This is a genomic window from Nocardioides euryhalodurans, from assembly GCF_004564375.1.
Taxonomy (GTDB): Bacteria; Actinomycetota; Actinomycetes; order Propionibacteriales; family Nocardioidaceae; genus Nocardioides; species Nocardioides euryhalodurans.
The window spans coordinates 1835266-1888452 of record NZ_CP038267.1 but is presented as its reverse complement, the minus strand read 5'-3'; the positions used below and the strand labels follow the sequence as shown (position 1 = coordinate 1888452).

64 protein-coding genes and 1 tRNA gene (2 of these 65 cut by a window edge) are annotated in these 53187 nt (G+C 72.7%); 19 read left to right on the top strand and 46 right to left on the bottom strand.

From position 1 onward, the window contains the following. The 3 genes in view from EXE57_RS08945 to EXE57_RS08935 are tightly spaced (at most 32 nt apart) and all read right to left on the bottom strand, a layout consistent with a single transcriptional unit that may run on beyond the window. Nucleotides 1–69, bottom strand: partial view of an SRPBCC domain-containing protein gene (locus tag EXE57_RS08945; protein WP_135076587.1) — the 5' end (the start) only. Its footprint begins 855 nt before the window's first position; the window shows 69 of its 924 coding nt (coding positions 1–69); the start codon lies at nucleotides 67–69; its stop codon lies off the left edge, out of view. Then, nucleotides 66–413 carry an ArsR/SmtB family transcription factor gene (locus EXE57_RS08940; protein WP_135076584.1) on the bottom strand — a complete coding sequence of 116 codons (348 nt, stop codon included), beginning with the start codon at nucleotides 411–413 and terminating at the stop codon, nucleotides 66–68. Before EXE57_RS08940 ends, EXE57_RS08945 begins: the two co-directional genes overlap by 4 nt. Before the next feature lie 32 nt (nucleotides 414–445). Then, entirely contained in the window at nucleotides 446–1027 is a 582-nt protein-coding gene (locus EXE57_RS08935) for a class I SAM-dependent methyltransferase (RefSeq protein ID WP_135076581.1), read from the bottom strand. A 42-nt stretch (nucleotides 1028–1069) separates the two neighbouring features. On the opposite strand from EXE57_RS08935, the gene EXE57_RS08930 reads away from it, so the two are divergent. Beyond that, the gene (locus EXE57_RS08930) at nucleotides 1070–1450 is read left to right on the top strand and encodes a VOC family protein (RefSeq protein ID WP_135076578.1); all 381 of its coding nucleotides are present in this window, start codon (nucleotides 1070–1072) and stop codon (nucleotides 1448–1450) included. Here EXE57_RS08930 and EXE57_RS08925 read toward each other — a convergent pair. Both EXE57_RS08925 and EXE57_RS08920 read right to left on the bottom strand, forming a co-directional pair. Then, nucleotides 1407–2030: a GNAT family N-acetyltransferase gene (locus EXE57_RS08925; RefSeq protein WP_244247051.1), complete on the bottom strand. Its 624-nt coding sequence runs from the start codon at nucleotides 2028–2030 to the stop codon at nucleotides 1407–1409. The two genes, EXE57_RS08930 and EXE57_RS08925, sit on opposite strands and share 44 nt — an antisense overlap. Then, on the bottom strand, nucleotides 2018–3130 hold the full coding sequence (locus EXE57_RS08920) for a citrate synthase 2 (RefSeq protein ID WP_135076575.1): 1113 nt from the start codon (nucleotides 3128–3130) through the stop codon (nucleotides 2018–2020). The genes EXE57_RS08925 and EXE57_RS08920 overlap by 13 nt, the downstream gene beginning before the upstream one ends. Before the next feature lie 133 nt (nucleotides 3131–3263). Between EXE57_RS08920 and pdxH the strand changes: the two genes are divergently transcribed. The 5 genes from pdxH (at nucleotide 3264) to EXE57_RS08895 (ending at nucleotide 10108) form a co-directional block, all read left to right on the top strand. Further along, a complete protein-coding gene (pdxH, locus tag EXE57_RS08915) occupies nucleotides 3264–3905 on the top strand; it encodes a pyridoxamine 5'-phosphate oxidase (RefSeq protein ID WP_208543021.1) in 642 nt (213 codons plus the stop codon). A 49-nt stretch (nucleotides 3906–3954) separates the two neighbouring features. Then, the gene (locus EXE57_RS08910) at nucleotides 3955–4545 is read left to right on the top strand and encodes a TetR/AcrR family transcriptional regulator (RefSeq protein WP_135076569.1); all 591 of its coding nucleotides are present in this window, start codon (nucleotides 3955–3957) and stop codon (nucleotides 4543–4545) included. Continuing rightward, nucleotides 4545–6278, top strand: a complete 1734-nt coding sequence (locus tag EXE57_RS08905; RefSeq protein ID WP_135076566.1) for an ABC transporter ATP-binding protein — start codon at nucleotides 4545–4547, stop codon at nucleotides 6276–6278. Before EXE57_RS08910 ends, EXE57_RS08905 begins: the two co-directional genes overlap by 1 nt. Nucleotides 6279–6348: 70 nt before the next feature. Beyond that, a complete protein-coding gene (locus tag EXE57_RS08900) occupies nucleotides 6349–8343 on the top strand; it encodes an ABC transporter ATP-binding protein (protein ID WP_135076563.1) in 1995 nt (664 codons plus the stop codon). 292 nt (nucleotides 8344–8635) lie between these two features. Then, complete coding sequence (locus EXE57_RS08895) at nucleotides 8636–10108, top strand: sensor histidine kinase (protein ID WP_135076560.1); 1473 nt, start codon at nucleotides 8636–8638, stop codon at nucleotides 10106–10108. On the opposite strand, the gene EXE57_RS08890 is transcribed toward EXE57_RS08895, so the two are convergent. The 30 genes from EXE57_RS08890 to EXE57_RS08745 form a co-directional block, all read right to left on the bottom strand. Beyond that, entirely contained in the window at nucleotides 10102–10353 is a 252-nt protein-coding gene (locus tag EXE57_RS08890; RefSeq protein ID WP_135076557.1) for a hypothetical protein, read from the bottom strand. The genes EXE57_RS08895 and EXE57_RS08890 overlap by 7 nt on opposite strands. Then, complete coding sequence (gene flhA / locus EXE57_RS08885) at nucleotides 10350–12395, bottom strand: flagellar biosynthesis protein FlhA (RefSeq protein WP_135076554.1); 2046 nt, start codon at nucleotides 12393–12395, stop codon at nucleotides 10350–10352. Before flhA ends, EXE57_RS08890 begins: the two co-directional genes overlap by 4 nt. Before the next feature lie 76 nt (nucleotides 12396–12471). Beyond that, entirely contained in the window at nucleotides 12472–13617 is a 1146-nt protein-coding gene (locus tag EXE57_RS08880) for an EscU/YscU/HrcU family type III secretion system export apparatus switch protein (RefSeq protein WP_135076551.1), read from the bottom strand. Nucleotides 13618–13623: 6 nt separating this feature from the next. Beyond that, nucleotides 13624–14391, bottom strand: a complete 768-nt coding sequence (locus EXE57_RS08875; protein WP_135076548.1) for a flagellar biosynthetic protein FliR — start codon at nucleotides 14389–14391, stop codon at nucleotides 13624–13626. Nucleotides 14392–14396: 5 nt separating this feature from the next. After that, nucleotides 14397–14666, bottom strand: coding sequence for a flagellar biosynthesis protein FliQ (gene fliQ, locus EXE57_RS08870; protein ID WP_135076545.1), 270 nt, complete (start codon nucleotides 14664–14666; stop codon nucleotides 14397–14399). An 8-nt stretch (nucleotides 14667–14674) separates the two neighbouring features. Further along, nucleotides 14675–15538 (bottom strand): flagellar type III secretion system pore protein FliP, encoded by an 864-nt coding sequence (gene fliP / locus EXE57_RS08865; protein ID WP_244247050.1) that lies wholly within the window; start codon nucleotides 15536–15538, stop codon nucleotides 14675–14677. After that, nucleotides 15535–15999 carry a flagellar biosynthetic protein FliO gene (locus tag EXE57_RS08860; RefSeq protein WP_135076542.1) on the bottom strand — a complete coding sequence of 155 codons (465 nt, stop codon included), beginning with the start codon at nucleotides 15997–15999 and terminating at the stop codon, nucleotides 15535–15537. Before EXE57_RS08860 ends, fliP begins: the two co-directional genes overlap by 4 nt. Nucleotides 16000–16001: 2 nt before the next feature. After that, the gene (gene fliN / locus EXE57_RS08855; RefSeq protein ID WP_135076539.1) at nucleotides 16002–16781 is read right to left on the bottom strand and encodes a flagellar motor switch protein FliN; all 780 of its coding nucleotides are present in this window, start codon (nucleotides 16779–16781) and stop codon (nucleotides 16002–16004) included. Continuing rightward, nucleotides 16778–17731, bottom strand: coding sequence for a flagellar motor switch protein FliM (locus tag EXE57_RS08850; RefSeq protein WP_135076536.1), 954 nt, complete (start codon nucleotides 17729–17731; stop codon nucleotides 16778–16780). Before EXE57_RS08850 ends, fliN begins: the two co-directional genes overlap by 4 nt. A 48-nt stretch (nucleotides 17732–17779) precedes the next feature. Next, nucleotides 17780–18226, bottom strand: coding sequence for a flagellar basal body-associated FliL family protein (locus EXE57_RS08845; RefSeq protein ID WP_135076533.1), 447 nt, complete (start codon nucleotides 18224–18226; stop codon nucleotides 17780–17782). Continuing rightward, on the bottom strand, nucleotides 18223–19155 hold the full coding sequence (locus EXE57_RS08840; RefSeq protein ID WP_135076530.1) for an OmpA/MotB family protein: 933 nt from the start codon (nucleotides 19153–19155) through the stop codon (nucleotides 18223–18225). Before EXE57_RS08840 ends, EXE57_RS08845 begins: the two co-directional genes overlap by 4 nt. Nucleotide 19156: 1 nt before the next feature. Next, nucleotides 19157–19933 carry a motility protein A gene (locus EXE57_RS08835; protein ID WP_135076527.1) on the bottom strand — a complete coding sequence of 259 codons (777 nt, stop codon included), beginning with the start codon at nucleotides 19931–19933 and terminating at the stop codon, nucleotides 19157–19159. Next, nucleotides 19933–20214 (bottom strand): flagellar FlbD family protein, encoded by a 282-nt coding sequence (locus tag EXE57_RS08830; RefSeq protein WP_135076524.1) that lies wholly within the window; start codon nucleotides 20212–20214, stop codon nucleotides 19933–19935. The genes EXE57_RS08835 and EXE57_RS08830 overlap by 1 nt, the downstream gene beginning before the upstream one ends. A gap of 169 nt (nucleotides 20215–20383) precedes the next feature. Next, on the bottom strand, nucleotides 20384–21217 hold the full coding sequence (locus EXE57_RS08825) for a flagellar hook-basal body complex protein (RefSeq protein ID WP_135076521.1): 834 nt from the start codon (nucleotides 21215–21217) through the stop codon (nucleotides 20384–20386). Between the two features lie 18 nt (nucleotides 21218–21235). Beyond that, entirely contained in the window at nucleotides 21236–21718 is a 483-nt protein-coding gene (locus tag EXE57_RS08820) for a flagellar hook assembly protein FlgD (protein ID WP_135076518.1), read from the bottom strand. Nucleotides 21719–21728: 10 nt separating this feature from the next. After that, a complete protein-coding gene (locus EXE57_RS08815) occupies nucleotides 21729–22793 on the bottom strand; it encodes a flagellar hook-length control protein FliK (protein WP_135076516.1) in 1065 nt (354 codons plus the stop codon). Between the two features lie 5 nt (nucleotides 22794–22798). Then, nucleotides 22799–23740: a transglycosylase SLT domain-containing protein gene (locus tag EXE57_RS08810; protein WP_135080763.1), complete on the bottom strand. Its 942-nt coding sequence runs from the start codon at nucleotides 23738–23740 to the stop codon at nucleotides 22799–22801. Between the two features lie 5 nt (nucleotides 23741–23745). Continuing rightward, nucleotides 23746–24195, bottom strand: a complete 450-nt coding sequence (locus EXE57_RS08805) for a flagellar FliJ family protein (RefSeq protein ID WP_135076514.1) — start codon at nucleotides 24193–24195, stop codon at nucleotides 23746–23748. Then, nucleotides 24192–25493 carry a FliI/YscN family ATPase gene (locus EXE57_RS08800; protein ID WP_135076512.1) on the bottom strand — a complete coding sequence of 434 codons (1302 nt, stop codon included), beginning with the start codon at nucleotides 25491–25493 and terminating at the stop codon, nucleotides 24192–24194. Before EXE57_RS08800 ends, EXE57_RS08805 begins: the two co-directional genes overlap by 4 nt. Then, a complete protein-coding gene (locus tag EXE57_RS08795) occupies nucleotides 25490–26143 on the bottom strand; it encodes a FliH/SctL family protein (RefSeq protein ID WP_135076509.1) in 654 nt (217 codons plus the stop codon). The genes EXE57_RS08800 and EXE57_RS08795 overlap by 4 nt, the downstream gene beginning before the upstream one ends. Further along, nucleotides 26127–27128, bottom strand: a complete 1002-nt coding sequence (fliG, locus tag EXE57_RS08790) for a flagellar motor switch protein FliG (protein ID WP_244247049.1) — start codon at nucleotides 27126–27128, stop codon at nucleotides 26127–26129. The genes EXE57_RS08795 and fliG overlap by 17 nt, the downstream gene beginning before the upstream one ends. An 11-nt stretch (nucleotides 27129–27139) precedes the next feature. After that, nucleotides 27140–28735, bottom strand: coding sequence for a flagellar basal-body MS-ring/collar protein FliF (gene fliF / locus EXE57_RS08785; RefSeq protein WP_135076503.1), 1596 nt, complete (start codon nucleotides 28733–28735; stop codon nucleotides 27140–27142). Beyond that, the gene (gene fliE, locus EXE57_RS08780) at nucleotides 28732–29055 is read right to left on the bottom strand and encodes a flagellar hook-basal body complex protein FliE (protein ID WP_135076500.1); all 324 of its coding nucleotides are present in this window, start codon (nucleotides 29053–29055) and stop codon (nucleotides 28732–28734) included. Before fliE ends, fliF begins: the two co-directional genes overlap by 4 nt. Next, nucleotides 29052–29447, bottom strand: a complete 396-nt coding sequence (locus EXE57_RS08775) for a flagellar basal body rod protein FlgC (protein WP_135076497.1) — start codon at nucleotides 29445–29447, stop codon at nucleotides 29052–29054. The genes fliE and EXE57_RS08775 overlap by 4 nt, the downstream gene beginning before the upstream one ends. Beyond that, a complete protein-coding gene (locus EXE57_RS08770; protein ID WP_135076494.1) occupies nucleotides 29447–29806 on the bottom strand; it encodes a flagellar basal body rod protein FlgB in 360 nt (119 codons plus the stop codon). The genes EXE57_RS08775 and EXE57_RS08770 overlap by 1 nt, the downstream gene beginning before the upstream one ends. Before the next feature lie 182 nt (nucleotides 29807–29988). Next, nucleotides 29989–30306, bottom strand: coding sequence for a hypothetical protein (locus EXE57_RS08765; protein WP_135076491.1), 318 nt, complete (start codon nucleotides 30304–30306; stop codon nucleotides 29989–29991). Nucleotides 30307–30309: 3 nt separating this feature from the next. Continuing rightward, complete coding sequence (gene fliS / locus EXE57_RS08760) at nucleotides 30310–30693, bottom strand: flagellar export chaperone FliS (RefSeq protein WP_135076488.1); 384 nt, start codon at nucleotides 30691–30693, stop codon at nucleotides 30310–30312. Nucleotides 30694–30706: 13 nt separating this feature from the next. After that, nucleotides 30707–32047, bottom strand: coding sequence for a flagellar filament capping protein FliD (fliD, locus tag EXE57_RS08755; RefSeq protein WP_135076485.1), 1341 nt, complete (start codon nucleotides 32045–32047; stop codon nucleotides 30707–30709). Nucleotides 32048–32139: 92 nt separating this feature from the next. Next, entirely contained in the window at nucleotides 32140–33303 is a 1164-nt protein-coding gene (locus EXE57_RS20330; RefSeq protein WP_135076482.1) for a flagellin N-terminal helical domain-containing protein, read from the bottom strand. A gap of 120 nt (nucleotides 33304–33423) precedes the next feature. Next, entirely contained in the window at nucleotides 33424–34293 is an 870-nt protein-coding gene (locus EXE57_RS08745) for a sigma-70 family RNA polymerase sigma factor (protein ID WP_135076479.1), read from the bottom strand. Nucleotides 34294–34543: 250 nt separating this feature from the next. Here EXE57_RS08745 and flgN point away from each other — a divergent pair, with 250 nt between their 5' ends. The 5 genes from flgN to csrA are packed head-to-tail and all read left to right on the top strand — an operon-like array spanning nucleotide 34544 to nucleotide 38052. Beyond that, nucleotides 34544–35029: a flagellar export chaperone FlgN gene (flgN, locus tag EXE57_RS08740; protein ID WP_244247048.1), complete on the top strand. Its 486-nt coding sequence runs from the start codon at nucleotides 34544–34546 to the stop codon at nucleotides 35027–35029. 1 nt (nucleotide 35030) lies between these two features. Further along, entirely contained in the window at nucleotides 35031–36434 is a 1404-nt protein-coding gene (gene flgK / locus EXE57_RS08735; protein WP_135076476.1) for a flagellar hook-associated protein FlgK, read from the top strand. After that, nucleotides 36434–37348, top strand: coding sequence for a flagellar hook-associated protein FlgL (gene flgL / locus EXE57_RS08730; protein ID WP_135076473.1), 915 nt, complete (start codon nucleotides 36434–36436; stop codon nucleotides 37346–37348). The genes flgK and flgL overlap by 1 nt, the downstream gene beginning before the upstream one ends. A gap of 31 nt (nucleotides 37349–37379) precedes the next feature. Further along, nucleotides 37380–37766, top strand: coding sequence for a flagellar assembly protein FliW (fliW, locus tag EXE57_RS08725; RefSeq protein ID WP_135076470.1), 387 nt, complete (start codon nucleotides 37380–37382; stop codon nucleotides 37764–37766). Between the two features lie 49 nt (nucleotides 37767–37815). Beyond that, the gene (gene csrA, locus EXE57_RS08720) at nucleotides 37816–38052 is read left to right on the top strand and encodes a carbon storage regulator CsrA (protein WP_135076467.1); all 237 of its coding nucleotides are present in this window, start codon (nucleotides 37816–37818) and stop codon (nucleotides 38050–38052) included. Between the two features lie 8 nt (nucleotides 38053–38060). Here the strand turns inward: csrA and EXE57_RS08715 are convergent, their stop codons facing one another. Further along, nucleotides 38061–38702 carry a response regulator gene (locus tag EXE57_RS08715; RefSeq protein ID WP_135076464.1) on the bottom strand — a complete coding sequence of 214 codons (642 nt, stop codon included), beginning with the start codon at nucleotides 38700–38702 and terminating at the stop codon, nucleotides 38061–38063. Nucleotides 38703–38821: 119 nt separating this feature from the next. Here EXE57_RS08715 and EXE57_RS08710 point away from each other — a divergent pair, with 119 nt between their 5' ends. Beyond that, entirely contained in the window at nucleotides 38822–40387 is a 1566-nt protein-coding gene (locus tag EXE57_RS08710; protein WP_244247047.1) for an MDR family MFS transporter, read from the top strand. Next, nucleotides 40384–40845 carry a MarR family winged helix-turn-helix transcriptional regulator gene (locus EXE57_RS08705; RefSeq protein WP_135076460.1) on the top strand — a complete coding sequence of 154 codons (462 nt, stop codon included), beginning with the start codon at nucleotides 40384–40386 and terminating at the stop codon, nucleotides 40843–40845. Before EXE57_RS08710 ends, EXE57_RS08705 begins: the two co-directional genes overlap by 4 nt. Nucleotides 40846–40851: 6 nt before the next feature. Here the strand turns inward: EXE57_RS08705 and EXE57_RS08700 are convergent, their stop codons facing one another. The 3 genes from EXE57_RS08700 to EXE57_RS08690 all read right to left on the bottom strand — a co-directional run bounded on the left by EXE57_RS08700 (nucleotide 40852) and on the right by EXE57_RS08690 (nucleotide 44716). After that, a complete protein-coding gene (locus tag EXE57_RS08700; RefSeq protein ID WP_135076457.1) occupies nucleotides 40852–42435 on the bottom strand; it encodes a glycoside hydrolase family 13 protein in 1584 nt (527 codons plus the stop codon). Nucleotides 42436–42623: 188 nt separating this feature from the next. Further along, nucleotides 42624–43397, bottom strand: coding sequence for a hotdog family protein (locus EXE57_RS08695; RefSeq protein ID WP_135076454.1), 774 nt, complete (start codon nucleotides 43395–43397; stop codon nucleotides 42624–42626). Beyond that, a complete protein-coding gene (locus tag EXE57_RS08690) occupies nucleotides 43394–44716 on the bottom strand; it encodes a cryptochrome/photolyase family protein (RefSeq protein ID WP_135076451.1) in 1323 nt (440 codons plus the stop codon). Before EXE57_RS08690 ends, EXE57_RS08695 begins: the two co-directional genes overlap by 4 nt. A 70-nt stretch (nucleotides 44717–44786) precedes the next feature. Here EXE57_RS08690 and EXE57_RS08685 point away from each other — a divergent pair, with 70 nt between their 5' ends. Next, nucleotides 44787–45473, top strand: a complete 687-nt coding sequence (locus tag EXE57_RS08685; RefSeq protein WP_135076448.1) for an iron-dependent transcriptional repressor DtxR — start codon at nucleotides 44787–44789, stop codon at nucleotides 45471–45473. A gap of 11 nt (nucleotides 45474–45484) precedes the next feature. Here EXE57_RS08685 and EXE57_RS08680 read toward each other — a convergent pair whose 3' ends face one another. Further along, entirely contained in the window at nucleotides 45485–46354 is an 870-nt protein-coding gene (locus tag EXE57_RS08680; RefSeq protein WP_135076445.1) for a Sir2 family NAD-dependent protein deacetylase, read from the bottom strand. Next, nucleotides 46351–46620 (bottom strand): DUF2277 domain-containing protein, encoded by a 270-nt coding sequence (locus EXE57_RS08675; protein ID WP_135076442.1) that lies wholly within the window; start codon nucleotides 46618–46620, stop codon nucleotides 46351–46353. The genes EXE57_RS08680 and EXE57_RS08675 overlap by 4 nt, the downstream gene beginning before the upstream one ends. A gap of 66 nt (nucleotides 46621–46686) precedes the next feature. Here EXE57_RS08675 and EXE57_RS08670 point away from each other — a divergent pair, with 66 nt between their 5' ends. Further along, entirely contained in the window at nucleotides 46687–47886 is a 1200-nt protein-coding gene (locus EXE57_RS08670) for a saccharopine dehydrogenase family protein (RefSeq protein ID WP_135076439.1), read from the top strand. A gap of 386 nt (nucleotides 47887–48272) precedes the next feature. Beyond that, nucleotides 48273–49091 carry a LamG domain-containing protein gene (locus tag EXE57_RS08665; protein ID WP_135076437.1) on the top strand — a complete coding sequence of 273 codons (819 nt, stop codon included), beginning with the start codon at nucleotides 48273–48275 and terminating at the stop codon, nucleotides 49089–49091. A 31-nt stretch (nucleotides 49092–49122) separates the two neighbouring features. On the opposite strand, the gene EXE57_RS08660 is transcribed toward EXE57_RS08665, so the two are convergent. Together EXE57_RS08660 and EXE57_RS08655 are read right to left on the bottom strand one after the other, a co-directional pair. Further along, nucleotides 49123–49195 (bottom strand) — tRNA-Arg (locus EXE57_RS08660). Nucleotides 49196–49267: 72 nt separating this feature from the next. After that, a complete protein-coding gene (locus EXE57_RS08655; RefSeq protein ID WP_208543019.1) occupies nucleotides 49268–50098 on the bottom strand; it encodes a serine hydrolase in 831 nt (276 codons plus the stop codon). 150 nt (nucleotides 50099–50248) lie between these two features. Here EXE57_RS08655 and EXE57_RS08650 point away from each other — a divergent pair, with 150 nt between their 5' ends. Next, complete coding sequence (locus EXE57_RS08650; RefSeq protein ID WP_135076434.1) at nucleotides 50249–51454, top strand: LCP family protein; 1206 nt, start codon at nucleotides 50249–50251, stop codon at nucleotides 51452–51454. Then, nucleotides 51451–51630, top strand: a complete 180-nt coding sequence (locus EXE57_RS08645; protein ID WP_208543018.1) for a hypothetical protein — start codon at nucleotides 51451–51453, stop codon at nucleotides 51628–51630. Before EXE57_RS08650 ends, EXE57_RS08645 begins: the two co-directional genes overlap by 4 nt. Nucleotides 51631–51635: 5 nt before the next feature. Here EXE57_RS08645 and EXE57_RS08640 read toward each other — a convergent pair whose 3' ends face one another. The 3 genes from EXE57_RS08640 to EXE57_RS08630 all read right to left on the bottom strand — a co-directional run bounded on the left by EXE57_RS08640 (nucleotide 51636) and on the right by EXE57_RS08630 (nucleotide 53093). Further along, the gene (locus EXE57_RS08640; RefSeq protein WP_135076431.1) at nucleotides 51636–52016 is read right to left on the bottom strand and encodes an MscL family protein; all 381 of its coding nucleotides are present in this window, start codon (nucleotides 52014–52016) and stop codon (nucleotides 51636–51638) included. A 57-nt stretch (nucleotides 52017–52073) separates the two neighbouring features. Beyond that, a complete protein-coding gene (locus tag EXE57_RS08635; RefSeq protein ID WP_135076429.1) occupies nucleotides 52074–52703 on the bottom strand; it encodes an SAF domain-containing protein in 630 nt (209 codons plus the stop codon). A gap of 63 nt (nucleotides 52704–52766) precedes the next feature. Then, nucleotides 52767–53093 carry an FmdB family zinc ribbon protein gene (locus EXE57_RS08630; RefSeq protein ID WP_167305861.1) on the bottom strand — a complete coding sequence of 109 codons (327 nt, stop codon included), beginning with the start codon at nucleotides 53091–53093 and terminating at the stop codon, nucleotides 52767–52769. A gap of 92 nt (nucleotides 53094–53185) precedes the next feature. On the opposite strand from EXE57_RS08630, the gene EXE57_RS08625 reads away from it, so the two are divergent. Further along, nucleotides 53186–53187, top strand: partial view of a penicillin acylase family protein gene (locus EXE57_RS08625; protein ID WP_135076423.1) — a 2-nt sliver only. 2644 nt of this gene lie beyond the right edge of the window; only 2 of the gene's 2646 nt are visible here; only part of the start codon is in view: it crosses the right edge, with 2 bases visible at nucleotides 53186–53187; its stop codon lies beyond the right edge, outside the window.

Below are 53187 nucleotides of genomic sequence, written 5' to 3'. Positions count from 1 at the left end.
GATCGCCGCCCACACCTGGTCTGCGTCGGCGTTGATGTGGATCTGGTAGACGTGCGCGGTGATGGTCATGAGGCGGATCCTTCGGCGGTGTCGTCGGACTCCACCTGCTGCTGGAGCCCGACGAGGGCGGCGGTGAAGCGGGCGGCGTACTTGCTGATCCAGCGGTTCGCCACCTGCTCGATGGGGACCGGGTTGAGGTGCAGCCGCTTGGTGCGCCCGTCCTTCACCGGGACGACGAGGTCGGCCTCGGTCAGGACGGCGAGGTGCTTCATCACCCCGAAGCGACTCATCCGGTCGTCGAACGCTGCGCAGACCTCGCCGACGGTCTGCCCGTCACGGGCGAAGAGCAGGTCGAGCACCTCGCGACGGGTGGGGTCGGCCAGGGCCCGGAAGACGGCGTCCTGGGAGTCCATGCCTGCCATTATGTGACCATATGGTCACAGGTTCAAGAGGCGCTGACGACCAGGTAGCGCGAGTCGGTGATCTCACGTCCCCAGAAGACCGGCTCGGGCAGCCGTCGCAGCGTGGCCTCGCGGCCCGTCCCCCTGACCAGCGCGAGGGTCGCCTCCGCGCTCAGCCCGGCCCCCGTCGACCAGTCGCCCTCGACGAGCACCAGCCGGCCGCCCGGCGCGAGCAGCCGCAGCCAGCGCTCGAGCACCTCGGAGGGGGAGGGCAGGGCCCACAGCACGTGCCGGCAGAGGACCACGTCGTGGGCCGCCTCCTCGAGCGGTGGCGCTGCGGCGTCACCCTCGTGGAACCTCACCACGTGGCCGGCCTTGGTGCGGGCCCGCTGCAGCATCTCGGGCGAGAAGTCGACGCCGGTGACCTCGAAGCCCTCCTCGGCCAGCAGCAGGGACAGGGTCCCGGTCCCGCAGCCGAGGTCGGCGACCCGTGCGGGCGGGCTCGGCAGCACGCCCAGCAGCAGGTCCCGCCATGCGGCGCGGCAGGCCGGGTCGGCCAGTCCGTGGTCGGCGGCCTCGTCGTAGGTCCGGGCCTCGTCGTCCCACAGCTCCGTCGGTGAGGTCATGGCCGCAGTCAAGCACCCGGCACCCGCACTACCGTGGCGGCCATGATCACCGCGATGCACACGCTCGTCTACGCCGAGGACCCCGAGGCCGCTCGCGCCTTCTTCCGCGACGTGCTCCGACTGCCGGGGGTCGACACCGGGGGCGGGTGGCTGATCTTCCGCACCGGTCCGAGCGAGATGGGCGTCCACCCGTCCTCGTGGGAAGGCGTCGGCGGCGGTGCCCAGGGGACGGACCAGGCATTCGACGTCTCGTTCATGTGCGACGACCTGGCGGCGACGATGGCCGAGCTGCGCGAGCGCGGGGCGGAGCTCGACGGCGACGTCGTGGACCAGGGGTGGGGCCTCACGGTCGGCGTGCGGGTGCCCGGGGCCGGGACGATCACGATCTACGAGCCGACGTACGACCCTCCGGCCCTGGGCTGATCCCGGATCCGGGCAGGGCCCAGTCCTCGCGGGAGATCTCGTAGCGCACCTCGCCGAGCTCCGCACCGGGGAGCGGGTCGTCCCACTCCTGGACCTCGGTGCGGACGTGCGTCATGCCCAGCTTGCGCATCACGCCGCGGGACCCGGCGTTCACGGCCATCGTCGTCGCCCACACGTACGGCAGCCGGAGCGTCCCGAAGGCGTGGTCGAGCAGGGCACGCGAGCCCTCCGTCGCCAGGCCGTGCCCCCACGCGTCGCGACGCAGCCGGTAGCCCAGCTCGGCGGTCGTCGGGTCCTCGTCGTCGACCGCCAGCGTCCACCACCCCAGGAACCTCCCGTCGTCCGTGCCGAAGCCCGCCCAGCAGCCGATCCCGCGCGGCGGTCCGTCGGGACGCAGCCGGCGCGGCAGGTGCTCGGTCAGGACCTCGTCGCGGGGCAGGGCGCGGCCGAAGATGTGGCGCAGCACCTCCGGGTCGGAGTCGAGCTCGACCAGCAGCTCGGCGTGCCGGCTCGTCAGCGGCTCGAGCCGGATCCGCTCGGTACGCAGGGTGGGGCGGCGGTCACCGGTCAGCTCGCCCACCCCTGCTGCCAGCCCGCCACGTCGGCGGCCCGGCGCTCCGGGGGGCCGGTGTAGACGGCGGAGGGGCGGATCAGCCGCCCGGTCCGCTTCTGCTCCAGGATGTGGGCCGACCAGCCGCCGGTCCGGGCGCAGGTGAACATCGAGGTGAACATCGGCGCCGGCACGTCGGCGAAGTCGAGCACGATCGCCGCCCAGAACTCGACGTTCGTCTCGAGCACGCGGTCGGGCCGACGTTCGCGCAGCTCGGCGAGCGCCGCCTGCTCGAGCTGCACGGCGACCTCGTAGCGAGGGGCGTCGAGCTCGCGCGCCGTACGACGCAGCACCCGCGCCCGCGGGTCCTCCGCGCGGTAGACGCGGTGGCCGAAGCCCATCAGCCGTTGCCTGTCGTCGAGCAGCTCCTTGACGTAGGCGCGCGCGTCGCCGCGCCGCTCGACCTCCTCGATCATCCCGAGCACGCGCGAGGGTGCTCCGCCGTGGAGCGGGCCGCTCATGGCGCCGATCGCGCCCGAGAAGGCGGCGGCGACGTCGGCGCCGGTGGAGGTGATGACGCGGGCCGTGAAGGTCGAGGCGTTCATGCCGTGCTCGGCGGCCGAGGACCAGTAGGCGTCGATCGCCCGGACGTGGGCGGGATCGGCCTCGCCCCGCCACCGGATGAGGAAGCGCTCCGCCAGCGTCCGGCCGCGGTCGACCTCGCTCTGCGGCACGACCGGCAGTCCGAGTCCGCGCGCGGACTGCGCGGCGTACGACAGCACCATCACCGCGACCCGGGACAGGTCGAGCCGCGCCTGCTCGTCGGAGATGTCGTAGGTCTGCCCCATGCCCAGCATCGGCGCCAGCATCGCGACGCTCGCCTGGACGTCGGCGCGGACGTCGCCGGTGTGGATCGCGATGTTGTACGGCTCCGCCGGCGGCAGGCCGGGGGAGTAGGAGCCGTCGACGAGCAGGCCCCACACGTTCTCGAAGGGCACCCGCCCGGCGAGCTCCTCGATGTCGACACCCCGGTAGCGCAGCGCCGACCCCTCCTTGTCGGGCTCCGCGATCTCGGACTCGAAGGCGACCACGCCCTCCAGACCGTGGTGCACCTCGGGGCGGTCGCTCATGGGACTCCTTCGTCGCGTGTGTCGGCTGGGGCGCCGACCGCATTCTGCACCCTCCGCCTCGGGTGTGTCTCTCAGCTCTCGGCCGGCGCGCAGCAGGCCACGGAGCTGGGAGACACGCCCTAGCATCGACGCCATGAGCGGGGACATCGCCGGGTTGCGGCGCGAGTACGCCGACCGGGGCCTGCGCGAGTCCGACCTGGCCCCGGACCCGTGGGCGATGTTCGACCGGTGGTTCGCGGAGGCGCAGGGTGCGGGTCTCCACGAGCCCAACGCCATGGTCGTCTCGACCGTGGCGTCCGACGGTCGGCCGTCCTCGCGGATGGTGCTGCTCAAGGGCGTCTCGCCGGCGGGCTTCGTCTTCTTCACCAACCTCGGCTCCCGCAAGGGCACGGAGCTGGCGGTCAACGAGCACTGCGCGCTGCTCTTCCCGTGGCACCCGCTCGAGCGGCAGGTCCGGGTCGACGGCGTGGCCCGCGAGCTGCCGCGCGAGGAGGTGGATCGCTACTTCGCCTCCCGCCCCCGCGGTTCCCAGCTCGGCGCCCACGCCTCGCAGCAGTCACGACCGGTCGCCGACCGCGCCGAGCTCCAGGCGGCGTACGACGACGTGGCGGCCCGTTTCGAGGGACGCGAGGTGCCGGTGCCCGACACCTGGGGCGGCTACCTCGTCGTCCCGACGGCCGTGGAGTTCTGGCAGGGGCGGCCCGGGCGGATGCACGACCGCCTGGTCTACCAGCGCGTCGGCGAGGAGTGGCAGGTGGAGCGGCTCGCTCCCTGAGGCGCGGAACCCGCTTGTGAGTGAGCGCTCACTCACTTAGGGTGGACCGGTGCCCCGCGCCACCCCGCTCACTCCCGACCAGCGCCGCGCCTCCCTCGTGGAGGCCACGGTGCCGCTGCTGTTCGAGCACGGTCGCGCCGTCACGACCCGGCAGATCGCCGGGGCCGCGGGCGTGGCCGAGGGGACCATCTTCCGGGCGTTCGCCAGCAAGGACGAGCTCGTCGAGGCCGCCGTCCGCGCCGCCCTCGAGCCCGAGCGCTACGAGGCGGACCTGCGCGCGATCGACCTCGACGCCCCGCTGCGAGAGCGCCTGGAGGCGCTCGTGACCGCCATGCAGCAGCGGTTCTCCCGGGTGTTCCTGCTGATGGACCGGCTCGGCATGGTCTCGCCGGACAAGGAGCACCGCCGTGAGTTCCGCAAGCGCTGGGACGCGCGGCTCGAGCCGCTGGTGCGCGACGTCCTCGGCGCCGACGCAGCCCGGCTGCGCATCGAGCCGGAGCGCGCGCTCCACGTCATCCGGCTGCTGACCTTCGCCGGCTCCCACCCCGGGATCGCCGACGGCAGGACCCTGAGCCCACGCGAGATCGTCGACGTGCTCCTCGACGGCCTGCTCGACCCCACCCGGGAGAGGGAGGACTGATGCTGCTCCGACTCGTCCGCACCTACCTCCGGCCCTACCGGGCCGCGCTGCTCGCCGTCGTCGCGCTCCAGTTCGTCGGCACCGTCGCGATGCTCTACCTGCCCAGCCTCAACGCCGAGATCATCGACGAGGGCATCGTCACCGGCGACACCGGCTTCATCGTCCGCCACGGCGCGATCATGCTCGCCGTCACCCTCGTCCAGGTCGCCTGCTCGATCGGCGCGGTGTGGTTCTCGGCCCGCAACGCGATGGGTTTCGGTCGCGACGTCCGGGGCGCCCTCTTCGCGCGGGTCGGGTCGTTCTCGACCCGGGAGGTGCAGCAGTTCGGCGCGCCGTCGCTGATCACCCGCGAGACCAACGACGTCCAGCAGGTGCAGATGCTGGTGCTCCTGGGCGGGACGCTCATGGTCTCGGCGCCGATCATGATGGTGGGCGGCATCGTGATGGCGGTCCAGGTCGACGCGGGGCTCTCGTGGCTGGTGGCCGCGATCGTCCCGGCGCTGGCGATCTCGATCGGCTTCATCGTGAGCCGGATGGTGCCGAGCTTCCGGCTCATGCAGGAGCGGATCGACGAGGTCAACCGGCTGCTGCGTGAGCAGATCACGGGCGTCCGGGTGGTCCGCGCCTTCGTCACGGAGCAGCAGGAGACGAAGCGCTTCCGGGGCGCCAACGAGGAGCTCACCGAGGTCTCGGTGCGCGCCGGCAGGTGGCTGGCGGCGATGTTCCCCACGGTGATGCTGGTGGCCAACGTCGCGTCGGTGGCGGTGCTGTGGTTCGGCGGCCACCGGGTCGAGAGCGGCGAGATGCAGGTGGGCGCGCTGACCGCGTACCTCGCCTACCTGATGCAGATCGTGATGTCGGTGATGATGGCGACCTTCATGATGATGATGATCCCGCGCTCGGCGGTCTGCGCCGACCGGATCAGCGAGGTTCTCGACACCGAGACCTCGGTCCGGCCGCCCGAGCAGCCGGTCACGACCCTGGCCGAGCGGGGGAGCCTGGTCCTCGACGACGTCACCTTCGCCTACCCCGGCGCCGACCGACCGGTCCTCCAGGACGTCTCCTTCGAGGCCCGGGCCGGGCAGACGGTCGCGGTCATCGGGTCCACCGGTGCCGGCAAGTCCACCCTGGTCAACCTGGTGCCGCGGCTCTTCGACGCCACCTCCGGCAGCGTCGTCGTGGACGGTCACGACGTGCGCGACCTCGACCCGGAGACGCTGTGGTCGCGGCTGGGGCTGGTGCCCCAGAAAGCGTTCCTCTTCACCGGCACCGTCGCCGAGAACGTCCGCTACGGGAAGCCCGACGCGACCGACGAGGAGGTCTGGGACGCGCTGGAGATCGCGCAGGCCCGCGACTTCGTCGAGCGGCTCCCCGACGGGCTCGACCACGACGTCTCCCAGGGCGGGACCAACCTCTCCGGCGGGCAGCGGCAGCGGTTGGCGATCGCGCGGGCCGTTGTACGACGCCCGGAGATCTACCTCTTCGACGACAGCTTCTCCGCGCTGGACCTCGCGACGGACGCCCGGCTCCGGGCGGCCCTGCGACCGGTCACCCGCGACGCCACGGTCGTCGTGGTCGCCCAGCGGGTCTCCACCATCCGTGACGCCGACCTGATCCTGGTCCTCGAGGACGGTCGGGTGGTCGGGCGCGGCTCCCACGACGAGCTGCTCGACACGTGCGAGACCTACCGGGAGATCGTCGCCTCCCAGCTCACCGGGGAGGAGGCAGCATGACTTCACCCCGCGACATCGCGGGCTCCTCCCGCTTCGCCCCTCCCGCCCACGATCCCGAGGGGACCCCGAGATGAGCCAGCTCAAGGAGACCGAGCGGGTCCAGGGCGGCCCGGGCGGCCCTGGCCGCGGCCCGATGGGCGGCGGCATGATCGGCCAGAAGGCCAGCCACTTCATGCCCTCCGCCAAGCGGCTGCTGCGCAGGATGCGTCCCGAGCGGCACAAGGCGTACGCCGTGCTGGCCCTCACCGTGCTCAGCGTGGCCGCGATGTCGGTCGGGCCGCGGGTGCTCGGCCACGCGACCGACCTGATCTTCGCCGGGCTCATCGGTGGTGGGCTCCCCGCCGGGCTCACCAAGGCCGAGGCTGTGGACGGGCTGCGACGCCAGGGCGAGGACCAGGTCGCCTCGATGGTCTCGGCCATGGACGTGGTCCCCGGCCAGGGCGTCGACTTCGACGCGGTCGCCCGGGTGCTGGTGCTGGTGCTGGTGATCTACGTCGTCGGCTCCCTGCTCGCCTGGCTGGCGGGCTACCTCCTCAACGACGTCGTGCAGGGCACCGTCCGGCGGATGCGCGCCGACGTCGAGGACAAGGTCCACGCGCTGCCGCTGGGCTACTTCGACAAGCAGCCGCGCGGTGAGCTCCTGAGCCGGGTCACCAACGACATCGACAACGTCAGCCAGACCCTGCAGCAGACGATGAGCCAGCTGCTGACCTCCCTGCTGACGGTGCTCGCGGTGCTGTCGATGATGTTCTGGATCTCCCCGCTGCTCGCGCTGGTGGCGCTGGTCTCGGTGCCGATCACGATGGTCGTGACCGCGCAGGTGATGAAGCGGTCGCAGGGACTGTTCGTGCAGCAGTGGCGTCGTACGGGCTCCCTCAACGGCCACGTCGAGGAGACCTTCTCCGGCCACGCGCTGGTCAAGGTGTACGGCCGCCGGTCCGAGGTGGAGCGGGTCTTCGCCGAGCAGAACGAGGAGCTCTACCGGGCCTCGTTCGGCGCCCAGTTCGTCAGCGGCCTGATCATGCCGATCATGATGTTCATCGGGAACCTCAACTACGTCGTGATCGCCGTCCTCGGCGGCCTCCGCGTCGCCAGCGGGTCGATCTCGCTGGGGGAGGTGCAGGCGTTCATCCAGTACACGCGCCAGTTCACCCAGCCGCTCACGCAGGTGGCCTCGATGACGAACCTGCTGCAGTCCGGGGTCGCGTCCGCCGAGCGGGTCTTCGAGCTGCTCGACGCCGAGGAGGAGGAGCCCGACCGCCCCGACACCACGGCCGGGCAGCGGACCGGGGACCGGGCCCGGGGGGAGGTCCGCTTCGAGCACGTCGCGTTCTCCTACGACCCCGAGCGGCCGCTGATCCAGGACCTTTCGCTGGTGGCCGCGCCCGGCCACACGGTCGCCATCGTCGGCCCGACCGGGGCCGGCAAGACCACCCTGGTCAACCTGGTGATGCGCTTCTACGAGCTCGACGCCGGCCGCATCACCCTGGACGGCATCGACGTCGCCGAGCTCCCCCGGCCGGTGCTGCGCGCCCAGACCGGGATGGTGCTGCAGGACGCGTGGCTGTTCGAGGGCACGATCCGCGACAACATCGGCTACGGCCGGCCCGACGCGAGCGAGGAGGAGGTGCTCGAGGCGGCCCGGGCGACGTACGTCGACAGGTTCGTGCACTCGCTGCCCGACGGCTACGACACCGTGATCGACGAGGACGGCTCGAACCTCTCGGCCGGCGAGCGGCAGCTGGTCACCATCGCCCGTGCCTTCCTCACCGGTCCGGCGCTGCTGATCCTCGACGAGGCCACCTCCTCGGTCGACACCCGGACCGAGGTGCTGGTCCAGCGCGCGATGGCCGCGTTGCGGGCCGACCGGACCTCGTTCGTCATCGCGCACCGGCTCTCCACCATCCGGGACGCCGACCTGATCCTGGTGATGGAGGACGGCGCGATCGTCGAGCAGGGCACCCACGAGCAGCTGCTGGCGCGCGACGGCGCCTACGCGCGGCTGCACCGGGCACAGTTCACCCGGCCGATGACCGAGGAGGACCCGGTCGGGACGCCGGCGTGACCACCCGGTGGGAATTGCCTTGAAGGCGCTCGGGTCGGGTCGTAGCGTGGGCGCACACGGGAAAGGAGGTGGTCCGGAGAATGAATTCTTCAAGGACGCGTGAGGTGGCTGCCCGCTAGCAGCCAGTAGTCCCGTCGGGTGGAGTCACCCGGCACCGGCTGCTGACGAATCCATGGCAGTCACCCGGCCCGCAGGTGATCCGGACCACGTCCGTCCGGAGGGGCGCTTCGGCGCCGCACCTGCGGGTCGTCCCATTTCGTCCGCTCCGCGGCGGCCTCGGTAGGCTCCCCCCGTGCGTATCCCGGGCGCAGAGCAGCTGGTCGACCTCCCTCTCGAGGTCCTGCTGGCGCCCGCCGCGGACCTCGACCTCGACACGGTCCTGCGCCGCTCCCTGACCTCGGCCAGGTCCCGGTCCGGGACCCGGGGCGGCGCCCTCGTGGTGCTCGACGAGCACGGTGAGGTCGACGAGGTCCTCCTGGACGGCCTCACCGGGCAGGAGGCGCGCGACCTCGCGGCCGCGGAGCCGCGCGAGGCCCGGGCGGCCGGCGCCCTCGTGGCCTCCATCCGCGACGGGGAGACGCTCTTCGCCCGGCTCGTGCTCTCCGGGGGCGACCACGCGTTCACCGACGAGGACGAGGTCGCCGTCCGCGCCCTGGCGCGCGTGGCGGGGGTGGCGGTGCGCAACGCCCGCGCGTACGCCCTCAGCGAGCGGCGCCGCGAGTGGGTCGAGGCGACCGCCGAGCTGGCGGAGGCCTTCCACCCACCGGTGCACCTCGTCGAGCTGCTCACCAGGATCGTGGCGGGCGCCCGTCGGATCGTCCGCGGCTCCTCGGCCGCGGTCATCGGCGCCGGCGATCACGGCTTCGACGTCCCGGCCGTCGGCTGGGACGAGCCCACGACGCTGCGCGACCTGCTCGACGAGGTGGGGCCGCAGGTCCGCCGGGCGCGCGAGACCGGCGAGCCCTTCGAGGCGACGTACGGCGTCCGGGGGACCGTGGTCGGCCTGCCGCTCTCCAGCGTGCTCACCGTCGCGGGGGTGCTGCTGGTCCGCGTCGACCGCGGACGCGGTCGGCTGCCGGCGGAGGACCGTGACCTGCTCACCTCGTTCGCGACCCAGGGCTCGCTCGCCCTCGACCGCGCGGTGCTCCTGCAGGCGCGCCAGCACGAGGTCGTCGCCGCCGACCGGGACCGGATCGCCCAGGAGCTGCACGACCAGGTGATCCAGCGACTGTTCGCGACGGGGATGGCGTTGCGCGCGTCCTCCCGGGCCCCAAACCCCCCGGTCACCCAGCACCGGATCGACGAGACGGTCCGCGACCTCGAGCAGACGATCCGCGACATCCGCGCCACCATCTTCGAGCTGCAGCACGGCCGCGAGGCCAGCCTGCGGGAGAGCATCGCGGCGCTCGCGCAGGAGTACGCCCCCGCGCTGGGCTTCCGGCCCTCGATCCACACCTGGGGGCCGGTGGACTCCTTGGTCGGCCAGCCCGTCGCGGACCACGCGCCGACGGTCCTGCGCGAAGCGCTGGCCAACTGTGCCCGCCATGCAGGCGCGAGCAGCTGCCACGTGGAGGTGACCGTGGCCGAGGAGCGCTTCACCCTCGTGGTCACCGACGACGGCCGTGGGCTGGACGCCGAGGTGTACGAGAGCGGGCTCCGCAACCTGCGGCGCCGTGCCGAGGACCTGGGGGGGAGCCTGGACGTGCGTGCGGCCGTGCCCCGTGGCACCCGGCTGGAGTGGCAGGTCCCGCTCGGCGGTCAGTGATCGGCGGCCGGTTCCGTGGCCTCGGTCGTCGACGCGACCGCGCCCTCGTCGTCGTGGCCACCGGCCGGGGTCGGCCAGACCAGGTCCGCGACGAGGGAGAGGGCCACCCAGCAGCCACCGGTCGCCACGAGGTAGCGCGTGAGGGCCACGTCGAGCGGCATGGTCCCGGCGACCAGCGTCGACCACAGCGCCGGCGAGGCGAGCACGGCGCCGGCCAGCAGCACCCACCCCGACAGCGGGATCATGCCGTCACCGCGAGCCGGTCACCGCTGACGACCCCGACCGAGCGCACCTGCCGGGCCCCCACCATCTCGGTGTAGGAGAGCACCGACAGCGTCGGCAGGCCGGGAGCGACCAGACGTCGTACGGCGGAGCGGAGCTGGGGCGCACAGACCAGCACCGGCCGTACGTCCCGGTTCTCGGCGTCGGTGGTGAGCTCGCTGAGCTCGACCAGGAGGCTCTGGCCGACCGCCGCGTCGAGCGCGAGCATGCCGCCCTGCTCCCCGTGGCGCAGCGACTCGAGCATCCGCTGCTCCAGGGTCGGCTCGAAGCTGACCACGTGCACCGTCCCCTCCACGAGGTGAGGGGCCACGATGGCGGGACCGAGGGCCGCGCGAGCCGCGTCCACGAGGGCGTCGAGGTCCTTGGTGACCTGCGCCTTGAGCGAGAGCGCCTCGTAGATCCGGACCAGGTCGCGGATCGCGACCTGCTCGTCGAGGAGGGACTGCAGCACCCGCTGCACCTCGCCGAGGCTGAGGTGGACCGGCGTCAGCTCCTCGACGACGACGGGATGGCTGCGCTTGACCATGTCGGTCAGCAGCTTCACGTCCTCGCGGCCGAGGAGCCGTGCGGCGTGGGTGCCGACGACCTCGGCCAGGTGGGTCGTGACGACGGAGGCCCGGTCGACGACGGTCGCCCCGCTCAGCTCGGCCTGGGTCCGCAGCTCGGCCGGGATCCACTTGGCCTCGAGCCCGAAGACCGGCTCCTGGGTCGGCTCGCCCGGCAGGCTGCCGAGGAAGTCGCCGATCGCCAGCACGCTCCCGGGGGGCGCCTCACCCCGGGCGACCTCGATGCCGAAGAGCTTGATCGCGTACGTCCGGCTCGGCAGGTCCAGGTTGTCGCGGGTGCGCACCGGCGGCACCACGATCCCGAGGTCGCCTGCGACCTTGCGGCGCAGGGCCTTGACCCGGTCGAGGAGGTCGCCGCCGTTGGCGGCGTCGACGAGGTCGATGATGTCGGCCGCGAGCTCGAGGCCCAGCGGGTCGACCTGGATCTCGGCGGCCAGCAGCTCGGGCGAGTCGGGGGCGGCGGCGATCTCGGTGGCGCTGACGGCCGGCTCGGGCTCGGGAGCCTCGTCCGGGACGCGCGTGGAGGCCAGCAGCATCACGCCGCCGGTGAGGATGAACGGGATCTTGGGCAGGCCGGGGATCAGGCACAGGGCCAGGGCGGCGAAGCCGGCGATCCGCAGGGGCATCCGGTTGCCGCCGATCTGGCGGAGGATGTCGGTGCCCATGTCGGCCTTGCCGGTGGAGCGGGTGACGATGAGGCCGGTCGCGACCGAGAGCAGCAGCGCCGGGATCTGGGACACCAGCCCGTCCCCGACGGTCAGCAGGCTGTAGGTGGAGATCGCGTCGCCGAAGGACATGCCCCGCTGCGCCACGCCGACGGCGAAGCCGCCGATGAGGTTCACGATGGTGATGACGATGGCGGCGATGGCGTCGCCCTTGACGAACTTCGAGGCACCGTCCATCGCGCCGTAGAAGTCCGCCTCGCCGTGCACCTCCTCCCGGCGGCGGCGGGCCTCGTCCTCGTCGATCAGGCCCGAGTTGAGGTCTGCGTCGATCGCCATCTGCTTGCCGGGCATGGCGTCGAGGGTGAAGCGGGCGCCGACCTCGGCGACCCGGCCGGCGCCGTTGGTGATGACGACGAACTGGATGACGAGCAGGATGGCGAAGACGATCAGGCCGACGATGAGCGAGCCGCCGACGACGAAGTGGCCGAAGGTGTCGATCACCTTGCCGGCGTACCCGTCGAGGAGCACCAACCGGGTGGCGCTGACGTTGAGCGCGAGCCGGAACAGGGTCATCACCAGGATCACCGCCGGGAAGGCGGCGAAGTCCAGCGGACGGTGCACGAACATCGCGACCAGCAGGATCAGCAGCGCACCGGTGATGTTGAGCGCGATGAGCAGGTCCAGCACGATCGCGGGCAGCGGCACGACGAGCATCACGACGATCAGCACGATGCCGACCGGGACGCCCAGCTGGGTGAGGCGCTTCGGGTCCAACGTCAGCCTTTCGGAGGGTCGCCAGGGCTCGCGCCCTCCGTGGCGCCGACGCGACACCGTCCTGGTGTCGTGGTCCCTATCGGCCGGAGCCGGCCGGGGCTGAGGGGTTTCGTCGGACCCGGCGTCCCGCTGCCAGCGCGGGCAGCTCCGGGCCGGTCCGGGGGGAGCGGTGCTCCCCGCCGTTCTGGCCGAGGTTGCGACGCGTGATCACGAAGGCGAGCACCTGCGCCACGGCGGAGTAGAGCTCCGCGGGGATCTCCTGCCCGACGGTGGTGGAGCCGTAGAGCGCACGTGCCAGCGGGACGTCGCGCACGAGCGGGACCCGGTGCTCGCCGGCGCTCTCACGGATCCGCTGCGCGACCAGGCCCGCCCCGCGGGCGACCACCCGGGGGGCACCGCGTTCGACGTCGTAGCGCAGGGCCACGGCGACGTGCGTGGGATTGACCAGGACCACGTCGGCCGTCAGCACGTCGGCCATCATCCGGTTGCGCGAGGCCGCCATCTGGCGGGAGCGGATCGCGCCCTTCAGCATCGGGTCGCCCTCGGACTGCTTGTGCTCCTGCTTGATCTCGTGGTGGCTCATCCGGGTCTGCTTGCCGATGCGGCGCCGGACGATGGCGTAGTCGGCGGCCGCCATCACGAGCCCTGCGATCGCCACGTTCCGCACCAGCGACAGCACCTCGTCGTTGACGGCCTCGAGCACGGCCGGGATCGGCACCATGCCACCGATGAGCGGCATCAGCGCCTGCATCGCGGTGTACGCCACCAGCCCGACCACCGCGCTCTTGATCAGCATCTTGGCGCCCTCCCAGAGCGCCTGCGGGCCGAACACGCGCTTGGCGCCCTTGATGGGATCGAGCTTCTTGAGGCTGGGCTTCATGCTCTTCGTGGCCAGGTAGAACCCACCCTGCGCGAGGGCGGCGGCGACCCCGATCACCATGACCGCGGACCCCAGCAGCACGAGGGTCACCATGATGTGCGTTGCGCCCTCGCCGAGCAGGGCCATCGCGTCCTCGACGTCGGCGTCGGGGGGCAGCGTGAAGCAGCTGACCATCAGCTCCATCAGGGCGGTGAGCTCGCGGCTGAGCAGCGAGGGCAGCACCATGCCGACGATGAGCAGGGTCGCCCACCCACCCAGCTCCTGGGTCCGCGGGACCTGCCCCTCCTTGCGCGACTCCTTGCGCTTCTTGGGAGTCGGCTTCTCGGTCTTCTCCTCCGACACCGGGTCTCACCCCCCGCCCGCGAGCGCCCACATGGCACGGTTGGCGAGGTCGACGAGCCGCTCGATGGCCTCGGGCAGCACCGGGAAGGAGAGACCGAGCAGCAGCAGGGTCAGCCCGATCTTGGCGGGGAACATGACGTTGATCGCGTTGAGCTGGGGCGCGACCTTGGTCAGCAGCGCCAGGCCGAGGTCGGCCACGAACAGCACGGCGATGAGGGGCAGCGCGATCTGGACCGCGATCATGAAGAACATCGTGAACGCGGTGATCATGACGTCCGGCCCCACGGACACGTCCGGGACCTCCCCGAGGGGCAGCACCTCGAAGGACTTCAGCAGCCCGCCGATCACGAGCAGGTGGCCGCTCGTCGCGAAGAGCAGCATGGTCGCGAGCATCTGGTGGAAGCGGCCGAAGACGGTGTTCATGTTCATCGACAGCGGGTCGAAGGCCTGCGCCAAGGCGAAGCCGCCGAAGGTGTCGACGAGGCTGCCGGCGGTCGCCACGGCGGCGAAGAGCAGGTAGGTCACGAATCCCATGGCCGCCCCGACGGCCGCCTGGAGCGCCACGCCGAGGAGCAGCTGCGGGGTGCCGACCGGCAGTCCGCTGTCCGCGAGGGAGGGGGCGACCGCCAGCGCCAGGCCGAGCGACAGCACGACCTTGACGGTGGTCGGGACCGCGCGCCCCGAGAACGGGGGGACCAGCGCCAGCCAGGCCACGATCCGTACCGAGGCGAGCAGGTAGGCCAGCAGGGGCTCGCCGGCGACCGAGAGAGTCATCGTGCTCAGGCCAGCAGGGTCGGGATGAGCTCGAAGAGGTCCTGGGTGAAGTCGATGAGGGTGTGCAGCATCCAGTTGCCCGACAGCAGCAGCGCGACGCCCACGCCCACGAGCTTGGGCACGAAGCTCAGGGTGAACTCCTGGATCTGCGTCATCGACTGGAACAGCGAGATCGCGAAGCCGATGACCAGCGAGGTGACCAGGATCGGGGCGGAGAGCTTGAGCGCCACCAGCATGGTCTGGAGGGCGATGGCGATGACGGTGGTGTCGGTCACGGGGTCACCTACTGATAGCTCGAGACGACGGACGTGATGACGAGGGCCCAGCCGTCGACCAGCACGAAGAGCAGCAGCTTGAAGGGGAGCGACACCATGACGGGCGGCATCATCATCATGCCGAGCGCCATCAGCGCCCCGCTGATCACGATGTCGATGACCAGGAAGGGGATGAAGATGATGAAGCCGATGATGAACGCCTGCTTGAGCTCGGTGAGCACGAAGGCCGGCACCAGCGTCGTCAGGCTCACCTCGTCACGGTTGTCGGGGAGGTCCCGGCCGGCGACGTTGGTCAGCAGGGTCAGCTCCTCGTCCCCGGTGTTGTCGAGCATGAAGGCGCGCAGCGGCTCCACGCCGTCGTCGAACGCGGCCGCCGAGGACTTGTCGCCGTCGAGGTAGGGCTGCAGGCCGGCATCGTTCATGTCGCCCAGGACCGGCGTCATGATGAAGAGGCTGAGGAACAGCGCGAGCCCCGCCAGCACCTGGTTGGGCGGGATGCCCTGCAGGCCCAGCGCGTTGCGCGTGAGCCCGAGCACGACGAGCACCTTGGTGAAGCTGGTGCAGGTCAGCAGGATCGCCGGGAGCAGCGAGAGCAGCGTGAGGGCGATGAGCACCGTCACCGAGGTGCTCGGCTTGTCGGTCAGGTCGCCGAGGTCGATCGTGACCTGGCCGTCGCTGCCGGGACCGCCGGGGCCGCGGGGGCCCTCCGGCGCGTCGGGCAGGTCGTTGAGCGGCAGTGCCGCCTGGACGGCGACGGACGTGGGCGCGGCGGACTCGGCCTGGGCAGCGGTGGTCGGGAGCACCAGCGACGCCACGAGCGCGGCGAGCAGCAGGCCGAGCGCCCGGAGCGCACGGCGGGTCCTGCCGGTCACGACGCCTTGCCGGTGGCGACCGCCAGCGCCTGGCGCCAGGTCTGGGGCGAGAGGACCGAGCCGGCCAGGGCGCCGTCGTCGGCGCGTGCCGCGGGAGCCGCACGGTGCGCGCCCGCCCGGCGTACGACGGCAGCGGCGTCCTGCGGGGGCGCGATCTCGAGCCGTGCCGGGTCGTCGGAGACCAGCTCCATGCCGGTGACGACCGGCAGCTCGTCGAGGTCGTCGGGGTCCAGCTCCGTCAGCAGCCGCACCTGCTGGTCGGTGGTGCCCAGCACCAGGATCCGCGAGCCGACGCTGACGACGGCGACCGAGGAGGCGCGCGTGAGCGACTGGCGGTGCAGCACCTGGACGGGTGCACCCGGTCGCCCTCCGAGCCGGCGGCTGGCCAGCCGGGCCAGCAGCAGCATCAGTCCCACGACGACCGCCAGGGAGGCGATCACGCGCACGGTCAGCTCGAGCACGGTCAGCCCTCGGTCGCGTCGTCGACGATCTCGGTGACCCGGAGGCCGAAGTCCTCGTCGACCACGACGACCTCGCCGCGGGCGATCAGCCGGCCGTTGACCAGCAGGTCAGCCGGACTGCCGGCAGCGCGGTCGAGCTCGAGGACGGCACCGGGGGAGAGCGCGAGCAGGTCGCGGACGGTCATCCGGGTCCGCCCGAGCACGACCGTCACCTCCATGTCGACGCCGTGGAGCATCTCGATGCCCCGGGTCGGGGGCAGCCCGGCCGTCAGGTCCACGCCGTTCGGGGTCGGGTTCGCGAGCGGGAGCGCGTCGAAGGCGGCCGTCGCCGGCCCGGTCACCTCGTCGGACTGGCCCGCGACGTCGCCGACCAGCAGGGCGGCGGCCACGGTCGAGCCGGACAGGGGGACGGCCGTGAACGGGCCGCCGAGGTCGCCGACGACCAGGCCGAGGTCGACACGACGGGCGGCGCCGGCGGTGGTGCCGAGCGCGGCCGCCGCAGCGTCCAGGGCGGGCTGCGTCGCCGCGGCCAGGTCGAGGCCGCCCAGCGGGCTGCTCGCCAGTGCCTCGACGAGGTCGGCAGCGACCAGGACCGCGATCCGCGGTGCGCCCGGGGCGTCGAGCTCGACCACGGCCGCGCCGGCGAAGCCGGTGGTGACGTCCGGGGTCCCGGGCACCGGGGTGCCGGGGACCAGGGGCTCGGCCGCGGGGAGCACGCCGGCGGCCGCCGTCGCGGCGGCGAGCACGAGCTGCGTGGGGGTGCCGGTGGTGGCGGTGGTCATCGTTTCTCCTCGGGTGTGCCCACGATCAGCGCGGCCAGCCGGGCACCCTGCGTGCCGGGGGTCGCGTGGGCGAAGGTGGTGTCGTCGACGGTGACGTCCAGGGGGGCCGACGCCGGGTGGGACAGCCGCAGCACGTCGCCGACGGCCAGGCCGCCGAGGCTGTCCGGGCCCAGGCGCGTCGGGCGGAAGGTGACCGAGACCTGCACCGGCACCTGCTCGAACTGCCGGTGCACCAGGTCGGCGGCGCGGGCGCGCTGGGCACGCTCGCGCTCGGAGACGGGGGCAGGCGCCGCCGCCTTCACGAGGTGGGGCTGCAGGCCGCTGAACGGCAGGCAGATGCTCATCCGGTGGGCCCGGTCGCCGATCCGGAGGTCGAAGGTCGCCACGACCATCACGTCGGCGGCCCCGGCGACCTGGGCGAACTGCGGGCTGTACTCGATGCCGGTCAGCTTGGGATCGATCTCGACGACACCGGCCAGGCTGTACTGCATCTCGCCGAGCAGCCGCTCGACCAGGCCGCGGACCACCCCGCCCTCGATGTCGGTCAGCGGGCGCACCGGCTGCACGGCCGAGCCCGGGCCGCCCAGCATGTGGTCGACGCACGACATGATGGCGGGCAGCGGGATCTCGAGGACACCCAGGCCGGACATCGGCTCGGCGGAGAACTTCAGCAGGTACGTCGGCGCGTTGAGCGAGTCGACGTACTCGGCGTAGGTCTCCTGCGCGATCGACAGCAGCTGCACGGTGCACACCGTGCGCAACGACGAGGTGAACACCGTCGTGGCCTGGCGGGCCAGCCCGGACAGCCCGAGCTGCAGGATCCGCGAGTGCTCGCGGGAGAGCTGGATCGGGCGGCGGAAGTCGTAGACCGTCGGCTCCGAGGCGCGGGCGCGACGACGCGTCCGGGCAGCGGCGGACGCCGGCCGGGGGGCAGTCGCGAAGAGGCTCACGAGGGGGCTATCGGCGCTCCCTCGCCGAACCTGAGGAGATCCGGTGCCTCATTGGGTGACGAACTCGGTGAAGTACACCTCCATCACGTCGCCGTGGTAGCCGTCGTGGAGCCGCTCCTGGAGCTTGTGCTTGAACTCGTCTCGCTGCACCGGCTGCGCGAGCTCCGACATGTCGACCCCGCTGAACAGGCTGATCGCGGCGTCCAGCGCCTTGCTGCCGTCGACCTCGTGGGCCTCCTCGGTCAGCTGCAGCGCGAGGCCGACCCGGAGGTAGTGGCCCTCCGCGAGGTTGATCTGGATCGGCTCCAGGGTGATCACCTCGCCGGGGAGCGGCTCCACGGGCTCGGTGGGGCGGAGCAGGAACCACCACCCGGCGGCGGCGCCGAGCACGAGGACGACCACGAGGCCCAGCACCAGCGTCCGCCTCGACCGGCCGCCCTCCTCGTCGGGTTCCTGGTTCGGGTCCACCTGGGCCGGCGCTGTCGTGGTGCTCATCGGGTTCCTCCGGTCGTGCGTGCGGACGTGGGGGCGGCGCCGCGGGACGCCGCGGCCGAGGGGCGGACCTCGTCGAGGAGCGCCCGCGTGGCGGGGGGCAGGTCGGAGAGGACGACGACGTCGACCCGCTTGTTGACGCGCTGGGAGCCGGGCTTGGCGGGGTCGACCAGGGGCTTCTCGTGGCCGTACGCCGCCGCGCTCATCCGCCCGTTGGGGATGCCGCCCTGCTCGTTGAGGTGACGCAGCACGGCGACGGCGCGTGCGGCGGACAGCTCCCAGTCGGTGGCGAAGTACTTCGGCTTCACCGGCACCTGGTTGGTGTGGCCGTCGACGCGCAGGTCCTCCTTCGCCCGCCGCAGGGTCGGGGCGACGACGTCGAGCACCTCCCGGCCGCGGTCGCTGAGGTCGGCGAGGTTCGGCTCGAAGACGACGTGCCGCGAGGTGAGGCTGAGGACCAGGCCACGGTCGTCGATCCCGGCGCGCACGTCGTGGCGCAGCCCGGCGGCCTCGAGCGCCTCCTCGAGCTCGCGCATCAGGCCGGCCAGCCGGTCCACCTCGGCCTGCGCGTCGGCATAGCGACGCTCACGCTCCAGCCGCTGCTCCTCGGCCACCGCACGCGAGACCGCCTCGCGCTGCTCGGGAGGCACGTCGGCCAGGAACAGGTCGGCGCGCACCGGCTGGACGGCGGACACGCCGGGCTGCTCGAGGATCGACTCCGACCCCACGAGGACCGACGTCGACTGGCCGAAGCCCGCCGCCAGTCCGGCCTTCAGCGCGTTGAACTTGCGCTCGTCGACCACGCTCATGGAGAACATGACGATGAAGAGCACCATCAGCAGCGTGACCATGTCGGCGTAGGTCACCAGCCACCGCTCGTGGTTCTCGTGCTCCTCGTGCTCCTCGCGCCGCTTGCGCCGACCCGCAGACATGTCAGGCCGCCTTCTTCTGCTCGTCGTCCTGCTGACCGGCAGGCAGCAGCGAGTTCAGCTTCTGGGCGATGATCCTCGGGTTCGCCCCGGCCTGGATCGCGGCCACGCCCTCGATGACCAGCTCCATCCGGGCGGCCTCGAGCTCGCTGAGCCGCTTGAGCCGGCTGCTGATCGGCAGCCAGAAGACGTTGGCCGACAGCACGCCCCACAGGGTCGCGAGGAACGCCGCGGCGATCAGGTGACCGAGCTCCTCGGGCTGGGAGAGGTTCTCGAGCACGTGCACCAGGCCCATGACGGTGCCGACGATGCCGATCGTCGGCGCGTAGGCGCCGGCGTCGCCGAAGAACTTCGCCGAGTGCTTCGCGGTGGCCTTCTTGGCGTGCACCTCGGCCTCCAGGATGTCGCGGACCTCCTCCGGGTCGGTGCCGTCGATCGCGAAGGTCACCCCCTTGACCAGGAACGGGTCGTCGATCTCCTTGAGGGCGTCCTCGAGGGCCAGCAGCCCCTCGCGCCTGGCCTTCTCGGCCAGCGTGACGATGGTCGGCACCACGGCGCTCGCGGGCAGCACCTTGGCCGTGAAGGCGTACTTGAACGCCTTCACGGCGTTCTTCGCGTCGGGGATCGTGCCGCCGGCCACGGTGACCATCAAGGTGGCGCCGAAGACCAGCAGCATCGGGGGCAGCAGCAGCATGCTGGCGGGGCTGCCGCCCTCCATCATGTTGGCGACGGCGATGACGAGGAGTCCGAGGAGGACCCCGATCAGGGTTGCCGGGTCCATCAGTCGCGCACCTCCGGGATGCCCGGGTGGTCCGCGACCGGGGTGAGGTGGGTGGGCCGGGCGGGTTGCTCGGTCGGGGCCCGGCCGAGCTGGGTGCCGAGGGCGATGATCTCGCCGCGGTAGGTACGGACCAGGTCCGCGATCTCGTTCATCGACTCGGCCACGACGTACTTGGTGCCGTCGACGAGGGTCACGACGGTGTCCGGCGTGCTGTCGAGTCGCTCGATCAGGTCGGCGTTCAGCACGAACGCCGTTCCCGAGAGTCGGGTCAGCAAGATCATCCTTGGCACCATCCCTGTGCTGTCGTACGAGGACCGTCCGTGGTCCGTCGATGGAACTGATCGGCGGCGGCGCCGGTGACCTGAGGGAAACCTGCGCGCGGGCCGCGACGCACGACGTCCCGCGGGCGAGCCCGGTCGGGCCCGGTCCGCGGGACGTCGGAGCGGTGCGTCAGCGCTTGATGTTGACCAGGTCCTCGAGCACCTGGTCGGACGTCGTGATCACGCGCGAGCTCGCCTGGAAGCCCCGCTGGGCGAGGATCAGGTTGGTGAACTCGGCAGCGAGGTCGACGTTGGACATCTCCAGCGAGCCGCCCATCAGCACGCCCCGGCGGCCCTCGCCGGGGACGCCGAGGTCGGGGTTGCCGGAGTTGGCCGAGGCCCGGAACGCGGTCTCGCCCACCTTCTCCAGGCCCGCGGGGTTCACGAAGTCGGCGACGGCGAGGGTTGCGATCTCCCTCTGCACGTCGTCGGAGAAGCTGCCGCGCACCACCCCGTCGCTGCCGATCGAGTACGACGTCATCTCGACGCCGGCAGGGAGGCCGGCGTTGAGGGCGTTGATGTTGACGTCGCCCAGCGCGCCGCCCCCGGCGGGGTAGCCCTGGACCTTCTTGCCACTGGGGGCGACCAGGTCGCCGCTCGCGTCCCACTTGAAGGCGCCGGCGCGGGTGTAGATCCGCTCGTTGCCGGAGCCGAGGACGAAGAAGCCGTCGCCCTGGATCATCAGGTCGGTGGCGCTGCCGGTGACCTGGGAGGAGCCCTGGTTGAAGTTGCCGCTGGTGGCGGCCACCTGGACGCCGAGGCCGACCTGGATCGGGTTGGTGCCGCCGTTCTGCGCGTTGGGGCCGCCGGCCCCGGACATCACCTGGCTCAGGGTGTCCTGGAAGACCACGGTGCTGGCCTTGAAGCCGATGGTGTTGGCGTTGGCGATGTTGTTGCCGGTGACGTCGAGCATCGTCTGGTTGGCGCGGAGGCCGCTGATGCCGGCGAAGAGGGAGCGGAGCATGGGAGTCCTTTCGGTGCCTCAGAAGGCAGTACGGGTGGTCTCGGAGCCGGTGGCCCCGGTGTCCGGGTCGGTGGTGGTGGTCGGCTCGGCGGTGACCGAGGTGATCATGGCGAGCGGCACCTCGGTGCCGTCGACGTCGAAGACCGGGCCCTCGGCGCCGAAGGTCACGCCGTCGACGGTGCCGGTCCGGGTCGCCCCGGCCTCGTCCACCCACGTGACGTGGCGGCCGACCAGGCCGCTGGCGCCGAAGGCCATCTGGGCCCCCAGCAGCGCGCCCGTGCGGTCGGCGACCTCCTGCATCTTCTCGAGCGCGGTGAACTGGGCCGACTGGGCGAGGAACTCGCCGGAGTCGGTCGGGTTCAGCGGGTCCTGGTAGCGCAGCTGCGCCACCAGGAGCTCCAGGAACATCTGCTTGTCGTCCTGGACGCTCGACTGGTCGGTCGACGTCATGCCGGGCGCGAGCATGCCGCTCGTGACCGCTTCCGTCGCGGGGATCGACACGGCTTCCTCCTCACATGGTCACGTCGACGCCCGAGGAGCGGGCGTGCACGACCTGGTCGGGACGGGGCGTGCTCGCCCCGCCGGTGGCGCCGTCCCTGGCGGTGGTGCCACTCCGCGTCCCTGCGGGGTGGCCGTCGTCGCCGGCGTGGCCCTGACGGGCCGCGCCGCTGTCGCCGCGGCCCTCGTGACCCGCGGTGGCGGGGGCGGAGGGCTGGCTGGAGGCGGTGGTGGTGCTCGCGAGGTCGCGGACCACCACCCGGGTGTCGGTGGCGCCGCTGAGCTCGAGGACGCGGCGGAGCTCGGGGGCGCCCTCGAGCAGCGCCTGCTGCGCCTCGCTGCCAGCAGCCATGCGCACGTGCACCTCACCGTTGCGGACCGTCAGCGTGACCCGCACCTCGCCGAGCGCCTCGGGCTGCAGCGTCATGGTGAGCCGGTGGGTCCCGTCGCCGCGGCTGACCAGGCGGGTGATCTCGGGCAGCACCTGCTGGGTGACCCCGGCGGCGGGGGCCGGCCCGGGGGTCGACGTCGTCGGAGCCGGGGCGGTGGTGGGGGCGGGTGCCGCGGACGGCAGGTGCACGTCCACCGTGGGCGCGGTGGGGGCCGGCGCCGAGTCGGCGGCCGCCGTCGCGTCGGAGGCGGTCGCCGCGCCGGTGGCCGGGGCAGCCGCCGCACCCTCGGGCACGAGCGGTGCGACCGGGGTCGTGGCCCCGTCGGTCGCCGCGGTGGGCGCCGGCGGGGGCGCTGCTCCTGCCGGCGGGTGGTCGACGGTGAGCCCGAGGCCGGGCAGCGGGAGGCCGACCACGCCGACGGCGTACGGCGTCGTGGTGGTGTCGGTGGCCGTCTCGTCGGTCTCGCCCCCGGCCGCAGGCTCCTCCTCGGCAGGCGTGGCGGCCTCGCCCACGGGGGCGGGCGGCGACGCGGCGGCAGGGACGCCCGGGGTCGGTCCGGCGACCAGTCGCGCCACGAGGGCCGCGAAGCCCTCCGCCGCCGGGTCCGCCGGCTGTCCGGACGCGGCGGTCGTCGCGGTGGGCGTGGGCGCCGTCGTGCCGCGCGGGAGGCCGGGAAGGGGGGTCATCGTCATCATCGCTCCCACATGGCCATCACGGAACGGACGTACTGCTGGGTCTCCGGGTACGGCGGGATGCCGTCGTAGCGCAGCACCGCCCCGGGGCCGGCGTTGTAGGCAGCCAGGGCGTGGTCGACGCGGCCGAACCGACCGATGAGGTCGTGCAGCAGGCGGGCCGCGCCGTCGACCGCCTGGCTCGGGTTGAAAGGGTCGGCCACGCCGAGACCACGGGCCGTGGCCGGCATCAGCTGCATCAGCCCCTGCGCGCCGGCGTGGCTCAGGGCGCCGGGGTTGAAGCCCGACTCCTGCTTGGCGACCGCCGCGAGCAGCGACGGGTCGACACCGTGGGCGGCCCCGGCCCGGTTGAAGAGGTCCGCGTACGGCGTCCCCGCCGGCACGCCGCGGCCGTCGGTCGACACCGCGCCCGCACCGGACACGCCGCCCTCGGGGATGACCCGCCGGATGTAGTCGGGCGGGGTGGTGACCTGGCTGATCTTGACCACGTCGCCCGGTCGGGGCGCCTCGATCATCTGGCCGTTGCCGATGTAGATCGCGATGTGGTCCGCACCGCTGTTGCGGCTGGAGTTGTCCCACGCGATCAGGTCACCGGGACGGGCCTGGGACATGTTGGCGACCGGGGTGCCCGCACGTGCCTGGTCGGCGGACACGCGCGGCAGGTCGATCCCGAACTTGGCGAACACCGACTGCACGAGACCGGAGCAGTCGACCCCGTTCTCGAGGTCGGTGCCGCCCCAGACGTAGGGGACGCCGAGCGACTTGCGGGCCTCGGCGACCACCTGCTGGCCGATCTCGCCGGTGGACCCGGTGGCGCCGGCGGCGCCGACCTGGTCGAGGGCCCCGGCGAACCGTGCCCCTCCTGCCGACGACACCTGGGAGCCGCGGGGGAGCAGCGCGAGCTGCGCCTGGATCTGCTGGATCCGGCTGGTCACGTCCATCACGCTCACGGTCGCTCACCCTCCTCGCGACGGGCACGCAGCCAGCGTCCTGCCACGACGTCGTCCAGCTCGCCGGCCTCGCGGCGGAGCCGCTCCTCGCGCCGACGCTCGGCCCGGCGCTCGAGCAGCAGCTCGACGGCCGAGAGCCGGGTCTTGTCCCGCTGCCAGTGGTCGCGGGCGGTCACGGCGACGGTGCCGGCGCTCAGCAGCGCCTCGCGGGCCCGGGCCGCGTCGGCCGCGAGCGCCTGGTGCGACGCCCGGACCGCGAGGTAGGACGCGACGCTGCCGTCGGTCTTCGTGCTGCGGGCGAGCCGCTCCTCCAGCAGGGCCACGCGGTGCCCCGCCTCCTGCTCCTCGGTGAGGGCGCGTCGCAACCCCAGCCGGCTGTCCTGCTCGCGGACGCCGCGGACGCGGGCCACGGCCAACATCCCGGCGTCCGGGTGACCCGTGCTCATGCCACCAGCTCCCTCAGCCGCTGCCAGGTCTCGGCGACCGGCGTGGTCTCGTCCATGGACTGCTGGAGGAAGGCGTCGATCTGCGGCAGCAGCGAGAGTGCCGCGTCCGCGTCGGCGTCGGCCCCCGGCACGTACGCACCGATCTCCACCAGTTCGCGCACCGACCGGTGGGCGGCCAGCATCCGGCGCAGTCGTACGGCGGCCGCCCGCTGCTCCGGGGTCGTCACGGCGGAGGTCACGCGCGAGATCGACTCGAGGACGTCGATGCTCGGGAAGTGACCCGCCGTGGCGAGCCTGCGGGAGAGGACGACGTGCCCGTCGAGGATCGAGCGGGCGGTGTCACCGATCGGGTCGTGGAGGTCGTCGCCCTCCACGAGCACCGTGTAGAGGCCGGTGATGCTCCCCTCCGGCGAGGTGCCCGCGCGCTCGAGGAGGCGTGGCAGGAGCGCGAAGACGCTCGGCGGGTAGCCGCGGGTGGCAGGCGGCTCACCCGCGGAGAGCCCGATCTCGCGCTGGGCCATCGCGACGCGGGTCAGGCTGTCCATCATCAGCACGACGTGACGGCCCGACTCCCGGAACCACTCCGCGATCCGGGTCGCCACGAAGGCGGCCCGCAGCCGCTCGACCGGCGGGGCGTCGGACGTGGCGACCACGACCACCGAATGGGCGAGGCCCTCGGGGCCGAGGTCGTTCTCGATGAACTCGCGGACCTCGCGACCACGCTCGCCGACGAGGGCGATGACGGAGATCTCGGCCTCGGTGCCGCGGGCGACCATCGAGAGCAGGCTCGACTTGCCCACGCCGGACCCGGCCATGATGCCGATGCGCTGGCCGCGGCCGCACGGGGTGAGCGCGTCCAGCGCCCGGACCCCCAGGCCGACCTGGTGGTCGATCCGGGGACGGCTGAGGGCCGCCGGGGCAGGGTGGTCGACGACGACCCGCTCCAGCCCGGCGAGGCTCGGACCGCCGTCGACGGGACGCCCGAGGCCGTCGAGCACGCGTCCGCGCAGGGCCTCGCCGACGCCGATGCGCAGCGGTCCGCCGGTGTGGTGCACCGGGTCGCCGACCCGCAGGCCGGAGGTGTCGCCCAGCGGGAGGCAGACCAGGCCGGCCGCACCGCTGGCGGCCACCTCGGCGAGCACCGGGACGGGGCCCCGCACCTCGACGAGGTCGCCGACCGCGGCGGACACGCCGACCACGCGCAGGTGGAGGGCCATCAGCTCGGCGACGCGGCCGAGCCGTACCGGCCGGACCGCCTCGTGGGCCCGCTGCCGCAGCTCGGGGGTGAAGGTGGTCATGACAGGACCCCCCGCAGTCGGGCCAGGGCGGTGTCGACCCGGAGGTCGACGACCTCGGTGTCGGTCTCGACCACGGCGTCGGCGTGCGACAGCGCCCCGTCGGGCAGCACCGTCACGCCACGCTCACGCAGGTCGCCGGCGGCCGTGGCAGCGACGTCCGGGTGGAGCCGGACGAGTACGCCGGACTCGGCGGGCAGCGCCGCCAGGGCTCGGACGACCGCGTGGCTGCCGGCCTCCGCCGCGGCCTCGCCGACGAGGGCGCCGGTCAGCTCCAGCGCCAGGTCGGCGGCCTGGGCCTCGACGGCGCGGCAGGTCTCCTCGAACCGGGCGCGGAGCTGCTCCGCGGCAGCCTCGAGGGCCGCCAGGGCGGCCCGGTGCTCTGCCTCGCGTCGCTGCGCCTCGGCCGCTGCTTCCGCCTCGACGGCGGCGACCGCGGTCCGGCCGGCGGCCTCGGCCTCGCGGCGTCCCTCGGCCCAGCCGACGGCGTACCCCTGCGAGCGGGCCGCCGTGCGGGTGCTCTCCGCGAGCCGGTCGAGGAGCTGCTCGGTGACCTGGTCGCCCTGGACCGAGCCCTGGCCCAGGCGGGTCCAGTGCGCGGGCCGCAGCTCCTTGAGGGTGAGCCCGACGGCGGGCTCAGTCGACGAACTCATCGTCGCTCCCTCGCCGGATCATGATCTCGCCGCTCTCCTCGAGCGAGCGGATGGTCCGGATGATCGCCTGCTGGGCCTCCTCGACCTGCGCGAGCCGGACCGGCCCGAGGAGCTCGACCTCCTCCATCAGGTTCTCGGCAGCACGCTCGGACAGGTTGCCGGTGATCTTGGAGCGGACCTGCTCGCCCACGCCCTTGAGAGCCATCGCCAGGGCCGAGGTCTCGACCTGGCGCAGCACCAGCTGCACGGCACGGTCGTCGAGCTGCACGACGTCCTCGAACAGGAACATCCGGCTCCGGACCTCCTCGGCGAGGGCGGCGTCCAGCGACTCGAGCCCCTCGACGATCTGCCGCTCCGTCGAGCGGTCCGAGCGGTTGATGATGTTGACGAGGGGGTCCAGCCCACCGACCCGCGAGACCTCCGTCGGCTGGAGCACCGAGGAGAGCTTCCGCTCCAGGATGGACTCCACGTTGCGGACGATCTCCGGGGTGGTCCGGTCCATCACCGCGATCCGGTGCGCCACCTCGGTCTGCTGTTCGGACGGCAGCCCGGAGAGCACCAGCGACGCCTTCTCGGGCGTCATGTGGGCGAGGACCAGCGCGATCACCTGCGGGTGCTCGTCCGCGATGAAGGAGCGGAGCTGGGCGGGGTCCGCCCGGTGCAGGAACTGGAACGGCAGCTGCACGGCCATCGCGTTGAGGCGCTGCACGACCTCCGCGGCCCGCTCCTTGCCGAGCGACTGCTCGAGCAGGTGCTCGGCGAACTCCAGGCCGCCCCGGACGATGTGGGCCCGGGCCGTGAAGAGCTGGTGGAACTCGTCGAGGACGTCCCGGCTCTCCGCCGGGGCCACGGTCTGGAGCTGGGCGATCTCGCCGGAGATCAGCTCGACCTCGGCCTCGCCCAGGTGGGCCAGCACGCTCGCGGCGCGCTCGCGGCCCATCTGGATCAGGACGATGGCGGCCTTGCGCGCCCCGGTGGTGGTCATGACGGCGGTCATCAGTGGCGCTCCACCAGCCAGCCGCGGAGCAGGGCCGCGACCTCCTCGGGCTGACGCTCCACCAGGGCGGCCAGCTCGTCACGGACCTCCACGTCGGCATCGCGGTCGGCGCGCTCCAGGGCCATGGTGGCCGGCGAGGTGTCGATGCGCTGCCGGGAGGCGGCGACCGCCGCCCGCTCGGCCTGGTCCTGGCGCAGCTGCTCGACGACGTACGTCGTGGCCTGGACACGGGCCTTGGCCCGCTTGCGGCTGCGCAGCCAGACGACCAGCACCAGCAGCGCCACGAGCAGGATCAGCACGCCGTTGCGGATCCACTCCGCCCGCTGCGAGCCGGCCTCGTCGGCTGCCGCCTCCTCGAGCGCCGCAGCCGCGGCGTCCTCGGCGGTGCGGTCGAAGGGGAGGGCGGACACCTCGACCGTGTCGCCGCGGCGCGGGTTGATGCCGACCGCCGCGGTGACCAGCTCCTCGACCTCGACCGGGTCGACCTTGGTGGGGGCGTTGACGTCGACGACGACCGCGGCGTGGAGCGACTCGACGCTCCCGGGGGCGGTCTCGCGGTGCTCGACGACCGTGTCGACCGCGTTGTCGCGGGTGGTCGACTCCTGGCTGTAGGTGCCCGAGCCGTCGGTCGCGCCGGTCTCCATCTGGCCCTCGGGACCGACGACCCCGCCGACCCCGGCGCCGGGCTGGCCGCCCGAGTAGGTCTCGGACTGCGTCTGCGACGACAGCGGCGGGTCGTCCTCGTCGGCCTCGTAGGTCGTCGACTCGGTGACGCTCTTGTCGAAGTCGAGGTTGGCGGTCACCTGGACGGTGGAGTTGCCGGGGCCGACGACCCGGTCGAGCATCTGCTGGATCCGGCCGTTGAGCTCGTCCTGGTAGTCCTCGACCTGCTGCGAGCGGGTGCTCGCTGCGCCGCCCGCGCCGTCGTTGGTGGAGAGGACGCGCCCGGTCGAGTCGGCGACGGTGACCATGTCGGGGTCCAGGCCGTCGATGCTGGAGGCGACCAGGTGGACGACCGCCTGGACCTGCTCGGGCTGGAGGTCCGCGCCCGGGCTGGTGGCGACGAGGACCGAGGCCGTCGCCGGGTCCTGCTCGTCGGCGAAGACCTCCTCCGGCGGCAGGGCGAGGTGGACGACCGCGGTGTCGACGCTGTCGATCGCCTCGATGGTCGTCGCGAGCTCGCCCTCCATCGCGCGCTTGAAGTCGGTCTGCTCCTTGAACTGCGACGTCGAGATGTCCTGGTTGTCGAGCAGCGCGTAGCCGCCCTTGCCGCTGTCGCTGGGCAGGCCCTCGCCGCTCAGGGAGATGCGGGTCGCGTACACCTGGTCGCGCGGCACCATGATCGTGCCGCCGCCACCGGTGATCTCGTAGGGGACGCCGTCGGCCTCCAGCTGCTCGATGACGGCCGAGGCGTCGCTGGAGGACAGGCTGCTGAAGAGCGGGGCGTAGTTCGGCGCCGCGGCCCAGCGGAAGACCATGAAGCCGGCGAGCAGCAGCGCTGCGGTGCCGACGACGGCGACGACCTTCTGACCGGTCGTGAACGACGCGAAGGAACGCTGGTAGCCCGCCAGCGTCCGGCGCAGGTTGTCCTTCATCCGACCTGCATCCGCATGATCTCGGTGAACGCCTCGAGGGCCTTGTTGCGGACCGCCACGGTCAGCTTGGTGGTCACGTCGGCCTCCGTCGCGGCGAGCGTGTAGTCGTGGATGTCGCTCAGGTCACCCGTCGCGGCCTGCACGGCGAGCCGGTCGGCGTGGTCCTGCACGCCCTCGAGGCGCTCGATGCCGTCGATGACCATGTCGCCGAACTCCCGGCCACCCCCGGCGGCCCCCTGGACGCCCGAGGTGGCGGGGGGAGCGACGGTCGGTGCGACGTACGGAGAGAAGCCGACGGCCTCGATCCCGGAGACACTCACTGGGCACGTCCGATCTGCAGGGCGGAGGAGTAGGAGTCCTGGGCGGTCTTGGTGACCTGGACCGAGGCCTGGAAGCCGCGCTGGGCCTGGATGAGGGAGGTCATCTGCACGCTCATGTCCATCGCGGGGGCGCGGACCATGCCGTCCTCGTCCGCGAGCGGGTGGTCCGGCGCGTACTGCAGCTGGCCCTCGGCGTCGCCGAGCTCGATCCGGTCGACGTCGACGCCGCCGTCCTCCCGCGAGGAGGCGACCACCATCTGCTGCTGGAACGCCGGCTCGTCGGTCGAGGTGATCGTGTTGGCGTTGGAGATGTTGTGCGCCAGCGAGTCCAGCCACGTCTGGTGCATGCCCAGGCTCGTGTTGGCGATGCGCAGCATGTCGAACGCGCCCATCAGACGGCACCTGCGGCGGTCTTGATGAGCGCGGAGCGGTCCGAGACCGCGCGGGTCATCACCTGGTACTGGAACTGCGACTGGATCGCGGCCAGCGACTCCTTGCGCAGGTCGACGTTGTTGCCGTTCGGCCCCACCGGGGTCTGGGTCGGCGCCGTGCTCGGCGCGATCCCCTCGGCCGGCATCTCACCGGAGTCGATGGCGGCGGCCAGCGAGGACTCGAAGTCGACGCTGGTGGCGCGGAAGCCGGGGGTGTCGACGTTCGCGATGTTGTCGGCGATGACGCGCTGCCGCAGCGAGATGCCGTCGAGGGCAGAGCTCAGGACCGCGGACACGGGATCGGGCATGGCCAGGGACACGGGAATCCTCCGAGGGGGATGCCGGTCCGTCGGCGAGGGGGGTGAGCGGTCCTTGCTCGCGATGCCGTTCGGCCCCGGAGGAGGGCGACTGAGGAAATCCCTTGGAGAAATGCTCGGCTGACCCACAGTCGGGACCATCGTCCCGACCGGGACCACCCGGACGGGTCAGGCGGGGGTGGCCGTCAGGCGGAGATGTCGACGTACGCCGGGCGCGCGGGCGTCACCGGCAGGGCAGCCGGCCGTCGCGAGAGCCGCTGGCGGTCACGCACGGCGGCGAGCGCCTCGGTCAGGGCGGCCCGGGCCGCGTCCTGCCGCCGCTGGACCTCCCGGGCACGGTCCAGCAGCTCGTCGGGCAGCGGTCCCCGGATGGCCGGCGGCTCCCACGGAGCCGGCTGGAAGCCGGCCTCGGGAGCGTCCGACCTGGCCAGGCGCTCCATCATCTCGGCGTCCCGCTCGAGCTGGTCGAGGACCTCCGCCCAGGCGAGGTGGTCGTCGCGCACGGCTCAGGCACCCACGGCGGCGGACCGCAGCGCGGCCTCGCGCCAGGTCTCGGCCAGGCCCTCGGCCAGCTCGAGGCAGTGGGCGGTGACGGCCGCGTCGCGGCCGACGTTGGCGTCGACGAGGCGCACCTGCAGGTGGCCGTACAGGGCGTCGAGGCCGGCAGCGCCCTCCCAGGCGTCCTTGCGGAGCGTGCCGCGCAGCTCGGCGACGATGTCCTGGGCGTGGACGAGCTGGACGTGGGCCTGGGCGTGGTCGCCGGCCTGCTGGGCGTCCTGGGCGCGTCGGCAGTCGAGGACGAGCCGCTCCATGAGCATGACGAGCAGCCGGGCAGGGCTGGCCGTCTGGACGGCTGCCTCCAGGTAGGCGGTGCGAGCGATGGGCATCATGTGGGTGCCTTCCTTAGCTTCCCGAGCCCGTGCTGGGCAGGCTGTTGATCTGTCCGGCCAGCCACGAGGACTGGCTCGACATCTGGCTGAGCGCCGTCTCCAGGGCGGTGAACTGCCGCGTCAGGGAGCTGCGGCGCAGCTCGAGGCGCTGGTCCCAGGCGTCGATGCTGTCGTTGAGGCGCCTGATGGCGTCGTTGCGTCCGGTGACCGCCGTGGTGAGGGTTCCGTCGATCTTGTCGCTGGCGCCCTTCGCCACGGCGTGGAGACGGCTCGCGAAGCCCTCCTCGGTGGTCGTGAAGCGCGCCTGCGCCCCGGCGGGGTCGGCGGCGTAGGCCTCCTTGAAGGTGGTGGCGTCGAAGACCAGCTTGCCCGTGCGGTCGGTCTGGACGCCGAGGCCGGCGAGGCTGCTGCCGTCGGCGGGGAACACGGTCTCGAGGAGCGCGCTCCTCAACGAGCGGGCGTTCGTGTCGCCGGCGAGCAGTCCGCTCGCCTTCGTCGTGGCGTTGTAGCCCGTCAGGCTGTCGATGTCGGCCAGCACGTTGTTGACGGCGTCGACCATGCCCTGCACCTGGCTGGTGAGGGCGTTGGTGTCGCGGCGCACTGCGATCTCGGAGGTGCCGGTCGCGTCCGCGGCGAGGGTGAGGCTCACGCCGGTCACGACGTCGGTGAAGGTGTTGCTCGCCGACGTCACGACGATGGAGTCGCCGAGGGTGATCTGCGCGTCGCGACCGGCGCGAACGGTGGCGCCACCCAGGACGGGGGAGCCGTCGCCGGCGTCCGCGAGCGTGAAGTCGCTGGCCGCACCGGTCGAGGTCGACTCGACCAGGAGGCGGTACGAGCCCTCGCCGACCTTGACGGTGGTGGCGTGGAGCCCGGTGGCGTTGGCGGGGGCGTTGATCGCATCGACCAGGCCCTGCAGGGTGCCGTCGGTGGTGAGGTCGAGGGACGTGGTGCCGTCGAGGCGGTCGAGCCGCACCGTCGAGGGGACGGAGCCGGCTTCGTCGAGGGCGGCGGCGTCCGTGAGCTCCAGGCGGTGGCTGGCCGAGGTCCGGTCGACCCTGACCGAGAAGGAGACCGGGCCCGCGGCGCTGCTGGTGGCGATGCTCACGCCGGTGTTGGAGGAGGTGGCGGTCACGGGGGACCACGCGGAGGCCTTGGCCAGGTCGGCGGCCTTCGTGGTGAGGGAGGCGACCTTGGCGTTGAGGGTCTGCAGCGCGTTGACGACGAGCTGCTCGCTGCTGACCCGGCTGCGGAGCCGGGCCTGCGGGACCGCTTCCAGCTGCATGAGCTGGTCGATGATCGTCGCGGTGTCCAGCCCGCTGGCGAGCCCGCTGATGCTGGCGGCGCCGCTCATGGGTCCTCCCTCGGGATCCGGGACCACCGGGTGGGTCGAGTGGGGACAAGACCCACCCGGCGGTCCTCAGGGGTTGGTGGTACTCAGTCCGCTCAGCGCAGGAGCGACAGGACGCTCTGGGGCGCCTGGTTCGCCTGGGCGAGCATCGCGGTACCGGCCTGCGACAGGATCTGCGCCCGGGTGAAGGACATCATCTCCTGCGCCATGTCCGTGTCACGGATCCGGCTCTCGGAGGCCGACAGGTTCTCGACGGCCACGTTGAGGTTGGCGATGGTGTGCTCGAACCGGTTCTGGTAGGCACCCAGGTTGGCGCGAGCGGTGGAGATGTCGGCGATCTTGCTGTCCAGCAGCTCCACCGAGGCCTGGGCCGCGTCCGCGGACGAGAAGTCCAGACCGGTCGGGCTGGTCACGCCAGCGGTGCCGTTGCTGAAGGCAGCGGCGTTCGGGTTGGCCGCGGCCACCGTCCCACCGTCGAGCGCCTTCACCGAGATGCCGGTCGCGGCACCGTCGGCGTCCTTCACGACCTGGACCGAGAAGTTCTGAGCGAAGTTATCGTCAGCCTTCAGGGCGTCGGCCAGACCCTGCACCGTGGTCGGGGCCGCCGCGAGGTTCACGACGACGTCCTTGGTCACACCGTTGCCCGAGTCCGAGCTGAAGGTGTAGTTGCCGGCGGCGAGGGTGGCGGAGTCGACGTCCCAGGTCGTCCCCGTGGTGGCGAGGGAGCCGGTCGTCAGGTCCTGCGCGATGCTGCTGACGTTGGCACCCGACAGGTCGACCGAGATCCGGCTGTTGGCGTCGCCGTCCGCGCCCACCTGGAAGGCGAGGCTGCCGGCGGTGCCGTCGAGCAGGTTGGTCCCGTTGAAGTTGGTCGACTTGCCGACCCGGTCGAGCTCCTCGACCAGCTGCGTGGCCTCGGTCTCGATGTTGGCCCGGGCCTCGCTGTTGTTGCTGTCGTTGGCGGCCTGGACGCCCAGGTCGCGCAGGCGCTGCAGGATGGAGTGGACCTCGGTGAGGGCCCCTTCCGTGGTCTGCACGACCGAGATGCCGTCCTGCGCGTTGCGGACGGCGACCTTGAGGCCACCGACCTGCGAGCGCAGGCCCTCGGAGATGGCGAGACCGGCAGCGTCGTCAGCGGCGCGGTTGATACGGAAGCCGCTGGACAGCTTCTCGAGCGACTTCGACATCTGGCCCTGCGTGACCGACAGGTTGCGGTACGAGTTGAGGGCGTCGATGTTCTGGTTGATACGAAGACCCATGATAGTTCCTTCCTGGATTCTGGATCACCTGCTGGAGTCCGTCCGTGGACTCCGTCGAGGAGGTGATCGGCGGGCGACGCGGCAGCATGAGGAGTCCGCGCCAAACTTTTCGGCGCCGGGTCAGGCGCTGGTCCGGACCCGACCGCCGGCGGCGTGCTCGGCGGCGACCGCCGCCACGCCACCACTGGCGTGCCGGGCCGCGACGGCGGCGAAGTACGCCTCGCGCCGCCGGGCCGCCACGCCGCCCGGGCGTGCGGGTGCGGCGACCTGCTCGGGGTCGAGCTGGGAGTTGAGGGCGTCCTTGAGCAGCACCATCGCCTCGGCGCGCAGCTGGGACACCCGCGACTCGGTGACCCCCAGCTCCTCGGCGATCTCGGCCATCGGCCGCTCTGCGAGGAAGTAGCCCTCCACGACCGTGCGGAGCCGCTCGGGCAGCTCGGCGACGGCCTCGGAGAGGTAGGTGAGGCGCTCCTGGTGCTCGAGCACCTGCTCGGGGGAGGGCGCGGTGGAGACGAGGGAGTCGGCGTACGACGACTCGTCCGTGCCGCCCTGCAGCGACAGGACCTGGGCGCGGGCGATGTCGTCGGCGTTCGCCGTGACCTCCGCCGGCTCGAGGCCGAGCGCGCTGGCGACCTGGGCGTCGTCGGGGACCCTGCCCAGGGAGTGCGCCAGCCGGGTCCGGGTCTCCTCGATGTCCCGGGCGCGCCGGCGCACGGAGCGGGAGGCCCAGTCGACGCTGCGCAGCTCGTCGAGGACCGCACCTCGGATCCGCGTCGACGCGTAGCGCGCGAACGGCACCCCGAGGTCGGGGTCGAACCCGCGGCCCGCCTGCACCAGGGCGGTGAGGCCGGCCGAGGTCAGGTCGTCACGGCTGACGTGGCCGGGGACGCGCGACATCGTCTCGCGGACCACGTGGCCGACCAGCGCGATGTGGCTGGTGACGAGGTCGTGGGAGGCGGGGGACTGGGGGGAGGTGCTACCGAGGGACACGCGAGGAGCATGTGGCGCGTCAGGCGGTCCGCGTCCTGGTATTGCACCGTCTCGGACCCTCGGAGGACCGATGCGGGACCAGGGTCCCGATGGTCCTGGTCAGTTCGGGCCATCCCCGGCTGGGTAGCGCCACGACGCAGCGATGTCCGCTCGCCCGTGGCCCGCGGTCGCGGGATCTGCGGGCAAAACCCTCAGGTCCGTCCCTGGCGGCCGATGGAAGGGGCACCGATGCCGAGAGGGGAGTGCCGCGATGGACCTGATGGAAAAGCTGTCGCTGGTGCTGTGGCGCGAGCGGGAGCTGCTCGAGACCTTGCACTTCAAGCTGGAGGTCGAGCAGCTGGTGCTCGCCAGCGGCCGTACGCGCTGGCTGATGCACGCGGCCCGCGACGTCGACGCCGTGCTGTCCACGATCCGCGAGACGGAGGTGCTGCGCGCGGTCGCGGCCGACGAGGCGGCGGCGGCCATCGGGATGACGTCCAACCCGAGCCTCAGCGCCCTCGCCGACGCGGCGGAGGAGCCCTGGTCCACGATCCTGGCCGAGCACCGGCAGGCGTTCGTCGCCGCGACCGCCGACATCACCGCGCTCGCCGACTCCAACCGTGACCTGATCTCCGCCGGCTACCGGTCCGCCCGGGAGACGCTGCTGTCCCTGGGGGAGACCACCGACGGCTACGCCGCGGACGGGTCGGCCACGGCCGAGCCGGTGCGGCCCCGGCTGGTGGACCGGAGCCTGTGACATGACCGGGACCTTCTCCTCCGTCAACAACGCCCTGAGTGCGCTGCGCTACCACCAGGTCGTCATGGACGTGTCGAGCGGCAACATCGCCAACGTCTCCACCGACGGCTACGCCCGGCGCCGGGTCATCGGCGAGGCGATGGGCGCCCCCGTCCAGCCGGCCATGTGGAGCAGGTACGAGGGCGCCGGCGACGGCGTCAAGGTGGGCGGGCTGCAGCGGATGGTCGACCAGTTCCTCGACGTCCGCGCCCGTCGCGAGCACGGCAACCAGTCCTTCCTCGACGTCCGCCAGAGCGTGCTCGAGCGCGTCGAGGCCGGCATCGGCGAGCCCGGCGAGAACGGTGTGGCGGCTGCTCTGGACGAGTTCCGAAGCGGCTGGCACGTCCTGGCCAACAACCCTGACTCCGAGGCTGCCCGCAGCCAGGTCCTGGCTCGCGCGGCCACGCTCGCGGATGCGCTGTCCGTGCAGCGGCGCAACGTCGAGGTCGAGGAGGGCGACCAGCGCATCGTGCTGCTCTCCGGCGTCGACGAGGTCAACACGCTGGCCGGCGACCTGGCCGAGACCAACCGCAGCATCGCGGTCGCGCAGATGAACGGCACCGAGGCCGGCGTCCTGCTCGACAAGCGCGACGCCCTCGCCCTGCGGATCTCCGAGCTCACGGGAGCCTCGGCGACCCTCAACGCCAAGGGCGGCCTCGACGTGACCGTCGGGGGCGTGGCCCTGGTCTCGGGGAGTGACGCCGGTGTCCTGGCGGTCAGCTCGGGGATCAACGCGGACGGGACCGCCGACGGAGGCCCGGTCGGGTTCACCGTGACGTCGCCGGGCGGCACGGTCACCGACGTCACCGGCGGCGTCGGCGGCGAGGCGGGTGGGGTGGCCGAGCTCCTCACCACGACCCTCCCTGCCCATCGCGCGGGCATCGAGGCCGTCGCCCAGCGGCTGGCGGACGACGTCAACGCCGCCCACGGTGCCGGTTTCGACCAGGACGGGAACCCCGGTCAGCCGGTGTTCACCTTCGACCCGACGGACCCCGGTGGCCCGCTGGTGCTCAACCTGGACGACCCGCGCCTGGTCGCGGCCTCGGCGACCGGCGGCGGGCCCAACAGGAACGGCGACAACGCGACGGCCGTGGCCGACGCGCTCTCGGGGGCCGCCGGCGCCTACCAGCGGCTCGTCACCGGCTTCGGCTCGGAGGTCGCCTCGACCCGGCGGCTCGCCGGCAACCAGCAGGCGCTCACCGGCCAGGTGGACGCGGCCCGTGAGCAGCTCTCGGGCGTCAGCCTCGACGAGGAGATGGTCACCATGCTGCAGGCGCAACGGGCCTACGAGGCCGCGGCACGCGTGATGACCACGATCGACTCGGTGCTCGACACCCTCATCAACCGGACCGGACTGGTGCGCTGATGACCATCACCCGTGTCACCCAGTCGATGATGACCGAGCGTTCGCTCACCGGGCTGCAGGGCAGCCTGGGCAAGCTGGCCGACATCCAGGAGCACCTGTCCACCGGGCGCATCCTCAACCGCCCGTCCGACTCGCCGACGGGGACGGCCGCCGCGATGCGGCTGCGGGGGGCGATCGCCCAGCAGCAGCAGTTCGCACGCAACGCCGAGGACGGCCTCGGCTGGCTCAACACCGCCGACGCGACGCTGCAGTCCACCAACGACCAGCTGCGGACCGCCCGCGACCGGGCGCTCCAGGGCGCCAACGCAGCGACCAGCCCGGCGGCGCGCGAGGCGCTGGCGACCGAGGTCGAGCAGATCCGGGCCGGCGTGCTCGCCGCGGCGAACACGTCCTACCTCGGTCGGCCGATCTTCGGCGGCACCACGGCCGGCAGCACCGCGTACGCCTCGGCCTCGCCCGGAGCCGGTCTGCCGGAGGTGGTCACCTACACCGGTGACGGCGGCTCGGTCAGCCGGACGGTCGCCGAAGGCGTCTCGATCGAGGTGCAGGTCGACGGCGAGGCGGCCTTCGGGCCGGACGGGGACTCGGTCTTCGACCACCTCGACGCCCTGGCCGCGGCCCTGCGCTCGGGCGACACGGCGGCGATCCGTGCCGGCGTGGACGCCGTGACCGCCGACATGGACCGCGTGGGCTCGGCCCTGGCCAACGTCGGTGCCCGCGCCGTGCGGGTGGAGCAGGCCACCGTGCGGGCGGCCGACGCCGAGACCGGGCTGGCCAGCTCCCTGTCCGAGATCGAGAACACCGACCTGCCCCAGGCGATGGTGGAGCTGCAGATGCAGGAGGTCGCCTACCAGGCCGCCCTCGCCGCCACCGCCCGGGTGCTGCAGCCCAGCCTGGTGGACTTTCTGAGATGATCGACCGGTCCGCCCCGTACGCAGGAGAGACATGCCCGAGATCCCGGTGATCGAGCTGGTGCAGCCCATGCCCGGCTTCCCGGACCACGCCAGGTTCGCGCTGGTGCAGCTCGACGAGGACGGGGTGCTGTGCAGCCTGACCTCGCTCGAGGACCCCGACCTGAGGTTCCTGGTCGTGCCCCCGGTGCGCTTCTTCCCCGACTACGCGCCCACCGTTGACGACGAGGCCGTGACGGCGCTCGGCATCGACGGGGCCGAGGACGTGCTGGTGCTCTGCGTCCTCACCGCGGGGGAGACCCTCGCCGGCACCACCGCCAACCTGGTGGCCCCCGTCCTGGTCAACACCTCGACCAACCGTGCCCTGCAGGTGGTCCTCGACGACCCGGCACTCTCGGTCGCCACGCCGCTCGTGGCGTGATGGACCCCTCGTCCCCGGGGCTGCGGCCCCCGGACGGTAGCGTGGCGCCATGTTGGTCCTGAGCCGCCGTGCGGGTGAGAGCGTCGTGGTCGGCGACGACGTGACGATCTCGATCCTCGAGGTGCGTGGCGACGTCGTACGGGTGGGGATCTCCGCGCCCCGCTCGGTCGCGGTCCACCGCGCCGAGCTGCTCGAGCAGCTCGAGGAGACCAACCGGACCGCGGCCTCGCCGAGCGACGACGCCGTCGCCTCCCTCAGCGAGCAGCTGCGACGCCACCCCCGCTGAGGGGTTCCTCAGGACTCGCGCCGGAGGCGGGACGCCAGCACGGCCGCTTGGGTGCGGCCCTTAACACCGAGCTTGGCCAGCAGGCTCGTGACGTGGTTCTTGACCGTCTTCTCGGCCAGGAAGAGACGTTCGCCGATCTGCTTGTTGGTGAGCCCGTCGGTGATCAGGTCGAGGATCTGCGCCTCCTGCGGCGTCAGCGAGTCCACCCCGGAGGGGCTCGCACCGGTGCGCATCCGTTCGATGACCTGGATCGCCGCGCCCGCCTCGATGAGCGAGTGGCCCTTCACGACCGCCCGGATCCCACTGACCAGGGCGGTCTCGTCGATCTGCTTGAGGACGTAGCCGGCGGCCCCGGCGAGGATCGCGGTGAACATCGCCTCCTGGTCGTCGTAGCTGGTCAGGATCAGGCCGCGGATCGCGGGGTCGGCGGCACGCACCTCGCGACAGACCTCGATGCCGTGGCCGTCGGGGAGCCGGCCGTCGAGGATGGCCACGTCGGGCTTGAGGGCGAGGATCTGGGGGACGGCCTCGGCGACGGTGCCGGCCTCGCCGACCACCTCGATGTCGGGCTCCTCCTCCAGGAGGGTGCGCAGTCCGCGTCGGACCAGGGCATGGTCGTCGAGCAGATACGTGCGGATCGGCGCGACCATGTTCCTCCTCCCGAGCGGACGGGTCCCAGCCTACGGGGCGGCGGCGACGTGCACTGCGGAGTGGTGAAGGAATATAGTTGACAACGTCAACTGTTGTGCTGATCGTGAATCGAGCTTCCGTGACCCAGACCCCGCTGCCGGCCGAGCAGGCCGGCCAGATGACGCACCGCGAGGTGCTCGAGGCCCTCAGCGGCCTGCTGCTGGCGATGTTCGTGGCGATGCTCTCCAGCACCGTCGTGTCCAATGCCCTCCCCGTCATCGTCGCCGACCTCGACGGCAGCCAGACGGGCTACACGTGGGTCGTCGTCGCGACCCTGCTGACGATGACCGCGACCACCCCGATCTGGGGCAAGCTCGCCGACCTGGTGAGCAAGAAGATCCTCGTGCAGACCGCGCTGGTGATCTTCTCGGTCGGCTCGCTCGTCGCCGGCTTCGCGCCGTCGATGGAGGTGCTGATCGGCGCGCGGGCCTTCCAGGGCCTGGGGGTGGGCGGCCTGACCGCGCTGGTGCAGGTGGTGATCGCCAGCATGGTGAGCCCGCGCGAGCGCGGTCGCTACGCCGGCTACATCGGCGCCACCTTCGCCCTCGCCACCGTCAGCGGTCCGCTCGTCGGCGGCCTCCTCGTCGACACCGTCGGCTGGCGCTGGTGCTTCTTCGTCGGCCTGCCGGTCGCGCTGCTCGCCTTCGTCGTCCTGCAGCGGACCCTCCGGATCCCGGTCGTGCGCCGCAAGGTCGAGATCGACTACCTCGGCGCGACGCTGCTCGTGGGCGGCGTGTCGGTCCTGCTGGTGTGGGTCTCGCTGGCCGGTTCCCAGTTCGCGTGGACCTCGGGGACCAGCATGCTGCTCGTCGTCGCCGGTCTCGCGGTCCTCTCCCTCGCGGTCTACGTCGAGGCGCGGGTGGCGACCGAGCCGGTGATCCCGCTGCGGCTCTTCCGCGACCGCACCACGTCGCTGGCCACCGCCGCGTCGGTGCTGATCGGGGTGGCGATGTTCGGCTCGACCGTCTACCTGAGCCAGTACTTCCAGCTGGCCCGCGGCATGTCGCCCACCGAGGCCGGCCTGATGTCGATCGCGATGGTCGGCGGCCTGCTCGTGTCGAGCATCGTGTCCGGGCGCCGGATCTCCGAGACCGGTCGCTGGAAGCGGTTCCTGGTCGGCGGCATGGTGCTCGTGATCGTGGGCCTGTCACTGCTCGCGACCATCGACGAGACCACCTCGCTGGTCGCCGTCGGCGCCTTCATGGCCGTGCTCGGCCTCGGACTGGGTGCGACGATGCAGAACCTCGTGCTCTCGGTCCAGAACAACACCGCCCAGTCCGACATGGGCGCGGCGAGCTCGGTCGTGGCATTCTTCCGGTCCATGGGAGGTTCGGTGGGAGTGTCGGCGCTCGGCGCCGTCCTCAGCCACCAGGTCGCCGACACCGTCAGCGCCGGCCTGGCCCGCATGGGCATCCCCGCCGACGGTGGCAGCAGCAGCCGCTCCATCCCCGACCTCGCGACCCTGCCCGAGCCGATCCGGGAGCTCTTCGAGCACGCCTTCGGCCAGGCGACCGGTCACCTGTTCCTCGTGGCCGTGCCCTTCGCCGTGCTGGCCCTCGGCTGCGTGCTGCTGATCCGCGAGGTCCCGCTGCGGACCACGGTCCTGCGCGAGGACGAGCTCCAGCCCGAGGCGGTGCGGCCGTGAGCGACGACTCGCCGTCACGGGCCGACGCGCTGCGGGGGATCGAGCGCGAGGTCGGCGTCCTGATCCGCCGCGTGCGCCGCGTGATCCGCGTCGTGGCCGGCGAGGTCCACCCGGACCTGCAGCCGGCGGCGTACCTGCTGCTGGCGCAGGTCCAGGAGAACGGTCCGCTGCGCTCCTCGGTGCTCGTCGACTCGACGGGCGTCGACAAGGGCGCCGTGAGCCGCCAGATCCAGCAGCTCGTCGACCTCGGGCTGGTCGACCGGGCACCTGACCCGCACGACGGCCGCGCCACCCTGGTCTCGCTGACCGACGAGGCCCGCTCCCGGCTGGAGCGGGTGCGGGGCGAGCGGTCCGAGCGGTTCGACCGCCGGCTCGCCGAGTGGACCGCCCCCGAGCTCACGTCCTTCGCGCAGCAGCTCGCCCGCTACAACGTCGCGCTCGACGACCGGGAGGCCTGACCCGCGTCAGCGGATCCAGACCGCCGTGTCGGCGGGCAGCTTGGCGTCGTCGACCGGGCCGCTGGCCACCAGCACCTCGCCCTCCGGGAGGGGGACCGGTGCGTCGCCGCAGTTGAGGACCACGGTCAGTGGGCCCCGGGAGAACGACAGCACGTCGCGACCGGCGTCGAGCAGCCGCACCTCGTCACCGGCGTCGAGCGCGTGCTCACGACGCCGGCGCAGCGCCTCGCGGTAGAACTCCAGCGTGGACCCGGCGCGACCCCACTGGGCGCCGACGGTCAGCTCGCCCCAGGTGTCCGGTTGCGGGATCCAGGTCGGCGCCCCGCCGGGACCGAAGCCGTACGGAGCGGACTCGCCCTCCCACGGGATCGGCACGCGGCAGCCGTCGCGGCCCCGCTCGCCCGTGCGCAGCGCCGCGGGGTCCTGCCAGTCGGCGGGGGCGACGTCGACCTCCTCGAGGCCGAGCTCCTCGCCCTGGTAGAGGTAGGCGGACCCCGGCAGGGCCAGCATCGTGAGCGTCGCCGCCCTGGCGCGTGCGAGACCGCGCTCGCCGCCGCCGTAGCGCGACGGGTGGCGGACCACGTCGTGGTTGCTGAGCACCCACGTCGGGGCGGCCCCGACCGGCTCCATGGCGGTCAGCGTGCCGTGGATGACGTCGGCGAAGGCGGTGGCCGACCACTCGGCCAGCAGCCAGCCGAAGTTGAAGGTCTGCGACAGCTCGTCGGGGCGGACGAAGCGCGCCATCGACTCCGCGGTCTGGGTCCAGGCCTCGGCGACCGCCATCCGGTCGCCGTCGTACGCGGCGAGGACGCGGTGCCACTCGCGGTAGACGTCGTGGACCTCGGGCTGGTCCCACATCGGCTCGTCGTGGAGGCGCCGCTCGACCATGGAGCCGGAGTGCCCGGCGTGCGGGACGACCTGCTGGTCGCGCAGGCTCGCCTCCTTGAGCAGGCCGTGGGCCACGTCCACGCGGAACCCGTCGACGCCGCGGTCGAGCCAGAAGCGCAGCACGTCCTCGAACATGGCCGGCACCTCGGGGTTGCGCCAGTCGAGGTCGGGCTGGGTGGTGTCGAACAGGTGGAGGTACCACTGGCCGTCCGCCACGCGGGTCCAGGCGGGGCCGCCGAAGACCGACTCCCAGTTGTTGGGCGGCTGCGAGCCGTCCTCGCCGCGACCCTCGCGGAAGAGGTAGCGCGCCCGCTCCGGGCTGCCCGGGCCGGCCGCGAGTGCCTGCTGGAACCACACGTGCTCGTCGGAGGTGTGGTTGGGCACGAGGTCGACGATCACCTTCAGGCCCAGGCCGTGGGCGGTCTCGAGCAGCTGGTCGGCCGCGTCGAGGTCGCCGAACAGCGGGTCGACGTCGCGGTAGTCGGCGACGTCGTAGCCGTGGTCGTGCTGGGGGGAGGTGTAGAACGGCGTCAGCCAGACCGCGTCGACGCCGAGGTCGCGCAGGTAGGGCAGCCGGGCCGTGATGCCGGGCAGGTCGCCCACGCCGTCCCCGTCGGAGTCGGCGAAGCTGCGGACGTAGACCTGGTAGGTGACCGCGTCGCGCCACCAGGTGCCGGGCCTCTTTGGATCGTTCAAAGCCATGCGTTCAAGTGTGGCTGGCGGGTGGGTGTTGGGTCAATCCGGGGCCTGTCGTCGGTTCCCCGCTCGAGCGGGGAACCGTCACCTGGAGGGGAAGCAACCCCCCCAGGCGCCAGCTTCCCCCTCGCGTGTGACGGGGGAAGCGTCGTACGTCGCGACCTCCGGGCCGCGCCCGCCGGAGGACCGCCGCGTCAGGCGCGCAGCTGGTTGAAGGCCACCGGGTCGACCCCCACCCAGACGTGCTCGGCGAGCGCGACCACCCGGCCGTCGGCGTCGTAGAGGGTCGCGGCGGTGTACGTCTTGCGCCCCTCGCCGCCGAGGGCCGCCCCGACCACGACGTGGGGCTCGCCGACCACCGGGAGGGTGTCCACGCGGGCCGTGATCCGACCCAGCACCATCGGCCGCTCGGTGAGGTCGCCCGCCCAGCCGCCGACGCAGTCGAGCGCCGCCCACGTCACCGGCAGCGAGGCGCGCAGGTGGTCGTCGACGTAGGCGTGCCAGTCCTCGGCGTGGCTCTGGTGCGGCGTCCACGTCGACGCGACCCGCACCCGGCCCTCCGGGTCGTCCTCGACCCGGCCGGGGAAGATCCGCAGCCCGTCGTCCTGCTCGCGCTCCGGACCGCACGCGAAGCACCCGGGGAACGGGTGCGTGGTGAGACCGGCGTACGACGTCCGCGCGGCAGCCGCAGTCGCCGGATCGACCTCGGTGACCGCCTCGAGCTCGTCGCCGACCACCTCGGCCGTGGCGACCACCTCGTCGCCGTCACTCGCGACGCCGTCCTCGACCCTGAGCCGGGTGTCGAGCGGGGGCGGCTGGCGGAGGGTGACCCGGATGGTCGGCCAGGCCGACGCGTGGTCCTCAGGGCAGTCGTGGTCGAGCGTGCCGGCCAGCGCGCCGGCGGTCCAGCCGCCGTTGCCCGACGAGGCGGGCCCGCGGAACCGGCGGGGGACGATCAGCTCGGTCATGGCCGGATCCTCTCCCACCGCTCCAGCGCCTCGCGTCGCTCCTCGGCGTGGTCGACGATCGGGTCGATGGGCTCGTGCGGGTCCTCGGCGTCGGCCAGCTCGGGCAGCCACCGCCGGACGTACGCCCCGTCCGGGTCGAACTTCCGCCCCTGCGTCACCGGGTTGAAGACCCGGAAGAACGGGGAGGCGTCGGTGCCGCTCCCCGCGGTCCACTGCCAGCCGTGCTGGTTGGAGGCGAGGTCGCCGTCCACCAGCCACTGCATGAAGTGGCGCGCACCGTGCTGCCACTCGACGTGCAGGTCCTTGACCAGGAAGCTGGCCACGATCATGCGGACCCGGTTGTGCATCCAGCCGGTCGCGCGCAGCTCGCGCATCCCGGCGTCGACGATCGGATAGCCGGTCCGCCCGCGCTTCCACCGCTCGAAGAGCTCGCCCGGCTCGTCGTACGACATCCGGGCGTACTCGCTGCGGAAGTAGTCCCGGGCGGTCTCGGGACGGTGGTGCAGCACGTGGGCGTAGAACTCGCGCCAGGCGAGCTCGGAGCGGTACTTGGCCGCGCCGGTCGAGTCGCGCTCCGCGAGGTCGGCGAGCATCGTCCGCGGGTGGATCTCGCCCCACTTGAGGTGCACGCTCATCCGCGACGTGCCGGGCACCCCGGGCTTGTCCCGGTCGGTGCCGTAGTCGTCGAGCCGGTCGTCGAGGAACGCCTGCCAGCGCCGCCTCGCCGCGGTCTCGCCCGCCGGGGGCAGCTCGAGCCCGTCGGGTCGCTGCAGGTCGGGGAGGTCCGTGGTGCCGTCGACGGTGAGGTAGCTGACGTCGCGCGGCGGGTCGATCGGACCGCGCCAGCCGTGCTCGGCCCAGCGCTTGCTGAACGGCGTGAACACCCAGTAGGGGGTCCCGTCGTCCTTCAGCACGCGCCCCGGCGCCACGGCGTACGGCGAGCCGGTGCGGACCAGCTCGACGTCGTGCTCGGCCAGCGCCTGCTCGACCGCCTCGTCGCGCTGCGAGCCGTACGGGCCGTAGTCGGCGGCCACGTGCACCCGGCTCGCACCGACCTCGCGGGCCGCCGCGACGACGCGCCGGACCGGGTCGCCCCGGACCACCTGCAGGCCGCCGTCACCGCCCGCGCGGTTGCGCAGCGACGCGTCCAGGGCGCGGAGCGAGTCGCCGAGGTGGAGCTTGCGCGAGATGCCCGCCGGGCCCCACAGCGCCGGGTCGAGCACGAAGAGGGGGAGCACGTCGCCGTCCGCGGCCGCCTCCACCAGGGCGGGGTTGTCACCCAGCCGCAGATCCCGCCGGAACCACATCACTGCCGTCATCCCCGCCACTCTGTCACCCCGCGCAACGGCCCGGGAGGCAGCCGCTGGGGCGATGGGCGAGAATGCACCCGTGAGCGACCTGATCGACACCACCGAGATGTACCTCCGGACGGTCTACGAGCTGGACGAGGAGGGGATCGTGCCGCTGCGCGCCCGGATCGCGGAGCGGCTGCACCAGAGCGGCCCGACGGTCTCGCAGACCGTCGCCCGGATGGAGCGCGACGGCCTGCTCACCGTCGAGGGCGACCGCCACCTCGAGCTGACCGAGGAGGGGCGCCGGCTGGCGACCCGCGTGATGCGCAAGCACCGGCTCGCCGAGCGGCTGCTGGTCGACGTGATCGGCCTCGACTGGGAGCTCGTCCACGCCGAGGCGTGCCGCTGGGAGCACGTGATGTCCGAGACCGTCGAGCGGCGGCTCATCGAGCTCCTCGACCACCCCACGGAGTCGCCCTACGGCAACCCGATCCCGGGGCTCGACGAGCTCGGCGAGATCGAGGCCGGCGAGGGCTTCATGGAGGGCCTCAGCCCGCTGTCCCGGGTGGCCGTCGACGCCGAGTCCCGGGTGCTGATCCGCCGGATCTCGGAGGAGATGCAGAAGGACGAGGTGTTGATGGGTGCCCTGCGCCGCGTCGGTGCGCTGCCCGACAAGACCGTGACCGTCGCCCGGACCGAGGAGGGCGTCCTGGTCGGCTCCGGCGGCGAGACCGCCGAGATCGTCCCGGAGGCGGCCGACCACATCTTCGTGCGGGTGCTCTGACCTGCTGAGGCTCAGGCCAGCAGCGCGGTCAGGAACTCGCTGCACCCGGTGTCGAGCTTGTACGTCGCCAGGTCGTCGCCCCGGGTCCTGCCCCGGTTGACGATCACGACGGGCGTGCCGGCCTTCGCCGCCCGGCGTACGAACCGGAAGCCGCTCATGACGGTCAGCGACGACCCCGCGACCAGCAGCGCGCCGGACTCGCCGAGCGCGTCGACGGCGGCGTAGCAGCGCTCGACCCGCGGCGGGGGCACGTTCTCGCCGAAGAAGACGACGTCCGGCTTGAGGACGCCCCCGCACAGCTCGCAGTCGGCGACCCGGAAGCCGGACCAGTCGACGAGGTCGACGTCGCCGTCCGGGCGCAGGGCGAGGTCGGCGTGGGCCTCGGCCCAGCCGGGGTTGAGGTCCGAAAGCCTCTCCTCGAGGGCCGACCTGGCCGAGGTGGTGCGGCAGTCGAGGCAGACCACGTCGGCGATCCGGCCGTGCAGCGCCACCAGCCGCGGCGTCCCGGCGGCCTCGTGCAGGCCGTCGACGTTCTGGGTCATCACCAGGGCGGCGTCGAGGGTGGCCAGCGCGCGGTGGCCGGCGTTGGGCCCGGCGTCGGAGAACCGGCCGTAGCCGGTGTGCACCCGCGCCCAGTAGCGCTGGCGCGCCTCGGGCCCGGAGACGAACTCCTGGTAGGTCATCGGCGTGCGCGACGGCGACCCCGGCCCGCGGTAGTCGGGGATCCCTGAGTCGGTGGAGAGCCCCGCCCCCGTGAGCACGACCAGCCGCCGCCCCCGGAGCAGGTCGAGCGCGCGCTGGGTAGTTCGTGAGGGAACCGTCCCCGCCACGCCGTCGACGGGGGCAGCCTCGTCACGCGCCACCGGCTGGGAGAGCGTCATCGGGCGTAGCGCGCCTCGGCCCGCGCGCGACGCTTGGCAGCCTCGACGTCGCGGTCCTTGGGTGGCGCGGTCGTGACGAGCTCCTCGAGCAGGTGCCGGGTCGTGTGGGCGATCTCGGCGACGGCGCGGTCGAACGCGACCTGGTTGGCCTGCGAGGGCCTGGTCGCCCCGCTGACCTTGCGGACGAACTGCAGGGCGGCGGCCGTCACCTCGTCGTCGGTGGCCGGCGGGGCGAAGTTGTGGAGCGGACGGATGTTGCGGCACATGCCCCGAGCGTACGTCGCTGCGACCCGCCCCGGCCCGCCTCGAGGCGTCGCTGCAAGGATCGGGGCATGGCTACTCGCGAGTTCGACGTCGCGCTGCTCGGGGCGACCGGCTTCACCGGCGCGCTGACGGCCGAGCACCTCGCCCGGCGCGCGCCCGACGGGCTGCGCTGGGCCCTGGCCGGCCGCAACCTCGCCAAGCTCGAGGGCGTGCGCCGCCGGCTCGCCGACATCGACGCGACGCTCGGGGAGCTCCCGCTCGTCACCGCCGACTCGACCGACCCGTCCTCGCTGGCCGACCTCGCGGCGCGGACGAAGGTCGTGGCGACGACGGTCGGCCCGTACCTCACCTACGGCGAGCCGCTGGTCGCGGCGTGCGCCGCGGCCGGCACGGACTACGTCGACCTGACCGGGGAGCAGGAGTTCGTCGACCGGATGTACGTCGCCCACCACGCGACCACGCAGCGGACCGGTGCCCGGCTGGTGCACGCCTGCGGCTTCGACTCGGTCCCGCACGACCTGGGCGCGTACTTCACCGTCGGGCACCTCCCGGCCGACGAGCCGATCACCCTGCGCGGCGTGGTGCGAGCAGGCGGTGCGGTGAGCGGCGGCACCTTCCACTCGGCGATCACCGCCTCGTCGCGACCGCGCCAGATGAGGGAGGCCGCGGCCGCCCGGCGCCGGGTCGAGCCCCGCCCCGAGGGGCGGTCGTCGCGGGCGGTGAAGGCGAGGCCGCAGCGGGACCCGGTGCTGGGCTACTGGCTGCTGCCGCTCCCGACCGTCGATGCGGCGGTGGTCGCGCGGAGCGGGGCCGCCCTGCCGGCGTACGGCCCGGAGTTCCGCTACTCGCACTTCGCCGGCACCAGGACGCTCCGCTACGCCGCGGGCGGCGCCCTCGCCGTCGGCCTGCTCGGGGCCGCGGCGCAGGTCGGGCCGCTGCGCTCGCTCCTGCTGGACCGGCTGCAGCCGGGGCAGGGGCCCGACGAGGCGCGCCGCGAACGGTCGTGGTTCCGGGTGGACTTCGTCGGCGAGGCAGGGGGCCGGTCGGTGCACACGCGGGTCTCCGGTGGCGATCCCGGCTACGGCGAGACGGCCAAGATGCTGGGCGAGTCGGCGCTGTGCCTGGCGCTCGACGACAACCCGGAGGTGAGCGGCCAGGTGACCACCGCGCAGGCGATGGGGGACCGGCTGCTGGAGCGGCTGCAGGCCGTGGGGCTGCGCTTCGAGGTCGTTTCCCACGCCGTGACGGGGCCCCTCTCCACCCGTTAGGCAAAATCTTCGACCAGGCATTGATCTCGGCCCGGGTGCGAGACACGATTCAGTGCAGTGGCCGACCTGCGTGGTCGGCCACCGGCATGGGGACGTCACACCTCGGGGGGCCATGCCTCCTGCTCACGGTTGCGCCGCTCCCCGTGTCCCGCCAGTCGTGGCGGCGGGTTCGAGTCGGGGGGCTAGGACCCGTCGTCCGCGGGGTGGCCGACGGGCCGCACCTGCAAGCGCCATGCGGTCCGGCGGCCCGGCTGACGGGCCGCATGGCGCCCAGCGATGCCGTGCCGCTGTCACCCGGGACCCTCGCGTCATCGCGAGACGGATGCGACACTGGCCGTCCCCCCAGCCCGGAGGAAGCTCCGGGCGACCGAGACGGATGGTGCTCCATGCGTATGTCCCCCACACGCACGTTCCGACGCGCCGGAAGGACCGCGGTGGCCGTGGCCACGGCAGCGGTGATGGCGCTCCCGCTGGCGGCCTCGCAGGCCCAGGGCGAGCAGGCCCAGCGGATCCCCGGCAAGAAGTTCGCCGCCTACGAGTACGGCTGGTACCCGATCCACTTCGTCGACCACTTCGAGCCGGGCAAGAGGCTCAGCCGGAAGTGGGACACCCACGGCCAGGGCAGCGTGCATCCCCAGAACGGCATGCTCACGATCGTGAGCGGCGGCAACGCCGACGTGGGCGCGACGCTGCGCCGTGAGGCGCACCGCTACGGCCGGTGGGAGATCCGGCTGCGCGGCAAGCGGTTCGAGACCGGCAACACCGACTTCACGGTTGCGGCCGAGCTGATCCCCGCCGGCGACCGCTCCCAGAACTGCGGTGCCCGCAACGTGGGGCTCGCCAGCTTCCGCCCGCACAGCGGCCGCGCCCGGTTCTACTCCCGCACCCTGCCGAACGACTCCTTCCACGCGAAGAAGCGGCTCAACCTCCGCAACGACTACTGGCACACCTACGGCGTGGAGCTGACGCGGAAGCGGATCTCGTGGTTCGTCGACGGTGAGGTGCGCAGGACCGAACGTCGCCCCGAGGCGCTCTCCGGCGTGCCGATGGCGTTCCGCCTGCAGCTGCAGGCGGTCCCGGGCGCGACCATGAACGACAGCCGGCTGCAGGTCGACACGGTCCGCTACTTCACGCTGAAGAGCCCCAACGACAAGTCGATCCGGGCTCCGCGGGCCACCAAGGGCAGCTTCGGCGGCGCCTGCTAGCGCGGGGTCGTCCGGCGGTCGTCCGTCGGTGTGCCCCAGGCAGGAGTCGAACCTGCGACCTTTCGCTTAGGAGGCGGCTGCTCTATCCGCTGAGCTACTGGGGCCGGTCGTGGGCGTCGCCGTCCACGAGCGGGGCCATCTTGTCAGCAGCGGGGCGTCGGTTGCCAAGCCGGCCCTCACCGGGCACCGGCGGCCGTCACGGTCTCGCGGACCAGGCCCCCGATCCCGCGCAGGGTCGCCATGACCGCGTCGCGGGGGTCGCCGCCGGCGGGGTCCCAGCTGCAGATCGCGGCGTACGCCGTGGTGCCGGCCGGACCCGTGACCAGGCCGACGTCGGCCCGCAGGCTGCTGTCGGTCCCGGTCTTGTTGACGACCGTGAGGCCGCGGTCGGGCTCGGCGTGGGCGAGCGGGTCGAGCGCGAACGCGGAGGCGACCATCGAGAGGTCGACCCCCAGGGACAGCCAGCCGAGCACGGTCCGGCCGACCTCGACGCCGACGCCCCGGCCCGAGGCGAGCGCGGACAGCACGCCGACCCAGTCGGCGGCACAGCCCTCGCTCAGGGTCGCCGCGTCCGAGGCCGTACGTCGGTCGCGCACCCGGTCGTGCAGGGTGGACCCGCCCGGCGCCAGCGTCCGGGCCCGCTGCTGCACCGCGGCCAGCCCGACCTCCTCCAGCAGCACGTTGGTCGCCCAGTTGTCGCTGACCGCGCCGACGAGGCGGGCCACGTCGTCGAGGGGGAGGGTGTCGGTGCGCAGGTGCTGCCACAGTCCCGAGTCGGCCACGGGCGCGACGGTGTCGCGTCGCAGCAGCTGCGCGGGGTGGAGGAGGCCGCGCGCCAGCCGGTCGGCGACCTCGACCAGCAGGAACACCTTGCCGAGGCTGGCCGTGCGCAGCAGGACCTCGGGCCGGTGGGCAGCGTGCACGCGGCCTGTCGTCAGGTCGCGGATCTCGACGCCCCACGAGGTCCCGCGCAGCTGGTCGGAGGGGAGCAGGTCGCCGAGGTCCACGGGAAGAACCTAGGCCCCGGTCGGCCCCGCCGGGACGCCCTGCGGTAGGGACGTGCGGAGCGTCGGGTTTGTCCAACGGCCGAGGACAGAGGATATTGGGGGTGCACGTACCACGCGCGCCACTGCGCGCCGCCCACTCGAAGGACCCGCATGACTGAGCCCAGCCTGCCCGAGGAGGGTGCTGCTGACGCGCCCCGACGCAAGGGCAGCAAGCCGCGGCGCCACACCGTGGGCAAGGTGATCCTGGCCGTCGTGCTGGTGCTCGGCCTGGCGACCGGGCTCGGAACCGTCTACTTCTACCGCCACCTCAACGGCAACCTCACCAAGATCGACATCGCGAGCACCCTGGACAACCGGCCGGACAAGAAGAAGGTCGAGGGGCCCCAGGAGCCGCTCAACATCCTCGTGATGGGTTCCGACACCCGCGACTGCGAGGGCTGCGCCCTCGACCAGGAGTCCGGCGCGGAGGCCTCCGACACCACGATCCTCATGCACCTCTCGGCGGACCGCGAGCGCGCCTACGGCGTGAGCATCCCGCGCGACTCGCTCGTCGACCGTCCGGAGTGCACCACCGAGTCGGGCGAGAAGGTCGCCGGCGCCGCGGACGCGATGTGGAACGCCGCCTTCACCGTGGGCGGTCCCACCTGCACCGTCGAGCAGTTCGAGGCCACCACCGGGGTCTTCGTCGACCACATCGTCGTCGTCAACTTCGCGGGGTTCGAGGGCATGGTCAACGCGATCGGTGGCGTGCCGGTGTGCATCCCCGAGGACATCGTCGACCCGGCCCACGGCATCAACATCCCCGCCGGCACCCGGGAGATCGAGGGCCGAGAGGCCCTCAACTACGTCCGTGCCCGCTACACGCTGGGCGACGGCTCCGACATCAGCCGGATCAAGCGGCAACAGGCGTTCATCGCCGCGATGGCCAAGAAGGTCGTCTCCGCCGGCACCCTCGCCCGGGTCGACCGCCTGGTCGGCTTCCTCAACGCCGCGACCAAGTCGCTGACCGTCGACGAGGACCTCGAGAACGTCATCGACATCGCGCGCATCGGCGTCGGCTTCCAGGGCATCGGGCTCGACAACATCAAGTTCCTGACGGTCCCGATCGCCTACTACCCCGCGGACTCGGAGAACGCGGGCCGGGTCTACTGGACGCCGCCGGCGAAGAAGCTGTGGGAGCAGGTGGCTGCCGACGAGCCGCTCTCCCCGAGGTTCACGAGCGACGCGATCGCCGCCGCAGGGGCCCCCGGCGGCGGTGGGAACGGCGGTGGCGGCAACGGCGGCGGCGGTGGCGGTGGCCGTCAGCCGAACCCCGAGGACGTCGCCCGGGCCGAGCAGGACGGCCTCTGCGCGTGAGCGAGCGGCGGGACGAGGGCGATCCGCACGCGGACGCCTCGCGGCGCGCCCGGATCGCTGAGGTCTTCGGCGAGGTGCTGCCCGAGACCACGGACGACGAGCGCGACCCCGACGTACGCCCCGACGACGGCGGCGACGCCTGGCTGCGGGCACAGGTGCCGCCGCACCACGGCTGACCGGCTCAGCTGGTCGGCGGCGTCCCGCCGGTGGAGCGGTTGGCGAGCAGGTCGCGGATCTCCTCCAGCAGGGCGATGTCGTCGGGCGTGCCGGGCTCCTCCTTGGGGAAGTACTTCTCCTGCGCCTTCGTGTAGGGCATCACGATGAAGAAGTAGACGACCGCGGCGATGATCACGAACGAGATCAGTGCGGTGAGCCACGCCCCGACCGAGACCCCGCCCGGCGAGTAGTTGGAGAAGTCGGGGGTGCCGCCGGCCTTCCCGATCAGGTCCATGATCACGCCGACCGTCGCGGTGACGACGGCAGCGAAGGCCGCCGCCATGATGAACGCGACCGCCAGCTCGACCAGGTTGCCGCGGAGGATGAAGTTCTTGAAGCCGGACATTGCGTGCCTCCTCGCCCCCGAGATCGCGGGGGCCCGTGGATGTGACTGCCCCCGACGCTAGTGCGCGAAGGCGTAGGTGAGGAACCACCTCACGCTCGCGTCGGACACCGCGGTCACGGTGGTCGCGGGCACGCCCAGCACGACGACGACGCCCGGCAGGGTGCCGGCCGGCTCGTCGGTGGTCGCGGGGGTGGCCAGCACCAGGACGCCGCTCGCGACCTGGCGGGCGCCCGCGCCCTGGGGGTCGGTGGCGACCAGGTCGATCCGGTCGCCGACCTCGAGCAGGCCCGCGAGGTCGGCGTCGGGAAAGCGGACCGGCATCGTCACCAGCTCGGGGTGGGCCGCGGCCAGCGCCTCCCCGACGAGGCGTACGTCGGTCACCGGCTCACCCTCGCGCAGCGGCCCGGCGAGGGTGCGCCCGACCGGGTCGGCGACCGTGCCCGCGGGGACCGTGCCCGGCGCGAACTCCACCGTCACCACGTCGTCGGCGGCCACGGGTGCACCTGCGGGCAGGTCACGCGCCGCGGTCAGCACGCTCGTCGTGGGCGGCGGGGGAGCGGCGACCGCGTGCACCCCGGCCGCGACGGCCACCGCCGTGCAGAGGGCTGCCAACGCCCGGCGCCGACGCAGGACGGCGCGCCGCAGGGTGCGCAGGGCCGCGCGGATCCGCTGGGTGGTCGAGGACATGGCTCGACGGTAGGAGAACTCGCGCCCTCCCGCGGCGCTCCTCCACAGGGAGCGCCGGAGACGTCAGCCGGCGGTCGTGGTCGCCGGCTTCGTCGAGGCGCCGGAGCCGGAGCCGGAGTCGCCGGAGCCCGAGCCCGAGCCGGAGGTCGAGCTGCTGCCGGACGAGCCCTCGGACGTCGAGGTCGTCGTGGTGCTCGACGGGGAGGAGGTCGTGGCGCGGCTGTCGTTGCGGTAGAAGCCCGACCCCTTGAAGACCACGCCCACGGCGTTGAAGAGCTTGCGGAGCCGGCCGCTGCACTGCGGGCACTCGGTCAGCGCGTCGTCGCTGAAGCTCTGGAACTGCTCGAAGGCGTGGCCGCACTCGGTGCAGGCGTACTGGTAGGTCGGCACGGTGGGAGTCCCTCTGGCTCGGTCGGGTCGCGGTGCGCCGTGCTGGCACTCCGGCATGGCGACTGCCAATGGTACGGCACAATGTCGACACCAT

Bases quoted from the DNA above. Each gene is read 5' to 3' on its own strand.
- flgL (WP_135076473.1), top strand. From the start codon at position 36,434: ATGACCATCACCCGTGTCACCCAGTCGATGATGACCGAGCGTTCGCTC.
- EXE57_RS08650 (WP_135076434.1), top strand. From the start codon at position 50,249: ATGACTGAGCCCAGCCTGCCCGAGGAGGGTGCTGCTGACGCGCCCCGA.
- EXE57_RS08845 (WP_135076533.1), bottom strand. From the start codon at position 18,226: ATGAGCACCACGACAGCGCCGGCCCAGGTGGACCCGAACCAGGAACCC.
- EXE57_RS08900 (WP_135076563.1), top strand. From the start codon at position 6,349: ATGAGCCAGCTCAAGGAGACCGAGCGGGTCCAGGGCGGCCCGGGCGGC.
- EXE57_RS08835 (WP_135076527.1), bottom strand. From the start codon at position 19,933: ATGGACCCGGCAACCCTGATCGGGGTCCTCCTCGGACTCCTCGTCATC.
- EXE57_RS08935 (WP_135076581.1), bottom strand. From the start codon at position 1,027: ATGACCTCACCGACGGAGCTGTGGGACGACGAGGCCCGGACCTACGAC.
- EXE57_RS08695 (WP_135076454.1), bottom strand. From the start codon at position 43,397: ATGACCGAGCTGATCGTCCCCCGCCGGTTCCGCGGGCCCGCCTCGTCG.
- EXE57_RS08670 (WP_135076439.1), top strand. From the start codon at position 46,687: ATGGCTACTCGCGAGTTCGACGTCGCGCTGCTCGGGGCGACCGGCTTC.
- EXE57_RS08840 (WP_135076530.1), bottom strand. From the start codon at position 19,155: ATGTCTGCGGGTCGGCGCAAGCGGCGCGAGGAGCACGAGGAGCACGAG.
- EXE57_RS08920 (WP_135076575.1), bottom strand. From the start codon at position 3,130: ATGAGCGACCGCCCCGAGGTGCACCACGGTCTGGAGGGCGTGGTCGCC.
- fliN (WP_135076539.1), bottom strand. From the start codon at position 16,781: ATGACCACCGCCACCACCGGCACCCCCACGCAGCTCGTGCTCGCCGCC.
- EXE57_RS08905 (WP_135076566.1), top strand. From the start codon at position 4,545: ATGCTGCTCCGACTCGTCCGCACCTACCTCCGGCCCTACCGGGCCGCG.
- EXE57_RS08715 (WP_135076464.1), bottom strand. From the start codon at position 38,702: ATGGTCGCGCCGATCCGCACGTATCTGCTCGACGACCATGCCCTGGTC.
- EXE57_RS08795 (WP_135076509.1), bottom strand. From the start codon at position 26,143: ATGAGTTCGTCGACTGAGCCCGCCGTCGGGCTCACCCTCAAGGAGCTG.
- fliG (WP_244247049.1), bottom strand. From the start codon at position 27,128: ATGACCACCACCGGGGCGCGCAAGGCCGCCATCGTCCTGATCCAGATG.
- EXE57_RS08830 (WP_135076524.1), bottom strand. From the start codon at position 20,214: ATGATCTTGCTGACCCGACTCTCGGGAACGGCGTTCGTGCTGAACGCC.
- EXE57_RS08810 (WP_135080763.1), bottom strand. From the start codon at position 23,740: ATGGACGTGACCAGCCGGATCCAGCAGATCCAGGCGCAGCTCGCGCTG.
- EXE57_RS08815 (WP_135076516.1), bottom strand. From the start codon at position 22,793: ATGACCCCCCTTCCCGGCCTCCCGCGCGGCACGACGGCGCCCACGCCC.
- EXE57_RS08700 (WP_135076457.1), bottom strand. From the start codon at position 42,435: ATGGCTTTGAACGATCCAAAGAGGCCCGGCACCTGGTGGCGCGACGCG.
- EXE57_RS20330 (WP_135076482.1), bottom strand. From the start codon at position 33,303: ATGGGTCTTCGTATCAACCAGAACATCGACGCCCTCAACTCGTACCGC.
- fliS (WP_135076488.1), bottom strand. From the start codon at position 30,693: ATGATGCCCATCGCTCGCACCGCCTACCTGGAGGCAGCCGTCCAGACG.
- csrA (WP_135076467.1), top strand. From the start codon at position 37,816: ATGTTGGTCCTGAGCCGCCGTGCGGGTGAGAGCGTCGTGGTCGGCGAC.
- EXE57_RS08930 (WP_135076578.1), top strand. From the start codon at position 1,070: ATGATCACCGCGATGCACACGCTCGTCTACGCCGAGGACCCCGAGGCC.
- fliF (WP_135076503.1), bottom strand. From the start codon at position 28,735: ATGAAGGACAACCTGCGCCGGACGCTGGCGGGCTACCAGCGTTCCTTC.
- EXE57_RS08675 (WP_135076442.1), bottom strand. From the start codon at position 46,620: ATGTGCCGCAACATCCGTCCGCTCCACAACTTCGCCCCGCCGGCCACC.
- EXE57_RS08825 (WP_135076521.1), bottom strand. From the start codon at position 21,217: ATGCTCCGCTCCCTCTTCGCCGGCATCAGCGGCCTCCGCGCCAACCAG.
- fliW (WP_135076470.1), top strand. From the start codon at position 37,380: ATGCCCGAGATCCCGGTGATCGAGCTGGTGCAGCCCATGCCCGGCTTC.
- EXE57_RS08665 (WP_135076437.1), top strand. From the start codon at position 48,273: ATGCGTATGTCCCCCACACGCACGTTCCGACGCGCCGGAAGGACCGCG.
- flgK (WP_135076476.1), top strand. From the start codon at position 35,031: ATGACCGGGACCTTCTCCTCCGTCAACAACGCCCTGAGTGCGCTGCGC.
- EXE57_RS08680 (WP_135076445.1), bottom strand. From the start codon at position 46,354: ATGACGCTCTCCCAGCCGGTGGCGCGTGACGAGGCTGCCCCCGTCGAC.
- flgN (WP_244247048.1), top strand. From the start codon at position 34,544: ATGGACCTGATGGAAAAGCTGTCGCTGGTGCTGTGGCGCGAGCGGGAG.
- EXE57_RS08800 (WP_135076512.1), bottom strand. From the start codon at position 25,493: ATGACCACCTTCACCCCCGAGCTGCGGCAGCGGGCCCACGAGGCGGTC.
- EXE57_RS08690 (WP_135076451.1), bottom strand. From the start codon at position 44,716: ATGACGGCAGTGATGTGGTTCCGGCGGGATCTGCGGCTGGGTGACAAC.
- EXE57_RS08805 (WP_135076514.1), bottom strand. From the start codon at position 24,195: ATGAGCACGGGTCACCCGGACGCCGGGATGTTGGCCGTGGCCCGCGTC.
- pdxH (WP_208543021.1), top strand. From the start codon at position 3,264: ATGAGCGGGGACATCGCCGGGTTGCGGCGCGAGTACGCCGACCGGGGC.
- EXE57_RS08875 (WP_135076548.1), bottom strand. From the start codon at position 14,391: ATGACTCTCTCGGTCGCCGGCGAGCCCCTGCTGGCCTACCTGCTCGCC.
- EXE57_RS08775 (WP_135076497.1), bottom strand. From the start codon at position 29,447: ATGGGCGCGTTCGACATGCTGCGCATCGCCAACACGAGCCTGGGCATG.
- EXE57_RS08890 (WP_135076557.1), bottom strand. From the start codon at position 10,353: ATGATCCCGCTGTCGGGGTGGGTGCTGCTGGCCGGCGCCGTGCTCGCC.
- EXE57_RS08635 (WP_135076429.1), bottom strand. From the start codon at position 52,703: ATGTCCTCGACCACCCAGCGGATCCGCGCGGCCCTGCGCACCCTGCGG.
- EXE57_RS08940 (WP_135076584.1), bottom strand. From the start codon at position 413: ATGGACTCCCAGGACGCCGTCTTCCGGGCCCTGGCCGACCCCACCCGT.
- EXE57_RS08640 (WP_135076431.1), bottom strand. From the start codon at position 52,016: ATGTCCGGCTTCAAGAACTTCATCCTCCGCGGCAACCTGGTCGAGCTG.
- fliD (WP_135076485.1), bottom strand. From the start codon at position 32,047: ATGAGCGGCGCCGCCAGCATCAGCGGGCTCGCCAGCGGGCTGGACACC.